The organism is Pontibacterium sp. (assembly GCF_964228735.1).
Classification (GTDB): domain Bacteria; phylum Pseudomonadota; class Gammaproteobacteria; order Pseudomonadales; family Balneatricaceae; genus Pontibacterium.
On the sequence record NZ_CAXRBQ010000040.1, the window covers coordinates 1 to 42,173 of the forward strand.

The 42,173-nt window shown below is 53.4% G+C and carries 40 protein-coding genes; 15 read left to right on the top strand and 25 right to left on the bottom strand.

The window, feature by feature from the left end:
* The 6 genes from ACEQ15_RS04045 to sdhC all read right to left on the bottom strand — a co-directional run.
* Nucleotides 1-842: 2-oxo acid dehydrogenase subunit E2 (locus ACEQ15_RS04045; protein ID WP_370277772.1), on the bottom strand; the 842-nt coding region annotated here is incomplete at its 3' end.
* Nucleotides 843-892: 50 nt separating this feature from the next.
* Nucleotides 893-3,727: a 2-oxoglutarate dehydrogenase E1 component gene (locus tag ACEQ15_RS04050; RefSeq protein ID WP_370277773.1), complete on the bottom strand. Its 2,835-nt coding sequence runs from the start codon at nucleotides 3,725-3,727 to the stop codon at nucleotides 893-895.
* A 309-nt stretch (nucleotides 3,728-4,036) separates the two neighbouring features.
* Nucleotides 4,037-4,741, bottom strand: coding sequence for a succinate dehydrogenase iron-sulfur subunit (locus tag ACEQ15_RS04055; RefSeq protein ID WP_282350850.1), 705 nt, complete (start codon nucleotides 4,739-4,741; stop codon nucleotides 4,037-4,039).
* 12 nt (nucleotides 4,742-4,753) lie between these two features.
* Entirely contained in the window at nucleotides 4,754-6,526 is a 1,773-nt protein-coding gene (gene sdhA, locus ACEQ15_RS04060; RefSeq protein ID WP_370277775.1) for a succinate dehydrogenase flavoprotein subunit, read from the bottom strand.
* Nucleotides 6,527-6,529: 3 nt separating this feature from the next.
* Entirely contained in the window at nucleotides 6,530-6,877 is a 348-nt protein-coding gene (gene sdhD, locus ACEQ15_RS04065; protein WP_370277776.1) for a succinate dehydrogenase, hydrophobic membrane anchor protein, read from the bottom strand.
* Nucleotides 6,871-7,248: a succinate dehydrogenase, cytochrome b556 subunit gene (gene sdhC / locus ACEQ15_RS04070; protein ID WP_370277777.1), complete on the bottom strand. Its 378-nt coding sequence runs from the start codon at nucleotides 7,246-7,248 to the stop codon at nucleotides 6,871-6,873. The genes sdhD and sdhC overlap by 7 nt, the downstream gene beginning before the upstream one ends.
* Nucleotides 7,249-7,708: 460 nt before the next feature.
* Between sdhC and gltA the strand changes: the two genes are divergently transcribed.
* Nucleotides 7,709-8,986 carry a citrate synthase gene (gltA, locus tag ACEQ15_RS04075; RefSeq protein ID WP_370277778.1) on the top strand — a complete coding sequence of 426 codons (1,278 nt, stop codon included), beginning with the start codon at nucleotides 7,709-7,711 and terminating at the stop codon, nucleotides 8,984-8,986.
* 122 nt (nucleotides 8,987-9,108) lie between these two features.
* Nucleotides 9,109-9,525 carry a hypothetical protein gene (locus tag ACEQ15_RS04080; protein WP_370277779.1) on the top strand — a complete coding sequence of 139 codons (417 nt, stop codon included), beginning with the start codon at nucleotides 9,109-9,111 and terminating at the stop codon, nucleotides 9,523-9,525.
* A 55-nt stretch (nucleotides 9,526-9,580) separates the two neighbouring features.
* On the opposite strand, the gene ACEQ15_RS04085 is transcribed toward ACEQ15_RS04080, so the two are convergent.
* Both ACEQ15_RS04085 and rlmKL read right to left on the bottom strand, forming a co-directional pair.
* Nucleotides 9,581-10,789, bottom strand: coding sequence for an ammonium transporter (locus ACEQ15_RS04085; RefSeq protein ID WP_370277780.1), 1,209 nt, complete (start codon nucleotides 10,787-10,789; stop codon nucleotides 9,581-9,583).
* A 269-nt stretch (nucleotides 10,790-11,058) separates the two neighbouring features.
* The gene (gene rlmKL, locus ACEQ15_RS04090; protein WP_370277781.1) at nucleotides 11,059-13,209 is read right to left on the bottom strand and encodes a bifunctional 23S rRNA (guanine(2069)-N(7))-methyltransferase RlmK/23S rRNA (guanine(2445)-N(2))-methyltransferase RlmL; all 2,151 of its coding nucleotides are present in this window, start codon (nucleotides 13,207-13,209) and stop codon (nucleotides 11,059-11,061) included.
* Nucleotides 13,210-13,541: 332 nt separating this feature from the next.
* On the opposite strand from rlmKL, the gene rmf reads away from it, so the two are divergent.
* Nucleotides 13,542-13,748, top strand: a complete 207-nt coding sequence (gene rmf / locus ACEQ15_RS04095) for a ribosome modulation factor (protein WP_370277782.1) — start codon at nucleotides 13,542-13,544, stop codon at nucleotides 13,746-13,748.
* Nucleotides 13,749-13,808: 60 nt separating this feature from the next.
* Here rmf and ACEQ15_RS04100 read toward each other — a convergent pair whose 3' ends face one another.
* Together ACEQ15_RS04100 and ACEQ15_RS04105 are read right to left on the bottom strand one after the other, a co-directional pair.
* Nucleotides 13,809-14,834, bottom strand: a complete 1,026-nt coding sequence (locus ACEQ15_RS04100; RefSeq protein ID WP_370277783.1) for a quinone-dependent dihydroorotate dehydrogenase — start codon at nucleotides 14,832-14,834, stop codon at nucleotides 13,809-13,811.
* A gap of 87 nt (nucleotides 14,835-14,921) precedes the next feature.
* Nucleotides 14,922-15,143 carry a DUF2835 domain-containing protein gene (locus tag ACEQ15_RS04105; RefSeq protein WP_370277784.1) on the bottom strand — a complete coding sequence of 74 codons (222 nt, stop codon included), beginning with the start codon at nucleotides 15,141-15,143 and terminating at the stop codon, nucleotides 14,922-14,924.
* Nucleotides 15,144-15,358: 215 nt separating this feature from the next.
* Here ACEQ15_RS04105 and ACEQ15_RS04110 point away from each other — a divergent pair, with 215 nt between their 5' ends.
* The gene (locus ACEQ15_RS04110) at nucleotides 15,359-16,981 is read left to right on the top strand and encodes a BatD family protein (RefSeq protein ID WP_370277785.1); all 1,623 of its coding nucleotides are present in this window, start codon (nucleotides 15,359-15,361) and stop codon (nucleotides 16,979-16,981) included.
* Here ACEQ15_RS04110 and ACEQ15_RS04115 read toward each other — a convergent pair.
* Complete coding sequence (locus ACEQ15_RS04115) at nucleotides 16,975-17,868, bottom strand: TIGR01777 family oxidoreductase (protein WP_370277786.1); 894 nt, start codon at nucleotides 17,866-17,868, stop codon at nucleotides 16,975-16,977. The genes ACEQ15_RS04110 and ACEQ15_RS04115 overlap by 7 nt on opposite strands.
* 347 nt (nucleotides 17,869-18,215) lie before the next feature.
* Here ACEQ15_RS04115 and ACEQ15_RS04120 point away from each other — a divergent pair, with 347 nt between their 5' ends.
* Nucleotides 18,216-18,827, top strand: coding sequence for a riboflavin synthase subunit alpha (locus tag ACEQ15_RS04120; protein ID WP_370277787.1), 612 nt, complete (start codon nucleotides 18,216-18,218; stop codon nucleotides 18,825-18,827).
* 316 nt (nucleotides 18,828-19,143) lie between these two features.
* On the top strand, nucleotides 19,144-19,344 hold the full coding sequence (locus ACEQ15_RS04125) for a cold-shock protein (RefSeq protein WP_370277788.1): 201 nt from the start codon (nucleotides 19,144-19,146) through the stop codon (nucleotides 19,342-19,344).
* 133 nt (nucleotides 19,345-19,477) lie between these two features.
* Here the strand turns inward: ACEQ15_RS04125 and ACEQ15_RS04130 are convergent, their stop codons facing one another.
* Nucleotides 19,478-20,167, bottom strand: a complete 690-nt coding sequence (locus tag ACEQ15_RS04130) for a pseudouridine synthase (protein ID WP_370277789.1) — start codon at nucleotides 20,165-20,167, stop codon at nucleotides 19,478-19,480.
* Nucleotides 20,168-20,270: 103 nt separating this feature from the next.
* Here ACEQ15_RS04130 and ACEQ15_RS04135 point away from each other — a divergent pair, with 103 nt between their 5' ends.
* From ACEQ15_RS04135 to ACEQ15_RS04155, 5 genes are all read left to right on the top strand, one after another.
* Entirely contained in the window at nucleotides 20,271-20,747 is a 477-nt protein-coding gene (locus tag ACEQ15_RS04135; RefSeq protein ID WP_370277790.1) for a GNAT family N-acetyltransferase, read from the top strand.
* Nucleotides 20,748-20,866: 119 nt separating this feature from the next.
* Nucleotides 20,867-21,325 carry an Lrp/AsnC family transcriptional regulator gene (locus ACEQ15_RS04140; protein WP_370277791.1) on the top strand — a complete coding sequence of 153 codons (459 nt, stop codon included), beginning with the start codon at nucleotides 20,867-20,869 and terminating at the stop codon, nucleotides 21,323-21,325.
* 313 nt (nucleotides 21,326-21,638) lie between these two features.
* Entirely contained in the window at nucleotides 21,639-23,504 is a 1,866-nt protein-coding gene (locus ACEQ15_RS04145; RefSeq protein ID WP_370277792.1) for a thiamine pyrophosphate-dependent enzyme, read from the top strand.
* The gene (locus ACEQ15_RS04150) at nucleotides 23,501-24,094 is read left to right on the top strand and encodes an indolepyruvate oxidoreductase subunit beta (protein WP_370277793.1); all 594 of its coding nucleotides are present in this window, start codon (nucleotides 23,501-23,503) and stop codon (nucleotides 24,092-24,094) included. The genes ACEQ15_RS04145 and ACEQ15_RS04150 overlap by 4 nt, the downstream gene beginning before the upstream one ends.
* 144 nt (nucleotides 24,095-24,238) lie before the next feature.
* On the top strand, nucleotides 24,239-25,375 hold the full coding sequence (locus tag ACEQ15_RS04155; RefSeq protein ID WP_370277794.1) for a DUF484 family protein: 1,137 nt from the start codon (nucleotides 24,239-24,241) through the stop codon (nucleotides 25,373-25,375).
* Between the two features lie 55 nt (nucleotides 25,376-25,430).
* On the opposite strand, the gene ACEQ15_RS04160 is transcribed toward ACEQ15_RS04155, so the two are convergent.
* Both ACEQ15_RS04160 and ACEQ15_RS04165 read right to left on the bottom strand, forming a co-directional pair.
* Nucleotides 25,431-25,979: a hemerythrin domain-containing protein gene (locus tag ACEQ15_RS04160; RefSeq protein ID WP_370277796.1), complete on the bottom strand. Its 549-nt coding sequence runs from the start codon at nucleotides 25,977-25,979 to the stop codon at nucleotides 25,431-25,433.
* Between the two features lie 246 nt (nucleotides 25,980-26,225).
* The gene (locus ACEQ15_RS04165; RefSeq protein WP_370277797.1) at nucleotides 26,226-28,364 is read right to left on the bottom strand and encodes a tRNA(Met) cytidine acetyltransferase TmcA; all 2,139 of its coding nucleotides are present in this window, start codon (nucleotides 28,362-28,364) and stop codon (nucleotides 26,226-26,228) included.
* A gap of 187 nt (nucleotides 28,365-28,551) precedes the next feature.
* Between ACEQ15_RS04165 and ACEQ15_RS04170 the strand changes: the two genes are divergently transcribed.
* A complete protein-coding gene (locus tag ACEQ15_RS04170; protein ID WP_370277798.1) occupies nucleotides 28,552-29,985 on the top strand; it encodes an FGGY family carbohydrate kinase in 1,434 nt (477 codons plus the stop codon).
* Nucleotides 29,986-29,994: 9 nt separating this feature from the next.
* Here the strand turns inward: ACEQ15_RS04170 and ACEQ15_RS04175 are convergent, their stop codons facing one another.
* From ACEQ15_RS04175 to smrA, 4 genes are all read right to left on the bottom strand, one after another.
* Nucleotides 29,995-30,741, bottom strand: a complete 747-nt coding sequence (locus tag ACEQ15_RS04175) for a glycerophosphodiester phosphodiesterase family protein (RefSeq protein ID WP_370277799.1) — start codon at nucleotides 30,739-30,741, stop codon at nucleotides 29,995-29,997.
* 81 nt (nucleotides 30,742-30,822) lie between these two features.
* Entirely contained in the window at nucleotides 30,823-31,647 is an 825-nt protein-coding gene (locus ACEQ15_RS04180) for a diguanylate cyclase domain-containing protein (RefSeq protein ID WP_370277800.1), read from the bottom strand.
* A 132-nt stretch (nucleotides 31,648-31,779) separates the two neighbouring features.
* Nucleotides 31,780-32,385, bottom strand: a complete 606-nt coding sequence (locus ACEQ15_RS04185; protein ID WP_370277801.1) for a DUF924 family protein — start codon at nucleotides 32,383-32,385, stop codon at nucleotides 31,780-31,782.
* A gap of 75 nt (nucleotides 32,386-32,460) precedes the next feature.
* Nucleotides 32,461-33,039, bottom strand: coding sequence for a DNA endonuclease SmrA (smrA, locus tag ACEQ15_RS04190; protein ID WP_370277802.1), 579 nt, complete (start codon nucleotides 33,037-33,039; stop codon nucleotides 32,461-32,463).
* Between the two features lie 303 nt (nucleotides 33,040-33,342).
* On the opposite strand from smrA, the gene ACEQ15_RS04195 reads away from it, so the two are divergent.
* Nucleotides 33,343-34,116 carry a hypothetical protein gene (locus ACEQ15_RS04195; RefSeq protein ID WP_370277803.1) on the top strand — a complete coding sequence of 258 codons (774 nt, stop codon included), beginning with the start codon at nucleotides 33,343-33,345 and terminating at the stop codon, nucleotides 34,114-34,116.
* A 15-nt stretch (nucleotides 34,117-34,131) separates the two neighbouring features.
* Nucleotides 34,132-34,749 (top strand): glutathione S-transferase N-terminal domain-containing protein, encoded by a 618-nt coding sequence (locus ACEQ15_RS04200; protein ID WP_370277804.1) that lies wholly within the window; start codon nucleotides 34,132-34,134, stop codon nucleotides 34,747-34,749.
* An 87-nt stretch (nucleotides 34,750-34,836) separates the two neighbouring features.
* Here ACEQ15_RS04200 and pyrC read toward each other — a convergent pair whose 3' ends face one another.
* From pyrC to ACEQ15_RS04215, 3 genes are all read right to left on the bottom strand, one after another.
* A complete protein-coding gene (gene pyrC / locus ACEQ15_RS04205) occupies nucleotides 34,837-35,874 on the bottom strand; it encodes a dihydroorotase (RefSeq protein WP_370277805.1) in 1,038 nt (345 codons plus the stop codon).
* A 171-nt stretch (nucleotides 35,875-36,045) separates the two neighbouring features.
* Nucleotides 36,046-36,882 (bottom strand): hypothetical protein, encoded by an 837-nt coding sequence (locus ACEQ15_RS04210; RefSeq protein WP_370277807.1) that lies wholly within the window; start codon nucleotides 36,880-36,882, stop codon nucleotides 36,046-36,048.
* 169 nt (nucleotides 36,883-37,051) lie between these two features.
* Nucleotides 37,052-37,321 carry an RNA recognition motif domain-containing protein gene (locus ACEQ15_RS04215; RefSeq protein ID WP_370277808.1) on the bottom strand — a complete coding sequence of 90 codons (270 nt, stop codon included), beginning with the start codon at nucleotides 37,319-37,321 and terminating at the stop codon, nucleotides 37,052-37,054.
* Between the two features lie 273 nt (nucleotides 37,322-37,594).
* Between ACEQ15_RS04215 and ACEQ15_RS04220 the strand changes: the two genes are divergently transcribed.
* Complete coding sequence (locus ACEQ15_RS04220; RefSeq protein WP_370277809.1) at nucleotides 37,595-38,668, top strand: type I asparaginase; 1,074 nt, start codon at nucleotides 37,595-37,597, stop codon at nucleotides 38,666-38,668.
* On the opposite strand, the gene ACEQ15_RS04225 is transcribed toward ACEQ15_RS04220, so the two are convergent.
* The 4 genes from ACEQ15_RS04225 to ACEQ15_RS04240 all read right to left on the bottom strand — a co-directional run.
* A complete protein-coding gene (locus ACEQ15_RS04225) occupies nucleotides 38,620-39,018 on the bottom strand; it encodes a phnA protein (RefSeq protein WP_370277810.1) in 399 nt (132 codons plus the stop codon). The two genes, ACEQ15_RS04220 and ACEQ15_RS04225, sit on opposite strands and share 49 nt — an antisense overlap.
* A gap of 504 nt (nucleotides 39,019-39,522) precedes the next feature.
* Nucleotides 39,523-40,152, bottom strand: a complete 630-nt coding sequence (locus ACEQ15_RS04230) for an NAD(P)-dependent oxidoreductase (RefSeq protein ID WP_370277811.1) — start codon at nucleotides 40,150-40,152, stop codon at nucleotides 39,523-39,525.
* Nucleotides 40,153-40,275: 123 nt separating this feature from the next.
* Complete coding sequence (locus tag ACEQ15_RS04235; protein WP_370277812.1) at nucleotides 40,276-41,055, bottom strand: amidohydrolase; 780 nt, start codon at nucleotides 41,053-41,055, stop codon at nucleotides 40,276-40,278.
* Nucleotides 41,043-42,173: pyridoxal phosphate-dependent aminotransferase (locus ACEQ15_RS04240; RefSeq protein WP_370277813.1), on the bottom strand; the 1,131-nt coding region annotated here is incomplete at its 5' end. The genes ACEQ15_RS04240 and ACEQ15_RS04235, both read right to left, overlap by 13 nt.

Sequence of the window (42,173 nt, forward strand, 5' to 3'; positions counted from 1 at the left end):
GGCACCATCAGACCGCGATCGGTAGAAACTGCTACACCGATGTCCTGGTAACCGTGGTAAACCATGTCGTTGCCGTCGATAGACGCGTTTACAGCTGGGAATTTCTTCAGCGCTTCAGTTGCTGCTTTTACGAAGAAGGACATGAAGCCCAGACGAGTACCGTTGTGGGTCTTCTCGAACAAGTCTTTGTACTGCTTACGCAGTTCCATAACCGGTTTCATGTTTACTTCGTTGTAAGTGGTCAGCATCGCAGCGTTCTGCTGTGCTTCAACCAGACGCTTAGCGATGGTTGCACGCAGACGGGTCATCGGAACGCGTTTTTCTACGCGCTCACCAGTTACAACATTCAGCGCTGCTGCAGTAGCAGATGCTGCTGGTGCTGGCGCTGCTGCAGCTGGAGCCGGAGCTGCAGCTGGTTTGTTTTTCAGGAAGTTCTGTACGTCTTCCTTAGTGATACCGCCGTTTTTGCCGGTACCTGGGATCTGGGATGCATCCAGACCGTTTTCTTCGATCAGTTTGCGTGCAGCCGGACCGATCTTGTCAGCGTCACCAGCTGGCGCTGCTTCTGCAGCAGCTTCAGCTGCAGGTGCTGCTGCACCCGCTGCGCCTGCAGTGAAGGTAGCCAGTACTTCTTCGCTCAGTACGGTGTCACCTTCGCCTTTCAGGATCTCTGCAACAACACCGTCTTCTGGTGCTACTACTTCCAGAACGACTTTGTCGGTTTCGATGTCTACGATCAGTTCGTCCGCAGAGCATGCTTCACCTGGCTGTTTGTGCCAAGTTGCAACTGTACCGTCTGCTACTGATTCAGGGAAAGTCGGCGCTTTGATTTCGATGGACATGTTTTTTCCTTTACCGTTGCTCCGTCGGGTGATTACTTTCGATCACCCGATCAACCGTTGATTGCTTCGTTAACCAGTTTTTCCTGCTGTTCCAGGTGTACAGATACGTAACCTACAGCAGGTGCCGCTGCGTGCGGACGACCTACACCTTCAAGGTGCAGATTAGGGTTATGCTTGTGCAGTACAGAACGCATGTGATGCTGGCTGCAGTACCAAGCGCCCTGGTTCATAGGCTCTTCCTGACACCAAACTACAGACTCCAGGTTGGTGTAAGGTGCGATTGCTCGCGCCAGATCCTTCTCAGGGAATGGGTACAGCTGTTCGATACGAACAATTGCAACATCATCTTTTTCCAGCTCTGCACGGCGGTTGTACAGGTCGTAGTAAACCTTACCGCTACACAGCACCAGGCGTTTAACCTTGGCCGGATCAAGCTGATCGGTTTCACCGATAACCGGCTTGAACATGGTGCCTTCGGCCAACTCTTCCAGAGTAGAAGTAGCCTGCTTGTGACGCAGTAGACTCTTCGGTGACATCACTACCAGCGGCTTACGCAGCGGTCGAACGACCTGGCGACGCAGCAGGTGGAAGATCTGTGCCGGAGTAGTCGGAACACACACCTGAATGTTGTGTTCAGCACACAGCTGGAGATAACGTTCCAGACGCGCAGAAGAGTGCTCAGGACCCTGGCCTTCAAAGCCGTGAGGCAGGAGCATGGTCAGGCCACACAGGCGCTGCCACTTCTGTTCGCCACTTGTAATAAACTGGTCAATAACAACCTGAGCGCCGTTGGCAAAGTCACCGAACTGAGCTTCCCAGATTACCAATGCATTTGGTGTGGTGGTCGCGTAACCGTATTCGAACGCCAGTACCGCTTCCTCAGACAGGAAGGAGTCGTGCAGCGTCAGACGCGGCTGCTCTGGAGACAGGTTCTCCAGCGGCAGGTAGGTAGATGCGTCTTTCTGGTTATGCAGGACCGCATGACGGTGGGAGAACGTGCCTCGACCAACGTCCTGACCGGTGATACGAACCGGGTGGCCTTCAGCCAGTACGGAAGCATAAGCCAGAGACTCAGCCATACCCCAGTTCAGCTCCATGGCACCTGCGGCCATGCGCTTACGGTCATCAATAATTTTCTGAACCTGACGCTGTACAGAGAAACCTTCCGGCACTTCACACAGTTTATTGCCCAGCTCCTGCAGGAGTTTCAGGTCAACACCGGTGTCGTGGTCGAAAGTCCACTTGTGACCCAGGTAAGGCGTCCAATCCACGAACAGTTCCTGGTTTGGCTCCGTTACCAGAGACTGAACTACGTGTTCACCGCGCTCCAGCGCACTGCGGTAGTCCTTCTCCATCTGCTTGCTCTGTTCTGCAGTGATCACACCTTCTTCGATCAGCTGCTGAGCGTACAGGTCACGGGTTGTTTTCTGTTTCTTGATCTGCGCGTACATCAGTGGCTGAGTACCGGATGGCTCATCCGCTTCGTTGTGGCCACGACGACGGTAGCAGACCAGATCGATTACAACGTCTTTCTTGAATTCGTTACGGTAATCAACTGCCAGCTGAGTTACGAAACGTACGGCTTCAGGATCGTCGCCGTTTACGTGGAAGATTGGTGCGGACACCATCTTCGCAACATCAGTACAGTATTCAGAAGAACGGGAGTCTTCTTTCTTGTTGGTGGTAAAACCAACCTGGTTGTTGATTACGATGTGGATCGTACCGCCAGTTTTGTATGCACGGGTCTGGGACATCTGGAATGTCTCCATCACCACGCCCTGGCCGGCAAACGCCTGGTCACCGTGAATGTTAACTGGCAGTACAGTGGTACCTTCAGGGTCTTCACGACGGTCCTGACGGGCACGTACGGAACCTTCAACTACAGGTGCAGCGATCTCCAGGTGGGATGGGTTAAACGCCATCGCCAGGTGAACCTCACCGTCACGGGTCATCACGTTGGAAGAGAAGCCCTGGTGATACTTCACGTCACCGGAAGTCTCCACCATCTTCTTGCCTTCAAACTCACCGAACAGTTCGGCTGGGTTTTTACCGAAGATGTTAACCAGCGTATTCAGACGACCACGGTGAGCCATGCCGATTACAACTTCTTTACAGCCCTGTTTGCCCGCACGCTGAATCAAAGAGTTCAGGGATACGATCAGGGATTCACCGCCTTCCACACCAAAGCGTTTTGCACCGGCGTAGCGGGAACCCAGGTATTTTTCCAGACCTTCAGCTGCCGTCAGGCGCTCAAGGATCATCATTTTCTTCTCAGGCTCAACCACCGGATGGGAGCGGCTTGGTTCCAGACGGGACTGGATCCAGCGTTTTTCCTGAGTGTCCACGATGTGCATGTACTCGGCACCCACGGTACCACAGTACGTTTTCTTCAGATCAGCCAGAATATCTTTCAGTGGTGCTTCTTCCGGTCCGAAGAACAGAGAGCCCAGCTGGAAGACAGTGTCGTAGTCTGCTTCAGACAGTTCATGGAAGCGCGGATCCAGATCTGGCACGTCTTCACGTTCCAGCAGACCCAGCGGATCGATGTTCGCTACCTGGTGACCACGCACGCGGTACGCGTTGATCATACGCAGTACACGAACCTGCTTCTTCTCGTGCTCTGAGCTTACAGAGCTCACGGAAGTTGGTGCTGCGCGTTTCTGGTTTTTAGCGAGGTAGAGGAAATGTTCCTGGATAGGAGAATGTGGAACATCCTGGGTGAGATTTTCACCCACTTTAGGCAAACGATCGAATTCTTCGCGCCACTCTTGTGGAATTGCGCTCGGATCCATCAGGTAGGTTTCGTACAGTTGTTCGATGTAGGAAAGGTTGCCACCGTACAGGTGTGCATTCTTCCACATCAACTCCATGATGCCTTCTTGCATTCTTGATCACCCTGGCTCAGGGGGCTTTGTGAAGTCGGCACAGCATTGTATCTGTCGCGCGACTGCCCCTCTTTGACGTTACCGTATGTATACTCCGCAAACATAAGCGTCCCTATGTTCGGCGGTTGGTATTCTATAGCTTTTCGCGGAAAGCTTTAAATAATTCTTTGTGTGAATATCACAGAATTGACATTATTTTCTTATCTGCCAAAAAGTGTTTCTTATTTCGCACAAATCTGGGTCAAAAACGTAGGGTTTTTGCACAAATTCGGGTCAAAAAAAAGCGGTGCATAAGCACCGCTTGTTCGATCAGGTCGCCTGCTGAAGCAGCATGTTGCGAATCTTACCGATCGCCTTGGTCGGGTTAAGACCTTTAGGACAAACGTTCACACAGTTCATGATGCCGTGGCAACGGAACACGCTGAACGGGTCGTCCAGATCTGCCAGACGCTCGCGAGTTGCGGTGTCGCGGCTGTCCGCCAGGAAGCGGTAAGCCTGCAGCAGACCGGATGGGCCGATGAACTTGTCTGGGTTCCACCAGAAAGATGGGCAGGACGTAGAACAGCAAGCACAGAGAATACACTCGTACAGGCCGTCCAGTTCCGCACGCTCTTCTGGAGACTGCAGACGTTCGATCGCCGGCGCCGGCGTGTTGTTGATCAGGTATGGCTTGATCTTTTCGTACGCGCTGTAGAACTGAGTCATATCTACAACCAGGTCGCGGATAACCGGCAGACCAGGCAGCGGACGCAGTACCAGCTTGTCGTTTTCAACCACTGCAGACAGTGGAGTGATACAAGCCAGACCGTTCAGGCCGTTCATGTTCATACCGTCGGAACCACACACACCTTCACGGCAGGAGCGACGGTACGCCAGAGATGGATCTTTATCCTTCAGCAACTGAAGCAGATCCAGCACCATGATGTCTTTACCGCCAGGGATATCGATGTGGATATCCTGCATGTACGGTTTGTCATCAGTCTCAGGATTGTAGCGATATACACTTACCAGCATGCTATCTACCCCTTAGTAGGTTCGTACTTTAGGTGGGAACGCATCAACAGTCTTAGGCGCGAAGTTTACAGCGCGCTTACCGATACGTTTTTCACCTGGGAAGTACATGGAGTGGCACAGCCAGTTCTCATCGTCACGCTCAGTGAAGTCGTTACGCGCGTGAGCACCACGGGATTCCTTACGCTCTTCTGCAGCGATCGCAGTCGCTTCAGCAACTTCCATCAGGTTCTGAAGTTCCAGAGCCTCGATACGTGCAGTGTTGAACGCCTGGCTCTTATCTTCCAGATACAGGTTGTCAACTTTAGCGCGGATACCCTCAAGCAGTTCCAGACCTTTCTGCATGCTGTCGCCGTCACGGAATACACCGAAGTACAGCTGCATAGTGTCCTGCAGTTCCTTACGAACAGCAGACACGCTCTCACCGCCGGTAGAGTTGTTCAGTTTGTTCAGACGAGCCATTGCTTCATCAAGGTTAGCTTCGGTTGCGTCTTTAACTTCGTAACCTTCTTTCAGCTGCTTCTCGATGTGCATACCTGCTGCGCGACCAAATACAACCAGGTCAAGCAGAGAGTTACCACCCAGACGGTTTGCACCGTGTACAGATACACATGCAACCTCACCACATGCAAACAGACCGTCAACGATCTGGTCGTTGCCGTCTGCATCTGGAGCGATCGCCTGACCACCGATGTTGGTAGCAATGCCACCCATCTGGTAGTGACAGGTAGGAACAACAGGGATTGGCTCTTTAACCGGATCGGTTGCTGCGAATGTCTTGGACAGTTCACAGATACCAGGCAGGCGAGAGTGCAGTACTTCTTCGCCCAGGTGATCCAGTTTCAGGAATACGTGATCGCCTTCTTCACCACAACCACGGCCATCCAGGATCTCCAGGATCATGGAACGTGCAACCACGTCACGACCTGCCAGGTCCTTCGCGTTCGGAGCATAACGCTCCATGAAACGCTCGCCGTCTTTGTTGATCAGGTAACCACCTTCACCACGACAACCTTCTGTTACCAGTACACCCGCACCCGCGATACCGGTTGGGTGGAACTGCCACATCTCCATATCCTGCGCAGGAACGCCTGCACGCAGAGACATACCCATACCGTCACCGGTATTGATCAGAGCGTTGGTAGTGGAAGCGTAGATACGACCCGCACCACCAGTTGCCAGTACAGTTGCCTTGGACTTGATGTATACGGTTTCACCGGTTTCGATGCAGATAGCGATAATACCGACGATAGCACCGTCGTCATTTTTCACCAGATCCACAGCGTACCATTCATTCAGGAAGGTAGTACCGGCTTTGATGTTACCCTGGTACAGGGTGTGCAGCAGTGCGTGACCGGTACGGTCAGCAGCAGCACAGGTACGGGCAGCCTGACCGCCCTCACCGAAGTTTTTGGACTGACCACCGAACGGACGCTGGTAGATACGACCAGTTTCAGTACGGGAGAATGGCAGACCCATGTGGTCCAGCTCGAATACAGCCTGTGGACCTACGGAACACATGTACTCGATAGCGTCCTGGTCACCGATGTAGTCGGAACCCTTAACGGTATCGTACATGTGCCAACGCCAATCGTCGTTCGGATCAGCAGAAGCGATCGCACAGGTAATACCACCCTGCGCAGATACAGTGTGAGAACGGGTCGGGAAGACCTTCGTTACACAAGCGGTGTTCAGACCGGACTGAGCCAGCTGAAGTGCGGCACGCATACCAGCACCGCCGCCACCGACAACAATTGCGTCAAAAGTTAGCGTACGCAGCTTAGACATCTTTTAGATACCCCACAGAATCTGGATGCCCCAAACGACGTAGATAAACGTCACCAGTCCAGAGCCTGATTGAAACAGAAAACGCAATCCGGTTGCCTTGATGTAGTCAGTAGATACAGACCACAGGCCAATCCATACGTGTGCTGCCATAGACAGCAGAGCCAGCAGGGTAAAGATGCGCATCGCTGTGCCTTCAAACAGCGAACTCCACATTTCATAAGTCAGCTCGGCGCCGAACGCCAGGTAACCGATCATGAAAATTGTGTATGCTGCAAGAACAACGGCGGTAACGCGCTGAATCATCCAGTCATACAGGCCACTACGGCCAAAGCTAGTAATGCTAGTTACCATATCCATACTCCCGCCAGAAGGATTGCTACAACGCTGATAATCAGAGTTACCTTCGCTGCTTTCTGACCACTTTCAAGTTCTTCACAGTGGCCAAAATCCATTACCAGGTGTTTGATGCCCGCAAAGAAGTGATACAGCAGTGCTGATACACATCCCCACGCAATCAGCTTCGCGAAGAAGCCATTCTCGAACATTTCAACAGCTTCGTTGAAGCCAGCTTCTGATTCCAGAGACAGACCCAGTGCATACAGCATGAACGCAGCAGCAACAAAAAGTGCTACCCCGGTCGCGCGGTGCAAAATGGATGTGATCGCCGGAAGCGGCTGTTTGATTGTTCGCAGATCTAGGTTTACAGGTCTTTTCTTATTCACGGCTCTTGTCACACTTTGCTGCCCTCTTGCAGGGCATGGTTGCTAGGAAGTGCTATAAAGATAAGTACCTCGTCCAAAAAGCTCACGTCCCTTTATTTCGGCACTTGTAGCGCTTTTAAGGCACATAAACTTCGGTGCGAGAGTATAAGCATTTAATAACCACAATTCAACGCGGGGCTCCTTCTCTACACCCTTTGTCTAGGTCCGGCGGGATAATGCCTGTTTAAATACAACTAAATATCTATACAGGCAGTAGTTAAAAATTGTTAAAAGTTTGTCACAATTTGCTGCAACGCAATAAACGACGCGTTGACAAACGCTTCGTACACTCTATATTGGGTGAGCCCTGAAAATGGGCAAACTCCAACAAGTGATTCTGATTTAGTCGCCTAAGTCAATGATAAGAGATCTTTTACGTAGTAAGAGATCCATATAATTAACAAAATGATAGGAGCCTGTAATGGCTGATAAGAAAGCACGTTTGACCATCGACGGTCTGGATGAAGCAATCGAACTTCCTGTCTATTCCGGCACCGAAGGTCCTGATGTAGTTGACGTTCGCCCACTGACTGGTAAGGGCTGCTTCACTTATGATCCAGGGTTCGTATCCACCGCTGCATGTGAATCTAAAATCACATACATCGATGGCGGTGCAGGTGTGCTCTTACACGGTGGCTACCCAATCGAACAGCTGGCAGAACACTCCGATTACCTGGAGACCTGCTACCTGCTGTTGAACGGTGAACTGCCAACTCCAGAACAGAAGGAAGAGTTCGTAAACACCATCAAGCGCCACACTATGGTGCACGAGCAGATGAGCGACTTCTTCCACGGCTTCCGTCGTGACGCTCACCCGATGGCAATCATGGTTGCAGTTGTGGGCGCACTGTCTGCGTTCTACCACGACTCCCTGGACATCGACGATGCTTACCACCGCGAAGTATGTGCATACCGCCTGGTAGCGAAGATGCCTACAATCGCTGCAATGTGCTACAAGTACAGCATCGGCCAGCCTTTCCAGTACCCACGTAACGATCTGGACTACGCTGAGAACTTCCTGCAGATGATGTTTGGTAATCCATGCGAAGACTACAAACCGAATCCGGTTCTGTCTAAAGCCATGGACAAGATCTTCCTGCTGCACGCTGACCACGAGCAGAACGCATCTACTTCTACTGTACGTCTGGCGGGTTCTTCCGGCGCTAACCCATTCGCATGTATCGCTTCCGGTATTGCTGCACTGTGGGGTCCTGCGCACGGTGGTGCGAACGAAGCCGTACTGAACATGCTGGAAGAGATCGGTGACGAATCCAACATCGAAGAGTTCGTTGCACGTGCGAAAGATCCTAACGACTCCTTCCGCCTGATGGGCTTCGGTCACCGCGTATACCGTAACTTCGACCCTCGCGCGAAAGTTATGAAGAAGACCTGTGACGAAGTACTGGCAGAACTAGGCATCGAAGACGAGCCACTGCTGAAGATCGCTAAGCGCCTGGAACAGATCGCCCTGGAAGACGAGTACTTCGTAGAGCGTAAACTGTACCCGAACGTAGACTTCTACTCCGGCATCATCCTGAAGGCGATCGGTATCCCAACCACTATGTTTACCGTAATCTTCGCGCTGTCCCGTACTATCGGCTGGATCTCCCACTGGAACGAGTTCCACAGCAGCCCGAACAAGATCGGTCGTCCGCGCCAGCTGTACACTGGCCCAAGCAAACGCGACTACCCTGCATAACTTTTTGTTTTGCATCAAAAAAGCCACCTTTAAGGTGGCTTTTTTTGTGCACTTTTTTAATTCTCCCCTACACTGTACAGCCTGGTTGAATGCACTTAAGACCTGCATGGAGAACTGTCTACGTGTTGCCCAAGCCACTGTACGAATCGATGCCCTACTTCTGCCTGGTATTTGGCGCGATCAGCATCATCTTTCCCACCGACACGTTGCAGCTGATCTGCGGCGGCCTGCTCTACAGCAACGGCGCTGCTATCTGGATCATGCGCTCCCAGAGTCGCCGCATAGACGCTCAGCGCACGCCCTTTAACCCACACCGCTTTCTCCCCTGGCACGAGGCCTCTGTGCTGCCCGAGTGGCTCTACGAGGCGATGCCGTTTATCTATATCCTCGCCGGTATCCTCCTGCAACGACACACCGAAACAGAGCTGATGAACTATGCGGGATATGTGCTTCTTGGCATTGGCCTGTTTATCCTAGTTCTACGCCATCGACACCGCACACTCAGCGACAACGCGACACTGCACCACACCGAGATGTAGACCCCAGACACGAAAAAGCCGGCATATAGCCGGCTTTTTTTGAAAGTAGGGATCATTAATCCAGGGAGGTGGACTCGATTTTGTGAATACTCAGGTCTGCACCGTTGTATTCCTGCTCCTCATCCAGACGCAGACCTACGATCGCTTTAATTGCACCGTAGACGATCAAGCCACCGATCAATGCGATAGCGATACCCGCGACAGTACCAATCACCTGGGACATCAGGCTAACACCGCCCAGACCGCCCAGCGCTTCGCGACCACAGATACCTGCAGCAATACCACCCCAGGCACCACACAGACCGTGCAGCGGCCAAACACCCAGCACATCATCGATTTTCCATTTGTTCTGCTGGATGGTGAACAACCATACGAAGATCACACCGGCCACACCACCGACAACCAGCGCACCAATTGGGTGCATTACATCAGAGCCAGCACATACAGCCACCAGCCCAGCCAACGGACCGTTATGGATAAAGCCCGGGTCGTTGCGGCCCACAACCAGAGAAGTGACAATACCACCAACCATCGCCATCAACGTGTTTACCGCCACCAGACCAGAGATACCGTCCAGCGTCTGTGCAGACATTACGTTGAAGCCGAACCAACCGATACACAGTACCCATGCACCCAGCGCCAGGAATGGAATATTGGACGGCGGGAATGCCACCAACTTACCGGAGCGGTAACGCCCTTTACGAATGCCCAACAGCAACACCGCCGCCAGCGCAATCCAGCCACCAACACCGTGCACCACAACAGAACCTGCAAAGTCATGGAAGCCCGCACCAAAGGACTCTTCCAACCACGCCTGGAAGCCGTAGTTACCGTTCCAGATAATGCCTTCGAAGAATGGGTATACAAACGCTACACTCAGCGCAGACGCTGCCAGAATCGGCCAGAAGCGTGCACGCTCAGCAATACCACCAGACACGATCGCCGGAATTGCCGCCGCAAAGGTCATCAGGAAGAAAAACTTAACCAGCTCATAACCGCTGCCTTCTGAAAGCGTCGCTGCATCCTGGAAGAAGGTGATGTCGTACGCCACCCAGTAACCAATAAAGAAATAGGCGATCGCCGACACGCCAAAGTCTGTCATGATTTTGACCAGGGCGTTCACTTGGTTTTTATGACGGACGGTACCCACCTCCAAAAAGGCGAAGCCCGCGTGCATGGCGAACACCATGATCGCGCCCATCAAAATGAAGAGCGTATTGGAACTCTGAATAAGCGTTTCTACGGCACTGTTAACGTTTTCCACAGTTAACTCCTGCAAGTAAGTATGACCTTATGCACCATCAGCTAGCCCAGAGATCCAGGCCAGCACCATTTTGGTGCGTTATTTTTAGTTATTCGTGCTCCGCTTTTGCATCAGCGTCCATTCTGGTGCGCAACCCCAGTCACGCTTAGCCCTTATATAAAGGGCTTTGCAGCCGCGGAAGCGCTATTTCAGTGCATGCCATCACAATGTTGATGCAGAAACAGAGCACATTTGGGTCTCTTAATATGCAGAGAGTGTGCCAAAAGAGATCACGCTTTGTGCGTGATCTCGAAGCAGACGTGGATACGCTGGTTACGTTTAAAGTCAGGATCCAGTGTCTGGGTTGTGATATCGCGAACCTCGAACGCCGCCAGTGCGTCGTAGTCAAGTTTGAAGCGACGGTAGTTGTTGGAGAAGATCAGCTTGCCTCCTGGGCGCAGCAGCCCCATGGCAGCCTCCACCAGCTCCACATGGTCACGCTGAACATCCAGAATATTGGACATCCGCTTGGAGTTGGAGAACGTTGGCGGATCCATAAAGATCAGGTCGTATTCCGGCTTAAACTGGCTGTGCAGCCACTTGAAACAATCGGATCGGATAAAGCGGTGCGCCTTGCCCTTACAGCCATTCAGCTCCAGGTTGCGCTCAGCCCAGTTCAGATAGGTAGATGACATATCCACGCTGGTCGTCGTTTTGGCCCCACCTACCGCAGCGTGGGCGGATGCAGTCCCGGTATAGCAGAACAGGTTCAGGACATCTTTACCTTTTGCTTCCTGCTGTATACGGTGTCGCACCGGGCGGTGATCCAGGAACAAGCCGGTGTCCAGATAGTCCTTCAGGTTGACCAGCAGGCGCACACCGTGCTCGTTCACCTCGAAGAAGTGATGGGTTTGCGACTGCTTTTCATACTGGGAGGTACCCTGCTGGCGCTTACGCTGCTTCAGGGTGATGCGTTCTGCCGGTATATCCAGCACCACCGGCAGCGCGGTCATAACTTCATTCAGGCGGGAGAAGGACTTCACCTTATCCACCGACTTCGGTGGCGCATACTCCTGCAGGTGCACCTGATCGCCATAGATATCCACAGCCACCTGATATTCCGGAATATCCGCGTCGTAGGCACGGTACGCCTGGATATTCTCGCGCTTCACCCACTTTGCCATCTGCTTGAGGTTCTTGCGCAGACGGTTGGCGAACATCTGCGCCCCTTCGCTCAATTCAACCTCACCCGACTCTGAGGGTTGTTCTTCACTCTGCTCTGCCTGCTCCGCGATGCTATAGATAAACAGGCGACTCTCGATCGGGCCGTTGAAGAACTTGTACTGTTTATCCGCACGCAGCCCCATCACTTTGCACAGCTCAGGATTGCCGGTAAAGATCGCCGCCTGCCAGCCCGGGAATTGACGCTTCAGCAGATCGCCCAGGTGACGGTAGAGAAACATCAATTGCGACTCTTCACCCAGACGCTCACCGTAAGGTGGGTTGGTGAGCATCAAGCCGGTCTCGGCTTCCGGCAGATCACTGCGCTGTAGATCCTCTACACGCCCGTTACGGAACTCGATAAAGGCATCCACACCCGCGCGTGCTGCGTTCTCTTTGGCCGTGCGCAGAACCTTGGAATCCATATCACGACCCGAGAACTTAACGCTCAATGTCGCCAGACCAGCATCCCGTCGATCTTCGGCTTCAGCTTTTAACGCCTGCCAAATATCACGCTTATGCTGCAACCAACGGTTAAATCCGTAATAGCGACGCTGCAGGCCCGGCGCTATATCGGCCGCCATCAATACAGCTTCAATCAACAGGGTGCCGGAACCACACATCGGATCCACCAGCAACGGCGTCGATTCGGCTGCTTTAGGCCAGCCACAACGAATCAGCAAGGCAGAGGCCAAGTTCTCTTTCAGCGGCGCTTCACCGGAACGCAGACGGTAAGCGCGACGGTGCAGGCTGTCACCGGACAGATCGAGGCTTAGTGTTGCCACACCACGCTGCAGGTGGACGTTGATACGAATATCGGGCGTCTGACGCTCAACCGCCGGACGGCGACCGGTCTGCGCTCGGATCTGGTCAACAATCGCATCCTTGGTTTTCTGAGCACCAAAGCGGGTATTGTTAATACCTTCCGTGCGACCGGTGAAATCGATCGCCAGGGTGCCTTCCGGACGCATGTGCTCCAACCAATTGATCTGCTGAACACCGGCGTACAACTGGTCGGCAGTTTCAGCTTCGAACTGGTGCAGATTCATTAATACCCGGTTAGCCAAGCGGGACCATAAACAGACACGATATGCATCTTCCAGCTCTCCCTGAAAATAGACACCGGCAACCGTCTGACGGGTTTCCTGAATCCCGAGGCTGTGCAACTCCTCTTCCAGCAGTAACTCGACGCCCTTTGGACAGGTGAGAAAAAAGTTCATGGTTGTCATACACCTATGTACGTTTTCAGCCGTTAACTGAACAAAATTCAACAAATAAAAGAATTAAATAAAAACTATTCACTCAAAACATACGATTTGAACGAAATACTTAACTTTATGAATCGCTTCATTTTTTTGCACCAGCACTCTGATCATATTTATTACAGTACTGTAACAAGATAGTTAATTTAAATCGTACAACGCCACGTTTTTCGATATGAATATAGGTCTGTGAAGCAAACACGAAGGAACGCGTCACAGCACACAGACAGGATACCAAGTCTCTGGTATCTGCTCTCAACACGATTAAACAGACAGAGAGGCTCCACCAGATGAAGAGACAGAAACGAGATCGCACCTCTTCCCTTTTCAACCGTGGTTTTAAGGCAGGTCTTGATGGTAAATCCCGGGACAATTGCCCAGTCAATACTTCAGAACTGCGCAGCCACTGGATGAGCGGCTGGCGCGAAGGCCGTGAAGCCCATTGGGGCGGCCAAACCGGCGTATCAGCGATACAGATGAATCCGTCACTTCACTAACACGCATATATAAAGAATTCCGGAAGCTCCCTCGTCAGGGAGCTTCTTACGTTTGGGGCCTTAAACCTTCAGAGCTTTGATTGCATTGGCCGCATCAGCCACCAGCTGCGGGCCGTGGTAGATAAAGCCACTGTAGATCTGAACCAGGGTTGCACCCGCCTCAATCTTCTCGGCTGCATCAAAGCCTTCAGTAATTCCCCCCACGCCGATAATTGGCAGCGCACCGTCCAGCGCGTTAGCCAGCACACGGATCGCACGGGTGGATTTATTACGGACCGGCGCTCCGGACAAACCACCCGCTTCTTCAGCAAATGGCGAGTCTTCCACACCCTCGCGGGACAGCGTGGTGTTGGTCGCAATCACCGCATCCATCTCATACGCCTTCAATGAGGACGCTACCAACTCCAGCTCCTCTTCCGTCATATCCGGTGCAATCTTCACGGCAACCGGCACATAGCGGTCGTGCAGACGCGCCTGACGCACCTGCTCGGTTTTCAGCGCATCCAGCAGACTATTCAGAGATTCGCCGTACTGCAGGGTACGCAATCCCGGCGTATTCGGCGAGGATACGTTCACGGTGATGTATGACGCGCGGTCATACACCTTGCGCATGCAGTACAGGTAGTCGTCGTTGGCTTTCTCGTTTGGGGTATCTTTATTCTTGCCGATATTGATACCCAGAATGCCTTTATAGGTGCTGTTCTGCAGGTTCTTCAGCAGCTGATCAACGCCGTCGTTGTTAAAGCCCATACGGTTGATGATTGCAGTCTGCTCAGGCAAACGGAACAGGCGTGGCTTTGGATTACCGGCCTGCGGACGTGGCGTTACCGTACCCACTTCTACAAAACCGAATCCCATCGCAGCCAGACCATCAACCGCGATGCCATTTTTGTCCAATCCAGCCGCCAGGCCCACGCGGTTCGGGAAAGACAACCCCATCACCTCAACCGGGTCACTCACCTCCGTAGCACCCAGCAGCTTGTTCAGACCAAGGTCTGCTGCCAGATTCATGGAGCGCAACGCCACCTCGTGAGAGGTCTCTGGGTCAAAACGGAACATCAGGGATCGGGCAAGAGGGTATAGCATGCGGGTTACTCTGCTCTGTCTGCACTTGAAAAAATTTGCCGCAGATTATAGGCGACCCGGCCATTTATTAACAGGCCACGGCCACTTTCAGGAGAGCTTCTCGATCTTCTGAAAACGACCGCTACGGTCAAAGGTGATGCAGAAACGACCAAAGATACCGGCATGCAGCAGGTATGGTTGCAGGATATTGGCGGGGAAGCGCACGGTACGCCCATCCAGCGCCCGGGTTACCACATCACGTGCGCTACCTTTATAGACCCGCAGATATTCATCCGCAGGCAGATGGATATCAAATATAATTTTGTTCATACACAGCAAAGAAAACGACCGGTATAAGCAACCGGCAAAGACCAAACAAATTCAATCACCCAACTTTATATAGAGGACACCGATCTGCCAAGCACCATAGTGCAGCGCATCCTCTACTCACCGAGTCTGCCCAGTGGCTTACATGGTTTGATAAGCACAGACGCTTTACCCATAATAGTCTGGTTTTGAATCTGGCCCGTTGGAAAGCCCACTCTATGCGAAAGTTGTTATTGCTCTGCTCCCTGATCAGCCTTCCCCTGCAGGCGGCCGTAAATGCTCAGGTGAATGTGCAGACACTGGAGCTGGGAGAAACACTGCAACTGACCATCGAGGCCGATCAGAAAGTTAAGCAGAATCCGGATCTCTCATCCCTGCATAAGCAGTTCCGGATTGTGGGCAGCAAACAGATGACCATCTCCAGCTACACCGGAGGTGAGCCACGCTTCACCACCCGCTGGCGGGTCATGCTGCGCCCACTGAAACAGGGCCCGCTGACCATCCCGGCCATCCGCATCGGCGGCGAAAGCACCTTTCCGATCGCCCTCAACATCCTACCCAGCGAGCGTGGTGCAAGCCCATTGCTGGGTCACCAGATGGTGCTCGAAACCGAGCTGGATACCAATGAAATCTATCTGCATAGCCAGGCGATTCTGACGGTCCGTCTGTTCCACCAGCAGCCTTTGCCAGACCAGGCACACCTTGGCCACCCAATCACCACTGACGCGGTCATTAAACCACTGGGTGAAGAGCGGCGTTATTCGACCCGGTTGCGCGGGCAGAACTACCAGGTGCTGGAGCGCCGCTACGGCATCTATCCTCAACAGACTGGTCTGATCCGGCTGGAGCCGATCAGCTATAACGACGGCAAATCCGGTAGCGTTGACCAGAACCTGCAGAAGACACCGATCGAAGTGGCCGTGTTGCCTGAAGCACTTCAAAAACGACCGGGCTACTGGCTACCCGCCACCCAGGTGAGCTTGGAAGACAATCTGCAACCGCGGAACAGCACGACCATGGGTGAAGCCTTGACCCGCAAGATCACCCTGGAAGCCCACGGCATTGTGGCCTCAGAGCTGCCCGCGCTAAGCCCTTTAAAGAACGAACTGGCAGATATCCAGCTCGACAACGTTATCCTTGAAGAGCGTATGACCGATCAAGGAATTATCAGCACTCGCACCGAAGCGCTGACTATCACGCCGTACGAGCGCGGAGAGATTACCCTGCAGGCGATTCGTATCCCCTGGTGGGATGTAAGTCAGGATCGTGAGAAAGATGTTGCCATTGAGGCCCGCCTGATTAACGTATCTGCAGCTAAAGCCACACCGGCTCCAGTAACGATTGAGCCTGCCCTGTCCGATACACCTGGGGTGAACAATCCGGATACTCCACCCACGAACAACAGCAACCTTTTGATCTGGCTACTGACCGGTCTTGCGATCGTCTCCAGCCTGGGCTGGCTTTACTCCTTCAACCGAATTCGTATCGGCAAACAAAAAGAGCAGGCGCTACCGCCACCGCTGGAGGAGAGTGTGGAGGATATCGATTATTACGATCTGTCCGAAGCCAATAGCTTTGAAGAGCTCAGCCTGGCCTGCAGCCAGAACCAATGCGCGACCAGCCAGCTACTTCTGTTGGAGTGGGCACAGCACACCTGGCCCAATGAGGATATCTACGATAACGAAGATATTGCACGCGCCTCCGGCAGCCAGACCCTGCAACTATTGTTGATGGACCTGGAGCACCATCTCGACCACGGTGAAGAGCACCTGTGGCGCGGCGATCTGCTGCTGGAAGCGCTGGACAAGATCCGCGATCGCCGCCTGACCGGCAGTTACTGAAAGATCTGCCCCAGCGCCTGATCGAGTTCGGGATACTTAAACTCAAATCCCGCCTGCATTAAACGCTGGGGATATACACGCTGACCTTCCAACAGGAGTTCAGCCCCCTCACCCAACATCAACTCCACTACAAACGGCGGCAATGGCAATTTTGCCGGGCGTTTGAGTGAACGCCCCAGCGCTTGCGCGAACTCGGCGTTACGACTTGCTTCCGGCGCGGTCAGGTTAAAAGCACCTTGCAGTGTCTGGTGACGCAACAGGAAATCAATCGCACGCAGCTCATCTTCAAGATGGATCCACGACATCCACTGCCTACCGTCGCCAATCGGACCACCTACCCCCATCTTGAATGGAGGTAGCATCTTTTTCAGCGCACCACCTTCACCCAGCACCACACCGGTACGTATCAAGCACACCCGCACACCCAGATCGGCTGCACGCATCGCCTCCTCTTCCCAGTCTGCACATAAAGAATGGGTAAAGCCCTGACGTACCGCACTGGCTTCCACCAACAGATCATCACCGGGATGGGTACCGTAGTAACCGATGGCTGAACCACTGATAAACACTGAAGGTTTTTTCTCGGACATCGCCATCCAATCCACCAGCGCGTGTGTCATCGTCAAGCGGCTGTAACGCAACAGCTTCTTGCGTTTTTCACTCCAGCGTCGATCCGCGATCGGCTCGCCACACAGGTTGATCACCGCGTCGAAAGCTTCTTCGTCTACTTCCATCAACGAGGAGACCGTGCGCACATCAGGACCCAGTATTTTTTTTGCTCGCTCCGGATTACGCGTTATGCAGGTAAAGTTCATGCCGTGGGGCTGACGCCACTTAATGTATGCTTGGCCGATAAATCCGGTACCGCCGGTGATAAGCACTTTCATGCCACACTCCCTTGAATCTGAAGAAGGTACGAACAAGTCCTGAAGGCACTCTAGCTTTCGGGAAGGTTCACAATCAAGGAAGCGTTTTGCTGTAATGTTGAAACCTTACAAAAAGCGCTGACACCGAGTGTGTATCTTCCCGAAAGCCCCTTAGGGCAAGCCCTTAAGCCTGCATCTGCGGTGTTGCAGTTTTTGCCAAGGGCTACGGCCATTACCTGCAAACTGCGCCTTGCATCTACAGGCTTAATGGCTTGCAGAGCACTATCAGGACTTATTCGTACCTTCTTTAACTGATAGGCTTACGATAGATTTTAGACGTCAGATTCGTAGTTTGAGAGAAATAAGCCATGTTTACCGGCATCGTTCAGGGCACAGCCACCATCACATCCATCGAAAAACATGACCAGTTTATGCGACTGCAACTGGAACTGCCTGCAGAGCGTGCAGACAATCTCCAGCTGGGTGCCAGTATTGCGGTAAACGGCACCTGCCTGACTGTCACCGCGTTTGAGGGCAACCTTGTCAGCTTCGACCTGATCATGGAAACCCTGCGGGTGACCAACCTTGGCACGCTATCCGTCGGTGATCAAGTGAACTTTGAGCGTGCCGCACGCTTTGGCGATGAGATCGGCGGACACCTGCTGTCAGGGCACGTGCATGATCAGGTGACCATCTGCCAGATCGAGAAACCGGAGAACAACTGCATTTTGTGGTTTGAGACCAACGAGGCATGGATGAAATACATCCTGCCAAAAGGGTTTGTCGCGCTTAACGGCTGCAGCCTCACCATCGGCGAAGTGGAAGACAACCGCTTTAACGTCTATCTGATTCCGGAAACCCTGGGACTGACCGTGTTCGGCAACGCGGAGGTCGGCAACAAGGTGAATCTGGAAATTGATCCACAGACTCAGGCCGTGGTCGATACCGTAGAGCGCTACATGCGCCAGAACCAAAACTGAGTCACCGCTGAACAAGTTGTGAGCAACTTCAGGTAGCAAGCAAGGTCCGACACATTAGTCATCAATCTGTAACCAGGGCCTGATAATGAAAAAATTTTATTTGCAATAATGTTGATTTTTTAAGTTGCTACTTGTTGTTTATGGCGTATACTGACTTAGCTTGAAATTTAGGCAGTGTTCGTGTGCACTACTACGAAGTACCATTGGAATACCTCGTCAGGGCCTCATTAGTAACACCACCATTTCTTAGCAACCCGGCCTTTAAATAATAAAAAAGGCTTAATTTTCAAAACGTAACAAGAAGGTAAGACTAATTATGGCTACTGGCATCGTAAAATGGTTTAACGACGAGAAAGGTTTCGGTTTCATTCAGCAGGAACAGGGCCCAGACGTATTCGTACACCATACTGCTATCCAGTCCGAAGGCTTCCGCTCTCTGCAGGAAGGCCAGAAAGTAGAATTCACCGTTGCTCAGGGTCCTAAAGGTCCTCAGGCTGAGAACGTAACTAAGCTGTAATAGCTTTACGTTTACCGGTACATCAGGGCGGCTTCCCGGTCGTCCTGATCTATATCTCTACCCGCATTTATATTCTTGGATTTCTCCAGGAACTATCTTCGTTTTATATTTATTTGTCTAAACAGATAGATATTTAAAACATCGCAATCTCTTCTGTTGATAATTGACGATATTCTCCCGGCTGCAATTTCGGGTCCAGCACCAGTCCGCCTATTTTTTCCCGGTGCAATCCAATCACCTTATTATCGAAATAGCCGAACATTCTTTTTACTTGGTGATAACGCCCCTCAAACAGGGTCAGACGTGCACTGTGCGATGACAGTAGATCCAAGTCTGCAGGAAGGGTCGTTAATCCTTCGTACGCAAAATGAATCCCCTGCTTGAATACCTCCGCGTAACCCGCTTCGATCGGGTCTTCTGTCTGTACGTGGTAAACCTTGGGAATGCGCGTTTCCGGTTGCGTGACCCGTCGCGACCAACGGCCATCGTTGGTTAACAGCATCAGGCCGGTCGTATTCAGATCCAGACGTCCCGCTATGTGCAGGTCAGCGCGAAGCTCCGCTGCAAACAGATCGGTGACCGTACGATGTTTATCATCCTTGGTGGCACTGACCACACCTATCGGCTTATGCAGCATAAAGTACTTGGCCTGCCCGCCCTGCAAGACACGATCATCCAGGGTGACCCGCAGCATCGGCGCCATTTTCTGCGAGCCATCACGGGTTATCACGCCGTCCACGCAAACACGCCCCGCCAACAGGAACTGGCGAACTTGTCGGGAGCTTTCACGGGTTTGCTGGGTTAAGAATCGGTCTAATCGCATAGAGCGCTATTATGCCAGAACCTTTTTAACCTCACCTGATAACTTGCCCACACTGAAGAACACACGTAATTTAAAAGCACTGCATAATACTGAGCCCCGCTTTATGACACCCTCTATCACAATTCGCCCCGCAACGCTTGAAGAGATCGATTCAGTCTGCGCTTTATGGCAGCAACTGGAGGCGAGTAAAAATCAGCATCCGTTTGGCGGGGATAAAGAGGCAGAGATCCAGGAACGCACCCGTAACCTGGTCACACACAGCATCACTTCGGAAACCGCTCTCTCTCTGGTTGCGGTACGCAATTCAAAGCTGATTGGTACACTCTCAGCGTACATCTACGAAAAACCTGCCGTGCAACTACCAACTGTGGCGGTGCTGTATTCACTGTGGGTGGCCCCGGAACATCGGCGCGAAGGCGTTGGCCAAACTCTGTTAAACACAGCAGAACAGTCTCTGAAGCAGATGGGCGCCCAATCCCTTCAGGTAGCCTGGGACTCGGGAAACCAGCCTGCTGAGCAGTTCTGGCAACAGGCCGGATTCAGCCCGTACGAAGTCATTGCCAGCAAACTTTTGAAATAATCCTTCCAAAACCTCGATTTTAGGACAATTTCCGCTGATCCTTTGCCCAAAAGGCATTACAATGACCCTCTTTGAGAAGATTGTTCCACCACACACCGAATCAGAGAAATAATTTACCGATGAAGCTCGACGAACTCGACCGCGCAATCCTTGATCAACTGCAAAAAGATGCCCGCCTCTCCAACCAAGAACTGGCGGACAAGGTCGGTCTGTCGCCTTCCCCCTGTTGGCGTCGCGTAAAGCGCCTGGAGGAGATGGGTGTGATCCAGGAATATGTCGCCCTGCTGTCACCCAAAGAGATTGGCGTACCGGTGCTGGCATACGCCCAGGTTTCCTTGAATGACCACCGTCCTGAATCAAGCGAACGGTTTGATGCCTTTGTGACGGCAAGCCCACAGATTCTGGAGTGTTGCGCCGTCAGTGGCCAGTACGATTACCTTCTGAAAATTGCATGCGCGAGCATGGAAGCCTACGAACTGTACATCAACCAGGAGCTGCTGGTGCAAACCGACATCCGCTCGATGAATACCAGCTTTGTGTTGAACCAGAAAAAGTCGACAACCGCGCTTCCTCTTTGATCCCAAGCGGCCCCGAAAGGGGCCTCACTAGCCTTTTTTCACCACACGTTCCTATTTCATTTAGCCGTCTCGCCGCCTTATCCACCAAAGGTACGGCCTTTTACCCGCCAAACCGAGACGGAAAAATAATTCCAATAAAACACCACCAGAGAAACATTATTTCAAGACAAACCCATTCACGGGATGTTTTGACCATTCTTTGATCTATATCTAAAGCTCCGCTGCCTGCTCTGCGTAACATGTTCAATATGATTCACTTTTGACATGCATGTGCGACCAAAAATTATCATAAGCACAGCATAAGGAGCCGACATTGAACGCCGTAGAACCCAGATCTGCAGATCTGCGCCAGTTTATCTCCGGAAACGAAGCCGTTGCCCAGGCCGCCCGTGATGCGGGTGTGAAAGTTGCAGCCGCGTATCCAGGCACGCCATCAACCGAAATTCTCGAATACGTTTCCAAGTATCCGGATATGTATTCTGAGTGGTCGATCAACGAGAAGGTCTCTCTGGAAGTCGCCATCGGCGCCTCTCTTGCTGGCAGTCGCGCCCTCTGTGCCATGAAACATGTGGGTATGAACGTCGCGTCTGACGCCTTTATGACGCAAACCCTGATTGGTGCGGTCGGCGGACTGGTAATCGTTGTAGCTGACGATGTTGGTCTCTCCTCCTCTCAAAATGAACAGGATTCACGTTATTGGGGACGTTTTGCCCACCTCCCGGTGCTGGAACCCAGCGATGCGCAGGAGGCGTACGAGATGACCCGAGCCGCGTACGGCATCTCAGAGCAGTTCGAAGTCCCGGTCATCGTGCGCCTGACCACCCGCATCTGCCATGTAAAAGGGGTTGTGGTCACCCATGAACCTGAAACCCACGAAAGCACAGGGTTTAAGAAGGATCCATCACGCTATGTAATGGTTCCAGGTAATGCCAAAACCCGTATACCGTTGATGATGACGCGTGACGAGGCACTGAAAACTTACACGACAAAAACTACACTCAACCGTGTTGAAGCAGGCAGTGATAGCCGAGTCGGGTTCGTCACTTCCGGTGCCGCCTACTATCACGTTAAGGAAGCATTCCCGGATGCTCCCGTATTCAAACTGGGTTTCAGCCATCCAGCACCGATCGAAGCGATCCGTGAGTTCTCCACGACAGTCGAAAACACCGTCGTGATTGAGGAGGTGGAGCCCCTACTGGAAACCGAACTACGAGCTGCTGGCGTGGAGGTTCACGGCAAAGATCTGGTACCAAAGATTGGCGAGATGGCGCCGGCCGTGATTACCCCACCGGTCAGCAAACTAATTGGTGAAGCCATTGCAGAGAGCGCACTGATCCCAACCCACGAGGTGTTTCCCCGCCCACCTACCATGTGTGTGGCCTGTCCGCATCTAGGCATCTACTACTGCCTTTCACACATCAAGAACACCATTATCTCCGGTGATATCGGCTGTTACACCCTGGGTGCTGGCCATCCGTGGAATGCACTGGACACCACCATCAGCATGGGCGCTTCTCTAAGCGTTGCCCAAGGCCTGGACAAGGGCCGTGCAGACTCTGATGCCAACAAGAACGTTTTGGCCGTCATTGGCGATTCCACATTCCTGCATATGGGTATGCAGGGCCTGCTGGATATCACCTACAACCAGGGCAACGTCACCATTTTACTGCTGGATAACCGCGCGGTGGGGATGACCGGTGGCCAGGATGCCCCCTCCTCTGGCCTGAACTTGCAGGGTGAAAAAACCATGCAGGTGGATTTCCGTAAGCTGTGTGAGGCACTGGGCGTCAAACCCGAGCGTATCCATGAGGTGAACCCGTACGAGATGCCGGTGCTGTTCAAAGCCCTGCGTACCGAGGTCAAGATCCCGGAACCGTCCGTCATTATCACCAACCAGCCCTGCGTACTTACCGAACGCTACAGCAAACTGCCGCCGTTGAAGGTGGAAGCGGACAAATGCACCGGCTGCAGCAACTGTCTGGACGTGGGGTGCCCGGCCATTCTGGTTGACCGCCGCGAAACCGTGGTGAAACCCAACGGTAAAGAGAAAGAGCTGGCGTTTGTCAGCATTGATACCGCAGCCTGCACCGGCTGTGGCCTCTGTACTAAACCTTGTGCGCCAGATGCGATTGTTCCGGCGTTTAATGTCAGCAAAATCGATGCGGTGGAGATCAAGTGAGTAACGACGTAACCAATATTCTCGTAGTCGGCATCGGCGGACAGGGTGTCATGACCGCAGCCGACATTCTGGGTACCACGGCTCTATCCCTGGGCTATGACGTGAAAAAGACGGAAGTAGCTGGCATGGCGCAACGTGGCGGCGTGGTGACCTCGCACGTGCGCTTTGGCCCCAAGGTCTATTCCCCGGCGATCAAGCCGGGTACCGCCGACCTGATGCTGGCATTTGAACCCGCCGAAGCGTTGCGCTGGGCCCCTCACCTGAAGCAGGACGGCCTGTTGATGGTGAATACCTACGCTCAAGAGCCACCGGTAGTCTCCATCGGGTTGTTCGACTACCCGGATTCACCGTTGGAAAAGGTGCGGGCGATGGGTATCGAAACCCATGATTACAACGCGGGTCAGTCCGCCATCGAGCTGGGCGACCGCCGGCTGATCAACAGTATCATGCTGGGTGCGATCTCCGATCACCTGCCGTTTCCCGCTGAAACACTGGAACAATCTCTGCTGGATCGTTTCCGCCATAAAGGCGAGAAGCTGGTTGCCCTGAACCAGCAGGCCTTTGATCTGGGCCGAAAAGCTTTTGCCTGATCCCTTATCTCTGATTCTGCGGGTACCAGCCTGGTGCCCGCACCTAAGCGCCTGATTTTTGCAGTTCCTTCCAAATTAAAATGGCTTTATATTTGTCACAGTTCGCCGATAGTATTTCAGTACGGGGACGAAACCGGGGACAGGATGAGCAAACAATCGCTGGAACGGGAAAACAGAGAACTCAAACGATCAATGCGTATATTGGCGTCTAAAGCCGAGCGCAATGAAGCGATCGTGAAGAGTTTCTTTGAGATGGAGATCCGTCTTCTTTCCTGTACCTCCTTGTCTGAGTTGCTCGACCTGATATTGATCGAATTTCGGGAATACTTCCGCCTTGATGCTGTGAACCTGATCCTGTTTGACCCGGAACAGGCTGCCCGCAGCCTTCTCGAGGACTATGTTCCGCCATCCCCTGCGAACTCCCTGCGTTTTGTTGAAAATCAGCGCATGCTTCAGTCGATCTATCCCGACCGCAAACTCACCGTGGGCGAGCCGGATGATCAGGTAAAAAAAGCCGCATTTCCAGCATCACACTATATTCTCTCCTGCGCCCTGCTACCGCTGGAGCGCCACAACTGCCTGATTGGTAGTCTGCATCTGGGCAGCCGCGACCCGAGCCGATACTCCAGTGAGATGCTGTACGACTACATCAAGCATCTGGCCTCGGTGATCTCAATCTGCATCGAGAACTGTATCAACTACGAGAATATGAAACGGATGAGCATCATCGATATGCTCACCAAGGTAAATAACCGACGCTCCTTCGAGATAGAGATCCAGCGAGAGATCTCACGGGCCAGCCGCAGTGAATACCCACTAAGCTGCCTGTTCCTGGATCTGGATTACTTCAAGCTGGTTAACGACAAATACGGCCATATCACCGGTGACCGGGTGCTTCGCACGGTTGGGGGATTCCTCAAGCAGCAACAGCGAAAGTCGGATGTGGTTGCCCGTTACGGCGGTGAGGAGTTTGCAATCCTGCTGCCGAACTGTAACGAGCAACAAGCCGTGCAACTGGCAGAAAACCTGCGTAGCAAATTCAACGCGTTGATCTTCCGCAGTGACCAGGGCGAACCATTCCGCATGACGACATCGATTGGCGTATCTACCTGCCACCCGGCCACTTATAAACGAGATACCTTTGAAAAACTCTCCTACAGCCTGATCTCAGCTGCAGACAAAGCGGTATATCATTCGAAAGCTGCCGGCCGCGATCAGGTCAACTATGTGGCAACGGCGGGATCTGAACCACCTCAGAAGCCGCAACTCGAAGTTGTCTGACTCCCAAGGTTATTCAGAATAAGATTGGATGCCGTAAAATCCCGGCATGCGGTGATTATTCGTTCATATCCACGATCAGCTCTTTGTACAGATCGCTGTACTGAGCCGCTTGCTTTTCACCAAACAGTGGATCGTCAAATTTTGGTAGCTCAGCGATCAGCTGCTGCCAGTCCTCGTCACTGGCTACACCCTGCAGCAATGGGAATACAGAGCCCTCTTCCAACTTCAGGTGTTCGCTCTGCTCATCCAGGAAGGCTTCGAGCTTATCGGTGAACTCGTCCATCGGTATCACTGCATCATGCAATATGCCATCGATGGTGTCAGCCAGCTCATGGCAGGTGGTACGCATATCATGGTGTGCTTTTTCACAACTATCGATCATTGCGTCAAGTTCGTCGCTGCGCCCTTTGAAATGGGCATACATACTGTCTTCACGCGGGTGATGATACGCATCGGCGTAATTGGAGATATAGTCGACGACATCCGCCATCAAACTGAAGTTCGGGTGGTTCCCTGCACGCAACTTCTCAACCTTCAGGCGCAGAATTGCGAGCATCTTGTTCAGGTTAATGTGATCCTGGTGCAGCTCATTCAGGATGGTCATAATGGAGCCTCCAATGATTGTGTGCATCTGACTAACTATATAGTCCGGTCTCACCCGGTAGTTTTGATACCTGTCAATCGTCTACGAAAGATGGCTACAAAACGTTCATTTACCACGCGGTGGCGGCAGTACCGGGGTCAGTCATCAGATCAGGACAGAGCCTAGCAAGGGCTTATGACATCTTTCCTTCGAAAACAATACATGGGCAAACCCATACCCTGTATGAGTACAACGAAGCCATTCCGTTCACGATAAACGGAGGCATTCACCAATCAGCGCGCGCATCCGTCGCATCAGAGATTTTCGGCCTGCTCCGGCGTCGATCTCATCCCAGCTACGCATCTGTAAAGCTTTTGATACAAGTAAGGATAGCTCGTCTGGTGTAAGTGCGTGCCAAACGGATCGGTTTTTCAATGAACGGATAACCAGCTTGCGGATTGGTACGATACAACTCTCGTAACTGCGGTTGTGTTGCACGAAGGCTTCCAGGTCACGCATATCATGGCTGCTGAGGTCCGTATCAAAGCGCATCCCCTGCAGTAACATCGGCAAGACCTCCACCTCCAGATCACGCAGGTTGTAGCCCAGTAATAAAGGCAACTGCTGGGTAAAACGGTCACGCAGGTGGTTATACATCAGGCGCCCCGGATCAGACAGTGGTCGGCACACCAGCGCCGCATGGGTGCCACTCACCGCATCACGGGTTTCACCCAGGCGGATGGTGCCAAAGCCGTTGTTCTGCCAAAACAGCAACAACTCCTCGGTGGCACCGAAACTGGAGCCCAGGTAATCCCATCCCTGCTCCGCGCCCACGCTGGCAATCTCGCGCAACATCTGGCGTGCAATCCCCTGACGCTGTAGAGCCGGATGCACGGCGATGCGCATGATTCGCCCACACCTTAGCGGCGCGGCTTCGAGGTACCCTTCCTGCCCAATAACGGTTTGTGGCACCAGGTGGCCTTTCGGACGGCGTTTACCTTCCCATACAGCCTGCGCCAGGTTAACCGCCAGCGGTCCCTCTTCCGCAATCAATGCGGCCCCAATCACCAGATTGTTCTGACGGGCAATCCAGACTCGCAGGTTCGGGCTGTCTAACAGAATTCGCAGATCACCCGGGGTTGTGCGGTAGTGGGCGATCACCAGCAAACCAAACAACTGGTTGAGCAAGGTTTCGTCCTGTAGCAGCTGATCGCGTTCAATTTCGAAAATCTCAGGATCAATCTCAGTACAGGCAGCGATCTCTTCGGTTGAGGCCGCATCCGCATTCAGCAGCAAACTCTCGAACACGAAGGATTCCAGTGGGTCTTCGGCGGCCCAACGTATCGGTGCCCTCAACTCCACGGCACGCCAGTTGGGTGTACGTCGGTCCAGTTCACGCCGAAAGCGAACAGCAAAGCCCTGCCCCGTTCCTTCGTAGCCATGAATGGTTGAGGAGAAGACGATACGCGGAAACCGCTCCAGCAGACGGGCCAGCACCGGCGCGGGGATCGCCGCGGCCTCATCCACCAGCATCACCGCCCCCTGACCATCCAGTCGGCAGGCCTCATCCGGTGTCACATACCGCAGCGTGGCATTACCGCTGGTAATACGGCCAACTTCAATCTGTGTATCGCTCAGGTGATTGACGGCATGGGCAAACACCTCTGTCACATTGTCCAAGGACGGTGCCGTTACCCAGATCGACTCAGCGCCTTTGTGAATAAGCTGACTGGCGGTTATCCCCAGGGTGGCAGATTTTCCGCGCCCGCGGTCAGCCGTCATGACAACCGGACGACGTCCACGCGATAAAGTTTTAAGGATCTTTTCAACGGCCGACTTTTGATCTTCGGACGCATAGATCGTGTCAGCCAGTGACACGTCTGCTAGAGCTTTGGAGTTACGAGGACGGCAGGCTTTGAGGTTGTCCGGTGTGATCAAGGCAACCTGGTCACCCGCTTCCAGCAGGTTTACAAGACGGGAGATAAAGCGGCGCCCCACCTGATCGGTGCCGTAGGGCTCAACCACCAGTGCACTGTGCTCCGGATCATCATAGGTGGCCCATTCATTCAGCGGTGGGCATAAAAGTACCAACACACCACCGCCACACAAGGTTCCGCTGATCTGCCCGAAAGCATTGGGATTAAAGCCATCCCAGGCATCGTAGATCAACAGATCGATCTCTTGGCCCAGATAGCGATGCAGGTCACGTGATCCCGCTTGCAGGCTCTTATCCGGCGCCTGACGTGACACCCAAAGGCTGCGATCATTTTCACCCGCTATCCATCCCTGGATCTTCTGGGCCTTGGCCAATGTCCAGTGTCGCTCGCCCGACACCACCAACAACTGCCGATGGTTATTCTGACGCGCATTCGCCTGCATCTGCTTCACAGCTTCACGCCGGGTCACGTACTACCTCCCAAACTACGACTTCTATGACTGCACTTTCCCTGCCAACGTACGCTGCTGTCCGCCTCAATAAGATGACTACACCTCTGTACTATTCGCAAACTGCGTGCATTGTAGCTGATTTGCTCGCTGTGTAATTGACTCAGGACTATGCTGTAGATACAGGCTTAAGCCCGAGGTACCACGTTTGTCAGACACGCTCTATCTGGTTCTGGATCAGGGCGGGCAAGCCAGCCGTGCGCTGGTATTTAACGACTACGGAGAAAGTTTAGCTCAGGCCCGCGTTGAGCAAAAAACCGATATCGATACAACTGCGCCCGATCCTAAGCTGATTGTGGACGCCCTGCGGCGCGCAGTTACCTGTGCTCTGCAACAGCTTTCTCCTTCACAACGGAAACTGCCAATGCGTGCTGCGCTGATCTCTCAGCGATCAGCCTGCCTGTGCTGGGACCGGATCACCGGCCAACCACTGACACCCGTGATCAGCTGGCAGGATAACAGTGGCCAGTCGATCATCGACCAGCTCTACCACCACTTCAAGGAGATCCAACGTATCTCCGGCTTGGTGCCCAACGGGCACAGTCCTGCAAGCAAGTGGTCCTATCTGCTCAATTCCAATGCCCTGATCGAAGCCCAGCGCCATTACCAGATGGCATGCGGACCGCTGGCATCCTTCCTGATCTTTCACCTGTGCCGCGAGCATCCCTTCCTGGTCGACCGGGTGAACGCCTCTCGCACTATGCTCTATTCACTGGAAGCGCGGAACTGGAGCAATCCCCTGTGTGCACTGTTTGATGTGCCACCGGAATACCTGCCCGACATCCGCCCCAGCCACTACCGATACGGTACCTTGGAGATTGCCGGATCACGTATCCCGCTGAAACTGGTGTGTGGCGATCAACCCGCGGCCCTGTTCAGCAACGGTTGGCCAAATCCCAGCATGCTGTCGGTCAACATGGGGACAGGCGCCTTTGTACAGATGCCGCTTCTGGTGGAAGCCCAGGAACGCCCACTCACCCGATTGCTGATCTCGCCGGCCTACAGTGACCTGAATGATGAGCTGCTGGTGCTGGAAGGCACCATCAACGGGGCCGCGACTGCACTCAATCTAACCAGCCTGCCATTGGGCCTGAACTATCAGAACAGCGATACCTGGCGCCAGCGCTATCAACCGCTGCCACTGTTTGTGAACGGTGTTGGTGGACTGGGTTCCCCCGATTGGTGCCCTCTGGAAAGTGGTTGGCAGGGTGTACCGCCCTTTGACGCCAAATCGAAGGTGTTGGCAGTTGCGGAGAGCATCCTGTTTCTCATCCAACGGAATATTAACGCCATGCGGGATGTGGGAAGCTTTCCCGGCAGCATCAACCTCAGTGGCGGTCTGAGCCAACTGGACTGGATGGCCCAGGGGCTAGCCAACCTGAGTGGTCTCAACGTTCACCGGATGAATAACCCGGAATCCTCCGCCCGGGGTGCTGCTTGGCTGCTCTCCAGAAGCCGGAACTGGCGCCAGTGTGAGGAAACGGTTTTTCCCCCCGCCTCAGCATCGGCCCTGAATGCCCGCTACCAAAGCTGGACCCAACTGCTGCATGCTGCACTGATCATCAGCGGAGCACGCCGCTAACACCTCAATTCACCGTTGACGTGTTTTCCACCCGGCCAGCAGATCTGCCGCCCGATAGCTCTCCAGGTATGCTGCGCCATGTTTGAGCCAATACCGCGCGCGCCGGACAGTATCAATCTCATACACCACTACTGGAACACCGATATAGCTCAAGTGTTGCAGCTGCTTAATCCGCCGCTTATTCACAAACAGTATGTCCGGTTTACAGCGCTCCATCTCCTCCTGAGTGGGTGGCCAATGGCGTAGTACCAAACCCACCTGCGGCCATCGTTCCCAGGCTGCGGCAATAAACGGCATATCAAAGCTGATCAGATGAATCTGCGTTGCCATCGGCTGCAACACCGGTAGAACGGCATCGAAGACCGTCTCGTTGCCAAAAGTGGCAATACTCTCCTCTTTGATCTCCACAAAGAGTTCAACCGCCGACTGCGCACTCGCCCAGAGGATCGCCTGCGCTAACGTGGGAATCGGCTCACCGTGATATTTATGCCCTAGGCGCCACGGCTCACAAGCCGAATACTCCGCCAGTTGATCGTGATTCAGATGAAGGATGTTTTTGTGGATACCGCAGGTACGGTAGAGATCGGTGTCGTGAATCAGGACAGGAACATGGTCGGCTGTGAGCTGAACATCAAACTCCAGGTGACGAACCCCACCGGCCAAAGCTTCTTTGAGTGCCAGCAGCGTATTCTCCGGATAGCGGTGTTGATATCCACGATGGGCGACCAGGCGCTTGCTTAACTGCGCCGCATCCATAATTCAACCTCCTCTCCCACAGCACTCAGGCACTTATAAAACGTAGCCTAGCTTATAAACAGGAGAAGAGAGCCCAAAAGTTTATAGCGAATAAGTCACCGACGGCAGATCAGAAACGTTTTCAGCTGACGCGATATACTGGTTGCGGCCCGCCTTCTGCGCATCGTACAGCGCTTTTTCTGCCGCTTCGATCAGTCGTTCTGGGGTCAGCAAGCGGGATGGCTGCATGGTCGCTACACCGATGGTAACGGTAACCACATCAGACACCGCCGATGCGGGATGGCCAATCGACAGGTCACGCACGTCGGCACAGCATTGAGCCGCGAGTTGCGCTACCTGTTCGTTGGTGGACGGCAACAGCAGGGCGAAACGTTCGTTATCAAAACGCACCGCGAGATCGCCCGGTCGGGAGATACGTTTGCGCAGATCTTCTGCGATCTGCTTCAGGCAGTTTTCGCCTGCGGCTTCCCCTTTCTCTTCGCGGAAGTTATCCAGGTAATCAACTTCGATCAGCATCAGGGAGAGCGGGCTGAACTCACGCACGGCGCGACGACACTCGTTGGCGGTCACATTATCAAAGTGGGTGCGATTAAACAGGCCCGTTGTATTGTCCATCGCGCCCACCAGGTCTGCGTTTTCCCGGGTATTGCTCAGCTCCGCAATGCAGGCATTCAGCTCAGTTTCAATCGCTGCAGCGCGCAATAACGTGTTCTTGAGATAGCGGCTGATCAGAGCCGTCAGGGCTAAACCCACGATAAGCAATACAGGGGCGGATAGATTGCCCGCGGGCATCAGCAGATAGACGGCCAGAGAAAAAAGTATGCCTGCCAGTGCAACCAGCAAAACAGGACGTGGGAAAGTGTTCACAACCGCATCGGTTTTTTGTTCTTGTTGTTCGTGCTTCATAGATCTGTTCCCGGCAGTGATACGGCTGAGTAAATACTTTTTCCGGGCGCATTGCAAACCGCAAGCGCCGCCAAAAGCGGAATCCACAATTAACCGTAGGGAAAGCGAGGTTTTCCGGGCTTCGTTATGCCGTTACTGGCCCCAGTTGTGGTTACTCTGATTAAGGAACGCCAGCTCTTCAGTGGTTGATTCACGCCCCAAGACACGGTTGCGGTGGGGAAAACGACCAAAACGAACAATCTGATCCCGGTGTTGATGCGCAAAATCCAAAGAGCCTTGCGCCACCACTTTCTTGTGGGGCGGCACCTCCATCAACAGGTTTTCAAAACAGCGGATACTCTCATCCTGAACGGCGAGATCCTCCGCATGCTCCAGCGGCATATAGAAGAACTGACGCTCCGCGTATTCCAACGCCTGATCATGGCCGCGCTCCATACCGGACTGGCACAATGCCAACGCCTGATCATCACCGGCAAAGGCTTCTGGGGTACTGCGAAAGATCGAACGGGTAAACTGGTCCAGCAGAATGATCAATGCCAGACGGCCACGCGGGCTTTCACTCCAAGATTCCAGCTCACCACGCAACGCTTGCCGCACCAGAGCACCAAACAACTCTTCGATCAGTTGGTCCGTTTCATCACTGGCTCCCCACCACAGTGCTGTACGATCACTGGTAGGGAATCCATCCGCCATTGCTCCGAACCAAAACTGCAGAATCTCTTCGACCTGTGTACTCATGCTGAACCCCTTTCCGACTTACCTGCCACCCTTACGAGCATAGCAATTCAATTTTCATGAAGCATCGCTACAAGCTTAACGCTTCTGGTGCTGTTCCCAATTTTCCAGACGCTGTGTTTCATTCTTGCGTAACAACACATAGGTTGCAGCCAGACCACCATGATGCTTTTGCGCGGAGTGAAAGGCCATTACTTCAGGGATATGGGGCAGCCATTGGTTGAGGTAACTGCGCATGATGTTCCCCGCAGCCTGTTCATGGTTGCCACGACCATGGCTGATCACTACGGAGCGGATGCCAAACTTCGAGCACTCGGCAATAAATCCGATCAACTCATTCAGTGCCTGGGCGGGTGTTTTTTTATGCAGGTCAAGGCGAGCATCAGACTGGTAGCGTCCCAGGCGTACATTGCGATACACCCCATCCTGCACACCGTCCCGCTTCCATTCCAGCGGATCAAAGGGATGCAGCAAGCTCACCTGTTCGGTGGATAACCCTTCATGTACCTCACCTTCAGCGGCCTGGCGGCGCTCTTTCAGGCCCGCATCACCACGTTTGTCATTGTGCCCGGCGAGATCTGCTTTGTCGGTGGGTTTGGACGGAGTGACTCCCTCTCCCATCATCATATCCATGAAATCCAGATCGTCAGTACTCATACATCCCCCAGGGCCCAAATTTTCGCGGCGGCAGTATATACAATCTGAGGATTTGACTACAGCAGCCGTGCCAGGTTCACCCATGCGCTTCACGCAATTTGCCCAATTCCAACCGTACCCCTGCTCACTGTTTCAGTTTCATAACGACTTAAGAGGCAAGCCTTTTTACCTCTTTTCTCGACCCGCGTTGCAGGCTACAGTGTGTAGGAAGGTCGTTTAATTCCGTACAGATTGAGGTTAGGGATGATGCGCGTTCTGATTTTGTTTCTAGTACTGGTTGCTGCTGCGGTTGCCTATCTTTTTATGAACAGATCCACAGACCTGCCTGATCTGCCGGCGCTGATTAATCCAACGGCCCCGGAGACCAAGACAGAATCAGAGCCACTGGCTGAGCCCGAACCTACACCTGAAGTGATCGAGCAGGCCCGCGAGCATATCGACCAGATTACCGCCCCACCAGAAGACTCCATCGATATTGAAAAAGCGGATCACTTTGTGACCGCATCCCAGCTGCTAAAGCTGCCGATACAGCACACCGAGAGTAAAGCGGTTCTGGAAACCGTAGATGACAGCGGCACTAAAACCTTTGGGGTTGAAACCGGTGCCGTCAGCGTCGCGCCGGTTATCGTTTCTGCCACACAAACCATTGTTGTGGGTGAAGAAACGCTGACTGAAAGCAACCGCATCAAACTGCAGGAGCTGCTTGACCGCCCTGAAGCGAGCTCCAAGCAGGTGTTCTATATCCACGCAGTGAACGAAGGCGATTCCCAAGGCCTGTGGGGCATCCTGCAACGCGGCCTGACCCGCACCTTTGCTGAAGGCATTGAGTTGGGCGAAAAACAGCAAAGACTCTACGTCGAGATTCCTGAGGAAGCGGACGAGAAACTGGAGAACCAGCTCAGCTCCTTCCTGGGTAAAGTTCTGCAACAGAAGGTCGAAAGCACCTACATCTATAATTACCGCAGTGGACGCTTGGGCGACGATCCTGATCTGATCGAGCCGGGCCAGCAGTTGATCATTGTAGAGTTCTCTGAAGACGAACTGGTCAGGGTATACAACCACTTTATCCGTCAGTAACACGAGGGAAGATTGATGATCGACCTTTACACCTGGGGTACGCCAAACGGTCGAAAAGTCTCCATCATGCTGGAAGCACTGCGGCTGCAATACAATGTGCATCCGATCGATATCCTTGATGGTGACCAGTTTACCGATGACTTACTAAAGATCAGCCCAAATAACAAGATTCCGGCAATCGTGGATCATGACGGCCCCGATGGTGAGCCAATCACCGTTTTTGAGAGCGGAGCCATCCTGCTCTATCTGGCGGAAAAGTACGGTGAATTTATCCCCGACGACCTGCGCGGACGCACCGAATGTATGGAGTGGGTGATGTGGCAGATGGGTGGTTTCGGTCCGTTTCTCGGCCAAGCCCATCACTTCAACCGATTTGCACCGGAAAAAGTGCCCTACGCGATCAAGCGGTATAACGATGAAGCCAAACGCCTCTGGAGTGTGCTGGATAAACGTGTGGACGGACGCACCTTTATCCTTGGGGATGACCTGTCGATCGCGGACTTCGCGATCTACCCTTGGGCGATGCGGTACGAATGGCAGCAGATCGATCTGGAGGATTATCCAGCAGCGAAAAGCTGGATGGAACGAATGGGCCATATCGAGTTCGTGCAGTTCGGGATGCAGGTGCCCTGAGTGCTGACGTCCTCCAGAATCCCATTAAAAAAGGAGCTGGGTTACCCTCAGCTCCTTTTTTGTTTCACTTGCCGTCATTCAAGCCACTTAGGCCTGCTGCACTTTCCAGTGCACGGTCTGACCGGCAAAAAACGGTACGATCGGCTTGCCGTTTGGCAGCGTAATTTCGCCCGGGATCTCCCAGTCTTCGCGTACCAGTGTAATAGTACCTTCGTTACGTGGCAGGCCGTAGAAGTCCGCACCGTGTTCACTCGCAAAGCCCTGCAGCTTATCCAGCGCATCCAGCTCTTCAAAGACGTGAGCATACAGCTCGATCGCACTCCAGGCGCTGTAGCAACCCGCACAACCGCATGCATTTTCCTTGGCATCCTTGGCGTGTGGCGCAGAGTCGGTACCCAGGAAGAATTTTGGTGAACCGGACTGTACCGCTGCACGCAGTGCTTCCTGATGGGTACTACGCTTAAGAACCGGCAGACAGTAGTTGTGAGGACGTACGCCGCCTACCAGCAGGTCGTTACGGTTCAGCAGCAGGTGCTGTGGGGTAATGGTTGCCGCCACGTTATCGGATGTGCTCTGAACAAACTGCGCCGCATCACCGGTGGTGATGTGCTCGAACACCACTTTCAGATTCGGGAAACGCTCCACGATTTTCGCCAGCTTCTGGTCGATAAACTCTTTCTCACGATCGAAGATATCGATGTGGTGATCGGTCACTTCGCCGTGCACCAGCAGCAGCATGCCCTGCTCTGCCATTACCTCAAATACCGGGTACATCGCTTCCAGCTGCTTTACCGCAGCCGCAGAGTTGGTGGTTGCGCCTGCCGGATACAGTTTGGACGCAACAATGCCTGCCGCCTTGGCATCGATAATATCCTGTGCGGAGGTATCGTTGGTCAGGTACAGGGTTACCAGTGGATCAAAGCTGTTACCTTCAGGACGTGCAGCCAGAATACGCTCACGGTATGCCATCGCCATCTCGGCGTTTGTTACTGGTGGTACCAGGTTTGGCATCACAATCGCACGCTGGAAACAGCGGGCAGACGCAGCAACAGTTTCCGGCAGCATGTCCCCGTCACGCAGGTGCAGGTGCCAGTCGTCAGGAGTTCGGATGGTCAGCGTATTCATGCAGGTCCTTTATAATCGTATTATTCGTACTAATCGTAGTATCTGAGTAGTCGTAATCAGTGGCGTAGCAATGGATGGCCGGAATGACACAAGGTCATCCGGAGATATGGCATCTCTTGTCGCCGGGAATTATACAGGAACACGCAAACCGCTTCATCCACCCTCCGGTGATCACAGGGTTTCGATACCCAGCTTAAGCAGGCGACGCGCCAGCACATCGTCAATCTCGTCCAAGTCATCTGCACTGAGTTCGATCATGCGTAGATCATAACGCTGGTAGAGCTCTTTGCGCCGCATCTTCTCCGCCAGATAGCCCGCGCTACCCAGCTCATCCCAGTACTCGATATAGAGGTGTGCCGAGGGAATGTAGAAATCACAGTAGGCCTCTTCATCCGTTGGCAAGCGACGTCCACAGGCATGCACAACACCGGCGCAGTAGAGCCAGTTATCGATCTGTTGCATGCCCTTTGAGGCCACCCGGTGTCCATCCAGACAGCAGATCTCTTTATCGGTGGTTTCAGACACAGCAAGCGAGGCAATCACCTGAAGCAATGCCGGATGCTCGGCAACGGTATCGGGCCACAACACGTAAGGCACTCCGGAGCGGGCGTCTTCAGCCTGGCGGCCGCCAACATGGATGCCGATCTTGGTCAGCCGCCAACCTTTGATATGGGGTTCGATCCAGCCCAACTCATTGAAGAGTCGGTTAACCTGGACCGCGGAATAGCCCAACTGTTTACCCAGCGCAGTCGCACTGAGTAGCTGGCTGTCGGGGTTAACCAGCGCACGGTGCTGGATCACCGAAGCCGGCCAGACCACATAGGTGCCAAACCGTTTACTTTCCTGGTAATCACCGCCTTCGAACCTGCCTTTGGCAGTAAGCGTCCACTGCTCCTCTTCACGCACAATCCAGCCCAGCGCTTCCAGCTCTGCAAACATCTGACGGGATGTTTTACCCAGCTTTTTAGCTAACGCACTGGTGGAAAGAGACTGCACTTCCTCTGTCATTCAACACACCTATCGGAACACACATAACAGCAACGCAATCAGGCTAGCAGAAGCGGAGAAGGGACAAAACAGAAAATAGCTAAGCATGCCCACACCGTTGAGGTGGGTGCTATTTGTGGGAAGATAGGATAAAGCAGCACCAGCGCAGCGCCGATACTGCTTTCAGGACTCAGTCGCGGCGGCGTGGGCCACCAGACTGACGCGGCTTCGCTTCGTTGACCACGATATTTCGTCCGGCAACATCCTGACCGTTCAGCGCTTCGATCGCTGCTTTGCCTTCCGCTACGTTTGACATCTCAACAAAACCGAATCCACGGGAGCGACCGGTTTCACGATCCAGAATAATTTTAGCGGACTGCACCTCACCGTGCTGCGCAAACGCCGACTCCAGTTCGTTTTCCTGCATGCGGTAAGAGAGGTTTCCGACAAAGATATTCATTTTTGTTTCTCAATTCTGTTGTACCGGCTCGACAATAGGCACCCGTTACTGCGTGAAGCCGGTACTTTCAAACAGCAACCACAATCTCCCGGATGGAGATGTCCCTGACGTCCCTATAGAAACAGCCACATATGACAGCGTGGTTAAGGTTTGATCACATCCCAAAACATAACTTGCGACCTAAAGCTAATGACCGAGCCTCGTAATTAGCGGTGTATAGGGTTATGTTTGATGAAGCAGCACACAGCCCCTGCCAACCGGAGACCGTCCACTATGTATGCCAACAGATCCATCAAACCACGGGTACTGGTTATCCACACGGGCGGTACTATTGGTATGCAACCGTCCGAGAACGGTTATACCTCGGTGGATGGTTTTGAGGAGCTGGTGCGGGAAAAGCTGGACCAGAGCATTCACGACACCCTGCCCGAGTTTGATCTGATTGAGCTGGATCCGCTGCTCGACAGCGCAAACCTGCGCCCCGAATCCTGGAGCGTCATCGCCTCCAAGGTGATCGAGCACTACGAAGAATACGACGGTTTTATCGTGCTGCATGGGACCGACACCATGGCGTACTCGGCATCGGCACTCTCCTTTCAGCTGCGTGGCCTCAGCAAGCCAGTAATTGTGACCGGCTCCCAGATCCCGTTATATGAGCTGCGCAACGATGCACTCGACAACCTGATCACCGCCCTGATCATCGCGGGTTTTCATCCGGTACCCGAAGTCTGCATCTACTTCAACGGGCGTCTGCTGCGCGGAAACCGCAGCCGCAAGATCAAGGCCACCGGGCTGGATGCCTTTGATTCCCCCAACTATCCATGGCTGGGCCAGGTCGGCATCCATATCGAACTGCACGCCGGATTAATCCGTCCGGAGGGCAGCCCCCACATGGCGGCGGCCAACTACCAACCCGGGGCGGTGGCGATGCTGCCGATCTACCCGGGCCTGCCACAATCCGTGATAGAAGCCACACTGACCGACGAACAGATCCGCGGCGTGATCATCCAGAGCTACGGCGTGGGTAACTTGCCGAACAATGATACGCAGCTGATGGCACTGCTCGAAGGCGCTGGTAAAGCGGACAAGGTATTGGTCAACCTGAGCAGCTGTCTCCAGGCCCAGGTACTGCACGGCACCTATGCCACGTCAGCGGGACTGGATCAGATTGGAATTGTTTCAGGTGGGAATATGACGCCGGAAGCCGCATACAGCAAGTTACATACGCTGCTGGCGGATTCTGAAGACAGCGCCAGTGTCACCGCATTGATGCAGCAGGATCTGTGCGGTGAACTGGATCAGAGCTCAACTTCTTCCAGCCACTCAGCCTCTTCAGGCTCCATATAACGATTTTCGAGCAGTTCGGTCGCCCAACTTTCCGAGCGCGACAGGCGTTTGAGCATTGCTACCGCCGTTACTTTCACTGCCGGCACCGTGCTCCACATGGAGTTGTTGAGACAACGCCAATGATGCCGATCCATATGTTTAGGATGTTCGATCTGATCCAGACAGGTTTCACAGATCATGATGCAGTGATTCACGTCTGGTTCGCTGTCGAACGGCGGCACTTCGAAAATCTTCAGCTTGGTGCCCTGTGCATCGCACAGTTCACAGTGCGCGCCACAGCGACGCACTAGCTCTTTGCCGTAAATTGATAAACCGGCATGCCCGTGATGTCTTTCATATCCTCTAGCCATAACTACACCTTCCCTTCAGTCGAAATCCAGTTATTCAATGCCACTGCTTTGCTAACCAGCTCCGTGGAAGCACTTCCCGACACTGAACTGCGATCCATCTCCTTCAGGTACTGATATATACGAATAGCAGAACTTTCTGGATTTAGCCTGTTAAACGCGAATTTAAAATTCAGATATACGTTTAAAAACAGGAACATTCGTGCAAAAACAAAGGGGTCCCTTTTAATGAGACCCCTTTGTGCCAGACTTTACTCCGGCTAAATCAGCCCAGAGGGCTTGCGGTTTTATGGCTACCCTGTTGTTGAGTAGCCGGTTTGATGTCATGAAACCGATCGCCGTCCAGCCATTGAACCTGTTCAGTGTTGATGCCTGACACTGAAGGCTAAACGCCTCCCGATCCACGCCCATCAGCAGTAATTCTGTACCTATGATTATAGGCGAGAATGGCCTGTACACCGTGGCTGGAGGGCGTTTGGCGCGTGAAATTTTTTCAGCTGTTTTGGTTCAATAACAGAGCACGGGGGCCTGCTGTTGATAGCTGGGTTCTTCCAGTTCATGGAGGATAAATCCGGCTACATCGGCGCGGGATATTTTCCCTGCAACCACCCCATCCAGATCGGTGATTACCTGATAATGCTTGGTTGCTGCTCCGTTGGTCAGGAAACCGGGACGGACGATAGTCCAGTCCAGATTACTTTTGCGGATCAGGCCCTCCTGACGCTCCTTATCCTGATAGATTGTGCGCAGAACAAAGGGCTGAAACAGCCGGTCGTAGAGGAATCCGCCATGCCCTTTACTGTCCCCTGCCCCTATACCGGTAACAACAACCAGACGCTTAATACGGGCAGCATGCATAGAATCAATCAGATTGCGGGTGCCTTCCGAAAACAGGCGGACTTTTTCAAAGGTGGGCAGGATGCCAAGGGCGATAACAACAGCATCGTGGCCAGGCACAATACGTTGCAGGGCAAAGAAGTCCAGCACGTCAGCGCGCTGTATCTGAAGGTTGGGATGACACAGTCCCAGATCTCGTATGCTTCGTGCGCAGGCCGTTACCTGATGGCCTTCTTCCAGCGCTTTGTGTACTACCTGCAAGCCGATCCCGCGGCTCGCACCGATCACTAACAAACGCATAACCTATCCTTCCAGAGGGGACGGATACGACTGACTGTCGCATCCGGTTATGCTGTTAATCTTCGCCCTTGCATACCCTAGGGTCAAACCAGAAAAACTGTAGTTTGCGCCGAAATGCGAAATTTACAGTTTCAAATCAAACTGATCTGCATCCATCCAGGCAGGGAAGTTGTCGCGGAAAGTATCCAGCGCAACTCGGTCCAGAGTGCGGGTTTCAATCAATAGTTCCTCAGTGCCGCCGTCGATGGCCAATTCACCCTTGAAATCCACCAGCAGCGAATCACCACTGTACTCCAGACCTTTAGCGTCGGTGCCGATTCGGTTTACACCGGCCACATAACACTGGTTCTCATGGGCACGGGCCTGCAGCAAGGTGCGCCATGGATTGCGGCGTGGTTTCGGCCAGTTGGCTACGTAGATCAGCAGGTCATAATCGTTGCGGTTGCGGCAGAATACCGGGAAGCGCAGGTCGTAACAGATCTGCGGCATAATTCTCCAGCCACGAAAATTAACGATGACCCGCTCATCACCCGCTTCATAGTGGTTGTGTTCCCCCCCCATGCGGAACAGGTGACGCTTGTCGTAGTGGTGCAGTTCACCGTCCGGCGTCGCAAACAGCATCCGGTTACGGTACCCCTCGCCAACCTTAACCATCATGCTGCCGACAACCGCGGCATCCAGCTGCGCTGCCTGTTCCAGCATCCACTGTGTGGTTTCGCCATCAGCCGGTTCTGCTAATGTCTCCGGCTCCATAGTGAAACCGGTGGTAAACATCTCCGGCAGTATGATCAGGTCAGTGTTGCCCTTCAGGCCAGCAAATAACTGCTCGAACTGCGCTCGGTTGGCCGGTGCATCGTGCCAGTACAGTTCGCACTGAATCAGGGTGACTCTCAAATCTTGCATAACTTCTCCGCCGCAGCGCGCAGGGTGTCATCCCCTTTTGCGAAACAGAACCGTACCAGTTTGGTATCCATGGGTGCTTCACTGAACACCGAAATCGGGATCGCGGCCACGCCCGCTTCCTCGATCAACCAACGACAGAACTCCGTATCCGGCAGATCGCTGATCGTGCTGTAATCCATCAACTGGAAATAGGTACCGGAGGCTTTCTCAAAGCTGAACCGGCTATCCTGCATCAGTTCGCAGAACAGGTCGCGCTTCTGCTGGTAGAACGCAGGCAGCTCCAGGTAGTGCTCCGGCTGTTGGTTAAGCATATCGGCCATTGCCAACTGTACAGGCGTGACTGTGCTGAAGGTCAGGTACTGATGTACCTTGCGGAATTCTGCACTCAGCGCTGCAGGCGCCACGCAGTAACCCACCTTCCAGCCGGTGGTGTGGAATGTCTTACCAAACGAGGAAACCACAAAGCTGCGTGCGGCCAGTTCATCATGGCGCAACAAACTCTGGTGTGGTTTGTCGTCAAAAGCGATGTGCTCGTACACCTCATCTGACAGCAGCAGGATATCGGTATCACGCACGACCTCGGCAATGGTGTCCAGATCATCCGCAGACAGCACCGCGCCGGTTGGGTTGTGCGGTGTGTTGATCACGATCATACGGGTCTTGTTGTTGATCGCACCCTTCAACTGATCAAAATCGATCGTAAAGCGTGGCGGGCACAGTGGCAGGTGGATCGCCCGCCCCCCATTCAGCTCAATTGCTGGCTCGTAGCTGTCGTAGGCCGGATCAAACACGATTACTTCATCACCGGCGCGCACAACAGACGCGATAGCTGCAAACAACGCCTCGGTTGCACCTGAGGTTACAGTCACCTCGGCATCAGCACAGATCTTACGGCCATACAGAGACTCGGTTTTAGCCGCAATCGCCTCACGCAAGGCTGGCATCCCGGTCATCGGTGCGTACTGGTTGGCACCCTGCTCGATATAGTGCGCCACCCGCTGACGCAGGAACTCCGGGCCGTCAAAATCAGGAAAACCCTGGGACAGATTGATCGCCCCCGCCTCATTGGCGAGCTGGGACATCACAGTAAAAATAGTGGTGCCGACTTTCGGCAGCTT

What these genes read in the sequence shown, in the direction of transcription:
- ACEQ15_RS04185 (WP_370277801.1), bottom strand. Translation starts at nt 32,385, where the DNA reads ATGAGTACACAGGTCGAAGAGATTCTGCAGTTTTGGTTCGGAGCAATG.
- ACEQ15_RS04120 (WP_370277787.1), top strand. Translation starts at nt 18,216, where the DNA reads ATGTTTACCGGCATCGTTCAGGGCACAGCCACCATCACATCCATCGAA.
- ACEQ15_RS04220 (WP_370277809.1), top strand. Translation starts at nt 37,595, where the DNA reads ATGTATGCCAACAGATCCATCAAACCACGGGTACTGGTTATCCACACG.
- gltA (WP_370277778.1), top strand. Translation starts at nt 7,709, where the DNA reads ATGGCTGATAAGAAAGCACGTTTGACCATCGACGGTCTGGATGAAGCA.
- ACEQ15_RS04230 (WP_370277811.1), bottom strand. Translation starts at nt 40,152, where the DNA reads ATGCGTTTGTTAGTGATCGGTGCGAGCCGCGGGATCGGCTTGCAGGTA.
- ACEQ15_RS04200 (WP_370277804.1), top strand. Translation starts at nt 34,132, where the DNA reads ATGATCGACCTTTACACCTGGGGTACGCCAAACGGTCGAAAAGTCTCC.
- ACEQ15_RS04210 (WP_370277807.1), bottom strand. Translation starts at nt 36,882, where the DNA reads ATGACAGAGGAAGTGCAGTCTCTTTCCACCAGTGCGTTAGCTAAAAAG.
- ACEQ15_RS04130 (WP_370277789.1), bottom strand. Translation starts at nt 20,167, where the DNA reads ATGCGATTAGACCGATTCTTAACCCAGCAAACCCGTGAAAGCTCCCGA.
- ACEQ15_RS04125 (WP_370277788.1), top strand. Translation starts at nt 19,144, where the DNA reads ATGGCTACTGGCATCGTAAAATGGTTTAACGACGAGAAAGGTTTCGGT.
- rlmKL (WP_370277781.1), bottom strand. Translation starts at nt 13,209, where the DNA reads ATGAACTTTTTTCTCACCTGTCCAAAGGGCGTCGAGTTACTGCTGGAA.
- ACEQ15_RS04140 (WP_370277791.1), top strand. Translation starts at nt 20,867, where the DNA reads ATGAAGCTCGACGAACTCGACCGCGCAATCCTTGATCAACTGCAAAAA.
- ACEQ15_RS04160 (WP_370277796.1), bottom strand. Translation starts at nt 25,979, where the DNA reads ATGACCATCCTGAATGAGCTGCACCAGGATCACATTAACCTGAACAAG.
- ACEQ15_RS04105 (WP_370277784.1), bottom strand. Translation starts at nt 15,143, where the DNA reads ATGAACAAAATTATATTTGATATCCATCTGCCTGCGGATGAATATCTG.
- smrA (WP_370277802.1), bottom strand. Translation starts at nt 33,039, where the DNA reads ATGAGTACTGACGATCTGGATTTCATGGATATGATGATGGGAGAGGGA.
- ACEQ15_RS04110 (WP_370277785.1), top strand. Translation starts at nt 15,359, where the DNA reads ATGCGAAAGTTGTTATTGCTCTGCTCCCTGATCAGCCTTCCCCTGCAG.
- ACEQ15_RS04100 (WP_370277783.1), bottom strand. Translation starts at nt 14,834, where the DNA reads ATGCTATACCCTCTTGCCCGATCCCTGATGTTCCGTTTTGACCCAGAG.
- ACEQ15_RS04055 (WP_282350850.1), bottom strand. Translation starts at nt 4,741, where the DNA reads ATGCTGGTAAGTGTATATCGCTACAATCCTGAGACTGATGACAAACCG.
- ACEQ15_RS04115 (WP_370277786.1), bottom strand. Translation starts at nt 17,868, where the DNA reads ATGAAAGTGCTTATCACCGGCGGTACCGGATTTATCGGCCAAGCATAC.
- sdhA (WP_370277775.1), bottom strand. Translation starts at nt 6,526, where the DNA reads ATGTCTAAGCTGCGTACGCTAACTTTTGACGCAATTGTTGTCGGTGGC.
- rmf (WP_370277782.1), top strand. Translation starts at nt 13,542, where the DNA reads ATGAAGAGACAGAAACGAGATCGCACCTCTTCCCTTTTCAACCGTGGT.
- ACEQ15_RS04215 (WP_370277808.1), bottom strand. Translation starts at nt 37,321, where the DNA reads ATGAATATCTTTGTCGGAAACCTCTCTTACCGCATGCAGGAAAACGAA.
- ACEQ15_RS04135 (WP_370277790.1), top strand. Translation starts at nt 20,271, where the DNA reads ATGACACCCTCTATCACAATTCGCCCCGCAACGCTTGAAGAGATCGAT.
- ACEQ15_RS04175 (WP_370277799.1), bottom strand. Translation starts at nt 30,741, where the DNA reads ATGGATGCGGCGCAGTTAAGCAAGCGCCTGGTCGCCCATCGTGGATAT.
- ACEQ15_RS04155 (WP_370277794.1), top strand. Translation starts at nt 24,239, where the DNA reads ATGAGCAAACAATCGCTGGAACGGGAAAACAGAGAACTCAAACGATCA.
- ACEQ15_RS04225 (WP_370277810.1), bottom strand. Translation starts at nt 39,018, where the DNA reads ATGGCTAGAGGATATGAAAGACATCACGGGCATGCCGGTTTATCAATT.
- ACEQ15_RS04050 (WP_370277773.1), bottom strand. Translation starts at nt 3,727, where the DNA reads ATGCAAGAAGGCATCATGGAGTTGATGTGGAAGAATGCACACCTGTAC.
- sdhD (WP_370277776.1), bottom strand. Translation starts at nt 6,877, where the DNA reads ATGGTAACTAGCATTACTAGCTTTGGCCGTAGTGGCCTGTATGACTGG.
- pyrC (WP_370277805.1), bottom strand. Translation starts at nt 35,874, where the DNA reads ATGAATACGCTGACCATCCGAACTCCTGACGACTGGCACCTGCACCTG.
- ACEQ15_RS04235 (WP_370277812.1), bottom strand. Translation starts at nt 41,055, where the DNA reads ATGCAAGATTTGAGAGTCACCCTGATTCAGTGCGAACTGTACTGGCAC.
- ACEQ15_RS04195 (WP_370277803.1), top strand. Translation starts at nt 33,343, where the DNA reads ATGAACAGATCCACAGACCTGCCTGATCTGCCGGCGCTGATTAATCCA.
- ACEQ15_RS04180 (WP_370277800.1), bottom strand. Translation starts at nt 31,647, where the DNA reads ATGAAGCACGAACAACAAGAACAAAAAACCGATGCGGTTGTGAACACT.